Genomic DNA, 55,894 nt, shown 5'->3' with positions numbered 1-55,894 from the left:
GCAGAGATCTTGTCGTCGTCGACTGCAATGGCAAAGCCCTTGCTCTCGCGCACCGCGCGCAAAATGAGAAAGTCGCCGATCGCCTGCGGCACGCGAATGCCTGACGCGATGGTGTGGGCGTCCTCCCAGCGTGTGGCATGCTCGGTGCCCGCTTCGTACGCGCGCACCATCGGCGCGCAGCCGGAGGCCTGCACCGCGACCATGCGCGGGCGCTTGCTTCCGATGAAGCCGATCTTTTCGAGCTCGTCGAAGGCCTTCCACATGCCGATCAGGCCGGTGCCGCCGCCGGTCGGATAGAAGATCACGTCGGGCACGTCCCAGCCGAGCTGCTCGGCGAGTTCCAGCCCCATCGTCTTCTTGCCTTCGATCCGGTACGGCTCCTTCAAGGTCGAGGTGTCGAACCAGCCGACTTTCGTCTTGCCCTCGCCGACGATCTTGCCGCAATCGTCGATATAGCCGTTGACGCGATAGACGGTCGCGCCCTGAAGCTCGATCTCGCTGACGTTCACCTCGGGCGTATCGGCCGGACAGAAAATCGTGGTCTTGATGCCACAGCTTGTGGCGTAAGCGGCGAGCGCCGCCCCGGCATTCCCGTTGGTCGGCATCGCCATGTGTTTGATGCCGAGCGCCTTGCCCATCGACACCGCCATCACGAGGCCGCGCGCCTTGAACGAGCCGGTCGGCAGCCGCCCCTCGTCCTTGACGATGATCTCGCCGCCGCCGAGCTTTGCGCCGAGCTTGGGCAGGCGGATCAGCGGGGTCGTGACTTCGCCGAGCGAGACGATGTCCTGGCATTTGCGCACGGGCAGCAGCTCGCGGTAGCGCCACATGTCGGCGGGGCGCTGCGCCAACGCGTCCTTGGTCAGCGCCTTCTTCACACCGGCGAGGTCGTAGCGCACCAAAAGGGGCTTGCCGGCCTTGGAGAGGTTGTGGACCTGATCGGCGGCGTAGTGATCGCCCTCCATCGCGCATTCGAGATGGGTGACGAAGGTCGGGCGTTCGATGGTGAGATTGTCGTTGTCTTGCATGGGGTGATTTCCTTCTTGTTTTGCAGGCCCTACTGCTCGTCATTGCGAGCGTAGCGAAGCAATCCAGACTGCCGCTGCGGAAAGATTCTGGATTGCTTCGCTGCGCTCGCAATGACGGCGGCAGTGGTCGTCAAAGATTCAGCACCCGTCCATACGCATCCAGCACGGCTTCCTTCATCATCTCCGACAGCGTCGGATGCGGGAACACGGTGTGCATCAGCTCTTCTTCCGTGGTCTCCAGGTTCATGGCGACGACGTAGCCCTGGATCAGCTCGGTGACCTCCGCGCCGACCATATGGGCGCCGAGCAGCTGACCGGTCTTCTTGTCGAAGATGACCTTGACCATGCCCTGGTCCTCGCCGAGCGCGATCGCCTTGCCGTTGCCGACAAAGGGAAAGCGGCCGACGCGGATCTCGCGGCCATTCTCCTTGGCCTTGGCTTCGGTCAGGCCGACCGAGGCGACCTGCGGGTTGCAATAGGTGCAGCCGGGGATCATCAGCTTGTCCATGGGGTGCGGATGCAGGCCCTTGATGGCCTCGACGCAGATCACGCCCTCATGCTCGGCCTTGTGGGCCAGCATCGGGGGACCCGCGACGTCACCGATGGCATAGATGCCGGGAACGTTGGTCTTGCCGTAGCCGTCGATCACGATGCAGCCGCGCTCGGTTTTGACGCCGAGCTTTTCGAGGCCGAGATACTCGATATTGCCGACCACGCCGACGGCAGAGATCACGCGCTCGAACTCGGCGGTCTGCTTCGCCTTGCCGTCGTCGAGCGTCGCGACCACGCTGTCGCTCTTCTTTTCGAGCTTCGTCACACCCGTGTTGGTGAGGATCTTGATGCCCTGCTTCTCGAGGCGCTTGCGGGCAAGTCCGGCAATCTCCGCGTCCTCGACCGGCAGGATCTGCGGCAGCACCTCGACCACCGTGACATCCGACCCCATCGTCTTGAAGAACGATGCGAACTCGATCCCGATCGCACCCGAGCCCATCACCAGCAGCGATTTCGGCATCCGCTCCGGCACCATCGCTTCAAAGTAGGTCCAGATCAGCTTCTTGTCGGGCTCGAGTCCCGGCAGCACCCGCGGCCGCGCTCCGGTCGCGACGATGATGTGCTTGGCCTGATAAGCCCCCTCGCCGAGCGCGCCCTTGGGCCCCTCGACGTCGGACTTCTTTACCGTCACCTTGCCGGGCGCGTCGATCGAAGCCGCGCCCCAGATCACGCTCACCTTGTTCTTCTTCATGAGGAAGCCGACGCCGTCGTTCAGCCGCTTCGAGACGCCGCGCGAGCGCTGCACCACGGCCTTCGGATCGAACGAGACGTTATCGGCCGACAGGCCGTAATCCTTGGCGTGCTGCATGTAGTGGTAGATCTCGGCGGAGCGCAGCAGCGCTTTGGTCGGGATGCAGCCCCAGTTCAGGCAGATGCCGCCGAGATAGGATTTCTCGACAATCGCGACCTTGAAGCCGAGCTGGGCGGCCCGGATAGCGGTGACATAGCCGCCGGGACCGGAGCCGATGATGATGATGTCGAAGGATGTATCGGCCATGGCGGCTCCCGTTCAACTCAAGAGGTGCCGCGGGCGCGGCGCCTGGAAATCAAAACCCTGACCAGCCATTCGAGCAGGATCGCGCCGGCCATGATAGCCAACGCGATCATAATGACCGCCTGGCCGATGCTCCGTGCCAGCTGCTCGCCGGCAAAGAACGCGGAATGCAGAATATCGAGCCCGACCGGATTGAGTGCAACCACAGCCGAGAGCAACAAGGAGATCCAGGGCCAACGCGTCCGCATTCACCCCGCGCCTCCCCGGGCTACACCATCATCATGACGGGATTTTCGATCAGCTGCTTGAAGGCCCCGATCAGCTCGGCACCGAGAGCGCCGTCGATGGCGCGGTGATCGCACGACAATGTCACGCTCATCATGTTGGCGATCTCGATCTTGCCGCCGCGGACCACAGGCCGCTCCTCGCTGGTGCCGACTGCGAGGATGGTGGCATGCGGCGGATTGATCACGGCGGTGAAGTGGCTGATGCCGAACATGCCGAGGTTCGAGACGGCCGTCGTGCCGCCCTGGTATTCTTCGGGCTTCAGCTTGCGCGAGCGGGCGCGGGTCGCAAAATCTTTCATCTCGTTGGAGATGGTCGACAGCGTCTTGGTCTCGGCCTTGCGGATGATCGGCGTGATCAGGCCGCCGGGCATCGCCACCGCAACGCCGACGTCGGAATGATGGTGCTTGACCATGCCGGATTCGGTCCAGCTCACATTGCAATTCGGGATCTTCTGCAGCGCCACCGCCATCGCCTTGATGACGAAGTCGTTGACCGAGATCTTGTAGAGCGGCTTCTTCTCCTTGTCCTTGGGAGCAGCCGCATTGATCTCCTCGCGCGCGGCGAGCAGCTTGCCGATGTCGCAGTCGATGGTGAGGTAGAAGTGCGGGACGTTCTGGATCGACGCGGTCAGGCGCTGCGCAATCGTACGGCGCATACCGTCATGCGGGACGACCTCGTAGGAGCCGGGTTCGAACAGCGACAGGATCTGCTTGTCCGACATGGTCGGCGCGGTCGAGGGCGCGCCCGACGGCGCCGCCGCGGGTGCCTTCAGGCCCTTGCCGGACTTGGCCTGCTCCACGTCGCGCGCGACGACGCGGCCGTGCGGGCCGGTGCCGGTCACCATCGCAACATCGACGCCGGCTTCCTTGGCGAGCCGGCGCGCCAGCGGCGAGGAGAACACGCGGCCGGCGTGGCCGTTGCTCTGCGCAGCCGGTGCTGCGGCCTGCGGTGCAGGTGCGGCGGCGGGCGCCGGCGCGGCCTTGGGCGCGGCAGGCGCAGCAGCCGGCGCAGCAGCGGGAGCTTCAGCAGCTTTCGGAGGCACGGCCGAAGCGCTGGGCTTGGCGGCGCCTGCCGCCTTCACGTCCTCGCCCTCGCCGGCCAGCACAGCGATCACGTCATTGACCGGCACGTCCTGCGTGCCCTCTGGCACGAGGATCCTGGCGATCGTGCCCTCGTCGATGGCCTCGACCTCCATGGTCGCCTTGTCGGTCTCGATCTCGGCGATGACGTCGCCGGATTTGACCTTGTCGCCTTCCTTCTTCAGCCACTTGGCGAGGTTGCCCTTCTCCATCGTCGGCGAAAGAGCGGGCATCAGGATGTTGATGGGCATGCTGACCTCAAGAAGAACTTTGCAAAAATCCGTCTCCGGACCGGAGACGAACAGACCAGGTTTAGTTGCCGATGTCGCCCTGCCACAGGCGCTCATTGGCCGGGATGGAACGCCAATTCTTCATCATGGTGATGGAGCGGTCGTCGGCAAGGTCGATCCACGGGATGCCGAACTTGTCGAGAATGTCCTTGGAGCCTTCGAAGGTGACGGACTCTCCGATCACCACGAGCTTGACCTTGAACAGCGCGAGCGCACCGGCGCACATCGCGCATGGCGACAGCGTCGTGTACATGACGGTATCGTGGAACGAGATCGCACCCGCCTCGCGCAGGCAACTCATCTCGCCGTGCAGGATCGGATTGTTCTCCTGCACGCGGTTGTTGTGGCCGCGGGCGATGACCTTGTTGTCGCGGGTCAGCACGGCGCCGATCGGCAGGCCGCCTTGCGCGATCGAGGCTTCCGCCTCGCGGATCGCCTCCAGCATGAAATCGAAATGATAGGATTCGATCGCCACGGTCAGTGCCCCTTCCCGCGCGGCGTCGTGGTGCCGGTGTCGGTGGGACGCTCGATCTCGGCCTGGAACATCTCGATGATCCGGTTCAGCGCGTCCTCCTCGGTGTATTCGCTCTCGCGCGCATAGGCGCGCGCGGCGTGACGGGCGAGATCGACGAGCAGCAGGCCCCACATGTCGGGTTCGTCGAAGGCCCGCTGAAACGCCATCGACAGCCCGCCGTCCAGCACGAACACGCGCAGGATCTCGACCGCATCATCGCGGACGAGAACGTCGGGTGGTAGTGGCTGCTCCTTCGGACCCGCCATGGTCTACCTGTAGCAGACGGCTTTGGCGGCCTCGACCACTTCGGCAGCCGAAGGCAGCGCGAGCTTTTCCAGGTTCGCGGCATAGGGCATCGGCACGTCCTTGCCGGAGACGCGGGCTACAGGCGCATCCAGATAGTCGAAGGCATACTCCATGATCCGCGCGGCGATCTCGGCGCCGACACCGCTCTGGGCCCAGCCCTCTTCCACCGTGACGGCACGTCCCGTCTTCTTGACCGAGTTGACGATCGTCTCGGTGTCCATCGGGCGCAGCGTGCGCAGATCGATCACTTCGGCCTCGATGCCGTCCTTGGCGAGTTCGTCGGCGGCCTTCAGCGCGTAGCTCATGCCGTTCGACCACGAGATGATCGTGACATGGCTGCCGGAGCGCACGATGCGCGCCTTGCCGATCGGAATCACGAAATCGTCGAGCTTCGGCACCTCGCCAGTGTGACCGTAGAGCATCTCGTTCTCGAGGAAGATCACCGGGTTGGGATCGCGGATCGCAGCCTTGAGCAGGCCCTTGTAATCAGCGGCCGAGAACGGCGCGACGACCTTGAGGCCCGGGACATTGGAATACCAGGACGAATAATCCTGGCTGTGCTGGGCGGCCACGCGGGAAGCGGCGCCGTTAGGCCCGCGGAACACGATCGAGCAGCCCATCTGGCCGCCGGACATGTAGAGCGTCTTTGCCGCGGAGTTGATGATCTGGTCGATTGCCTGCATGGCAAAGTTGAAGGTCATGAACTCGACGATCGGCTTCAACCCGCTCATCGCGGCGCCGACCCCAATGCCGGCAAAGCCGTGCTCGGTGATCGGCGTGTCGATCACGCGCTTGGCGCCGAATTCCTGAAGCAGCCCTTGCGTCACCTTGTAGGCGCCTTGGTATTCGGCGACCTCTTCGCCCATCACGAAGACGTCGGCGTCGCGGCGCATCTCTTCGGCCATGGCATCGCGCAGGGCTTCACGGATGGTCTGCGTCACCATCTCGGTGCCGGCAGGCACTTCCGGGTCGGGCTCTGCGACGGCCTGCGGTGCCGGCGCAGCCTTGGGAGCTGGCGCTTCGGCTTTTGCAGCGGCGGGCGCTGCGGATTCGGCAGCCTTCTGCTGCGGAGCGGGCGCCTTGGCGAGATCGGCGGCACTCTCGCCATCGGCGAGAATCGTCGCAATCGGCGTGTTCACGGCAACGTCGGCTGTGCCCTCGGGGATCAGGATCTTGCCGAGCGTACCTTCATCGGTCGCCTCGACCTCCATGGTCGCCTTGTCTGTCTCGATCTCGGCGATGACGTCGCCGGACTTGATCGTCTCACCCTCTTTTTTCAGCCATTTGGAGAGGTTGCCCTTCTCCATCGTGGGCGACAACGCGGGCATCAGCACTTGAATTGGCATATCGACTCCAAAAGAAAGCTTGCGCGCGTTCAGCGGTAAATATCGGTCCAGAGCTCGGCGGCATCCGGCTCGGGATCATGCTGGGCGAAATCGGCGGACGCATTGACGATGTCGCGCACCTCGGCGTCGATCGCCTTCAGATCCTGCTCGCTGACCTTGGCGGCCAACAGGCGGTTGCGCACCTGCTCGATCGGATCCTGGTCGTGGCGGACTTTCTCGACCTCCTCGCGCGTTCTGTACTTTGCGGGATCGGACATCGAGTGGCCGCGATAACGGTAGGTCTGCATCTCCAGGATGAAGGGTCCCTTGCCGGCGCGGCACCAGGCCGCAGCTTCGTCGCCGGCGGCCTTGACGGCACGGACGTCCATGCCGTCGACCTGCTGGCCGGGAATGTTGAAGGAGGCGCCGCGCTTAGAGAAATCCTGCTGCGCCGAGGCGCGCGAGACCGAAGTGCCCATGGCGTAGCGGTTGTTCTCGATGACGTAGATCACCGGCAGCTTCCAGAGCTCCGCCATGTTGAAGCTCTCATAGACCTGGCCCTGGTTGGCCGCACCGTCGCCGAAATAGGTGACGCTGACATTGTCGTTGTCGCGATAGTGATTGGCGAAAGCGAGCCCGGTGCCGAGCGAGACCTGGGCGCCGACGATGCCGTGGCCGCCGTAAAAGTGCTTCTCCTTGCTGAACATGTGCATGGAGCCGCCCTTGCCCTTGGAATAGCCGCCGCGACGGCCCGTGAGCTCGGCCATGACGCCGTTGGCCTCCATGCCGGTGGCGAGCATATGGCCGTGATCGCGATAGCCGGTGATGACCTGATCGCCCGGCTTCAGGGCCATCTGCATCCCGACCACCACGGCCTCCTGGCCGATATAAAGGTGGCAGAAGCCGCCGATCGCGCCCATGCCGTAGAGCTGGCCGGCCTTTTCCTCGAACCGCCGGATCAGGAGCATGTCGCGGAGCGCCTTGAGCTCCTGCTCTCTGGTGAATTCCGGGGGCGAACCGCCGTCGGTCTTGTCCTGTGCAGTGCTTGCGGCGGCTTTCTTGGGTGCGGCCATGGGAATTCCGGGTCAGAGAAAACTTCAGCCCTCTCTAACCCAAGTCAAACGCCCTTGGAAAGCACCGCGGCGGCATGGCACGACTTTCATTATGCCGCACTGCAACGTGATCGTAATATTGCAAAATCTTTGACGCGGATCGGGCAACAAATCGACACGGTCGCCGCACGCGCAGATTCGTGGCCGCGTCAAGCAACGTTGAGCCAACGCGGTCCCGACATTTGGAACGGGCGGCGCAGAACGGCGCCGCCCTCTCCGCCCGCCCGATCAGAAGAAGCCGAGCTTCTTGGGGCTGTAGCTGACCAGCAGGTTCTTGGTCTGCTGGTAGTGATCGAGCATCATCTTGTGGGTCTCGCGCCCGACGCCCGACTGCTTGTAGCCGCCGAAGGCCGCATGCGCGGGATAGGCATGGTAGCAGTTGGTCCAGACCCGGCCGGCCTGGATCGCCCGGCCGAAGCGATAGCAGCGGTTGGCGTCGCGGCTCCAGACGCCGGCCCCCAGGCCATAGGGCGTGTCGTTGGCGATCTCGAGCGCCTCTTCGTCGCTCTTGAAGGTCGTGACCGAAACGACGGGGCCGAAGATCTCCTCCTGGAAGACGCGCATCTTGTTGTGGCCCTCGAACACGGTCGGCTGGACGTAGAAGCCGCCGGCGAGATCGCCGCCGAGCTCGGCGCGTCCGCCGCCGGCCAGCACCTTTGCCCCCTCTTGCTTGCCGATGTCGATGTAGGAGAGGATTTTTGCGAGCTGCTCGCCCGACGCCTGCGCACCGATCATGGTGTCGGCCGCGCGCGGGTCGCCCTGCTTGATCGCGGCGACGCGCTTCAGCGCCCGATCCATGAAGCGGTCATAGATATCGGCATGGACCAGCGCCCGGCTCGGACAGGTGCAGACCTCGCCCTGGTTCAGCGCGAACATGACGAAACCTTCGATCGCCTTGTCGAAGAAATCGTCGTCTTCGGCGGTGACGTCGCTGAAGAAGATGTTGGGCGACTTGCCGCCGAGCTCGAGCGTGACGGGAATGAGGTTCTGGCTGGCATATTGCATGATCAGCCGGCCCGTCGTGGTCTCGCCGGTGAAGGCGATCTTGGCGATGCGCGGGCTCGAGGCCAGGGGCTTGCCGGCTTCCAGCCCAAAGCCGTTGACGATGTTGAGGACGCCGGGCGGCAGAATGTCGCCGATGATCTCGGCCCAGACCATGATCGAGGCCGGGGTCTGCTCGGCCGGCTTGAGCACAACGCAATTGCCGGCGGCGAGCGCGGGCGCGAGCTTCCAGCAGGCCATCAGCAGCGGGAAGTTCCAGGGAATGATCTGGCCGACCACGCCGAGCGGTTCGTGGAAATGATAGGCGACGGTGTCGTGATCGATCTCGGAGAGACTGCCTTCCTGGGCGCGGATGGCGCCGGCGAAATAGCGGAAGTGGTCGATCGCCAGCGGCAGGTCGGCGGCGCGGGTCTCGCGGATCGGCTTGCCGTTGTCCCAGGTCTCGGCGATGGCGAGACGCTCGAGATTGTCTTCCATGCGGTCGGCGATCCGGTTCAGCATCGCGGCGCGCTCGGCGACGCTGGTGCGGCCCCAGGCGGCCTTCGCGGCATGCGCTGCATCGAGGGCTGCTTCGACGTCCTGCGCGTCGGAGCGCGCGATCTTGCAGACGATCTGGCCCGTCACCGGCGAGGCATTGTCGAAATACTTGCCGGCGATCGGCGCGACGAACTTGCCGCCGATGAAATTGTCGTAGCGTTCGGCGAAGGGAATTTTGGTGACGCTGAGGAATTCTACCTTGTTCATTGATCACTCCCGATGTTTGCTGTTTGCGCAATTCGTCGCGTGGTCGCGACTTGCATCGACGATGTCCCGGGAGGCGTCTTCTGTCAGCCCTGATGGGAGCGATGACGGAGCCGACCTGTCGCAGTTCTGCGACAGGTGTCGAGGCTGCACGTCATGCCGCCGCACATACTGACCTCATCCTGAGGAGCGCGCTCGTGCGCGCGTCTCGAAGGATGGCTGGTGGTGACAGCAGGGCCTCTTGTGGTTCGTGACGACCGCTTCGCGGTCTCCTCACCATGAATATCTACCAGCAGCTCAATGCGCGTTCAGCTCGAACCGCTTGAGCTTTCTGTGCAGCGTGGCGCGGCTGACGCCGAGGGCCTTGGCGGCCGCCGAGACATTGCCGCCGGCGCGGAGCAGAGCCCGCTGCAACACCGCGCGTTGACCGCCGGCAAGATGGTCGCGCGCGGTGTCGCCGCCAAGGAGATCGGCCGCAGGCACTGGTCGCAACGCCCGACCCGGCGCGAGCCCCAGTCCCGCCCGGGCAGTCCTGGTCGCGCCGATCACGAGATCGTCCGCATCGACCGCAACGAGGCCGCCGCACTGGCCGTCCGCAGCTTGCGTCAGCACGATGCGGGCGTGGGCGAAGGCCCTGCGAAACAGATCGGCCTCGATACGCTTGGCCGCCTCGCCGGCCGCGAGCGCGATCAGATTGGAAAACAAGTCAGTGCGGTCGGCGCGGCAGGAGGAGACGTCGAGCACGCCCGCGAACGCAGCCTCATGGTCGTAGATCGGAACGGCAGTGCAGCTCAGAAGCGTGTTTCGGGTGAAGAAATGCTGGTCGCGGTCGATCGTCAGCGGGCGCTGCTCGACGAGGCAGGTACCAATGCCGTTGGTGCCCTCATGCTCCTCGCTCCAAAGCGCGCCGGTCCAGAGGCCCCAGGACTGAAATGTCGCATCGTCCGCCGGGGTGCCGCGGCGATCGACCGGCACGCCCTCGCCGTCGGCGAGAAGCACGCAGCAGCCGCTGGCGCCGACCGCCTGGTAGAGCCGGTCCATTGCACCTCGCGCAGCGGCGAGCAGCGGCGCGATGCGCTCGCGCGCGTGGTGCAACTCGGCTTCGCTCAGCCGGTTCGGTGAGCTGCGGCCTGCGGGATCGAGACGATGCAATCTGGACGAACGGCGCCACGAGGCCACAAGCGACGAGCGTGCCGCCTGGCCTGACGTAATGGCGGCCTCGACACGGGCCGCGTGATGCCGGGGGGATTGCCCATTCATCACTGTTTCCTCCAGGTGGCAATCTAAACGGTGCCGGCACGGCCCGGTTGATCTGCGTCAACCCTGGCCATGGCGCTGGCAGCCATGAGCCCTTTGCGGCGCTGCCGTCAAGGCGGCAGTCCGGTTCCAGGCTTCAACTTGGAAGTCTTCAACTTTAGGAAGAGTGGTTAGTTCGCCGGGATCGTCCGGACGAGATCGCGCGGATTGACGTAGTCGAGCTGGAAGCGCGCCCGCTCGTCCAGCATGTCGGGGTCGATCTTCGCGGAGCGCAGCAGCGAAACGCGCTGCTCGCTCCTGGCACGCTCGCGCTTGAGCTGAGCCAGCTCGCTGGTCAGCGCCACGATCTCCTGGTCGAGCTCCTGGCGGGCGTTGAGGCCGTATTTGCCGGTATAGGCGTTGACACCGAAATAACCGACGATGGCAGCCGCCATCGCATAGAGGGCAAGACCGGTCAGGATCGATTTCAGGCGCGCGCGGGAGACCATCTTGGGAAGATGGGACAGGTTGGTTAAGGGCGTGCTAATTTCCGGCCGCTGGCCCCGCGCGCGACGCTAGCGGACCCTCATGGCGAGGAGGCGCAAAGCGCCGTCTCGCGGACGATGCTTCGCATCGCCGCGAGAACCATGAAGGCACGGCAGTTTCCCGGAGCCATCCTTCGAGACGAACGCTTCGCGTTCTCCTCAGGATGAGGGCCTATGCTGTGGCTGCGGGCGATTTGGCCTCAGCCGTGATGCTTCGCGACGTGCACCGCAAACGCGTCGATATAGGCCTGGAGCACGGGCTTCAGGGACTCCTTGGTCAGGTTGCCCTCAGCGTCGAACGCGTCGCCCACTCCGTTCAAATAGGCCTCCGGCTGCTGCATGATCGGGCCGGAAATGCCCGGCAGGATGTTCTGCAGCGTCTTGGCGGCGCTGACGCCGCCGAGCGGGCCCGGCGAGTTCGCGATGATGCCGACCGGCTTGCCGTTGAACGAGCTCTTGCCATAGGGCCGCGAGGCGACGTCGATGGCGTTCTTCAGCACGCCCGGGATCGCCCGATTGTATTCCGGCGTGACGAAGATGACGCCGTCCGACTTCTGGATCTTTTCGCGAAAAGACAGCCAGTCGGCCGGCGGCGCGCCCTCGAGGTCCTGATTGAAGAACGAGATGCCGGCCGGCGTGATGACCTCGAGCTTGAGCGAGGCCGGCGCGAGCTTGGCGAGCGCATGGGCGATCTTCAGCGAAAAGCTGTCCTTGCGCAGGCTGCCGGCGATCGTGACAATATTGTAGGCCATGGAGTGTCCTTGAAATCTTCAGCGGGAGTGCCGGGGCGGCACTTAAGCGATCCCGAGTGATGGATGCAAGTGCATGGACCGATCGGATTTGGAAACGCTGCGTTTCTGAACGGTTGCCCAAACCATCAGGCCGCAAGTGGCGGCCTGAGTCGTTGGTACAATCCGCAAATCGGTTCAGATCGTCGGATTCCACGCCGACGGGATCAGGCGATATTTGGCACCGTCCTTCTCGACATGGCCGACCGAGGGGAAGGTGAAGTGGAAGCCGATCACGGTCGCCTTTTCGGCTGCCGCCATGTCATAGAATTTGTGGCGGGTCTCCTGCGCCAGCGCAGCATCGGTGTCGAACACCACATGCCAGTCCGGATTGCGCAGGAAGAATTCGGGAATGTTGGTGACGTCGGACTGGATCAGCACCTTGGCATCGCCCGAGGCCACCGCAAACGAGGTGTGCCCGGGGGTGTGGCCGGGCGTCGCGATCGACGTGATGCCCGGCGCGACCTCCTTGCCCCACTCGTACTTCGTGACCTTGGATTCGAGGCCGGCAAAGGTCTTCTTCACGTTGGCGAAGTAGTTCTTCATCATCGCGTTGGACTCGGCCTTGGCGGCGTTGTCATCGCTGGTCCAGAACTCCCAGTCCTTGCCCGGCACCATGATCTCCGCATTCGGAAAGGCGAGCGCGCCGTCGGCGAGACGAATGCCGTTGGTGTGGTCGGGATGTAGATGCGAGAGCAGCACGACATCGATGCTCTTTGGGTCGACTCCGGCGGCCTGGAGGTTCTGCAGCGTGCGGCCGACCGCGCCCTTGCTGGGCTCGAGATTGGCGACACCGTTGCCGGTGTCGATCAGCACGAGCTTGGAGCCGGTGTTGATGAGCTGCGGGTTGAACGGCACCGTGACCATGCCCTTCGGCATGTAGGCCGCCTCGCCCGCGGCCAGCGCTTCCTCCTTCGACGCGTTGACGACGAACTTGTCCGGCATCGGGAAAGTGCGCGCACCGTCATTGATCGAGGTGCACTCGTAGCTGCCGACCTTGTAGCGGTAGAAGCCCGGCGCCTGCGTGCCGGCTTGCGGCACCGCGGCATTGGCGGTGGTCAATCCAAGCTTGGTCATCGCAGCCGCACCGAGGACGGCGGCGCCTGCGAGCAGATGGCGGCGATTGAGATCGGTCATGGAGAAGTCCCCTTCTGAGCGCGCCTTGCGGTTTTGTCCGCTTTCGATGGCGGCGGAATAATCTCCCGCTTCGCTCAGAAGGCAAGACCTTCTTTGGGTGACGTGCCGTCGCACGTGCCGATTATTTATTTGGGTTGATGAGGAATTTTTCGCCGGTGGCGCGTTTGGCGTAGACCGCGATGTTGACGGGATCGAGCGCCTCAGAAAGCGACACCACCTTGGTGTAGTGGCTGGCAAACGTGGTCTTCAGTTCGTCGACGACGCGCTGGCGCAGCCTGGCCCCGTCCGCCTGCCCGATCTTCATCAGGAACGGAAACAGCAGCCAGCCGCCGACGCCCCAGGCCATGCCGAAGCCGCGCGGCAGCTCGATCGGGCGGACATCGAGCGCGCCATAGACGTAGACCTGCTTGTGCACGTTGGAGCCGTAGCGGCTGTATTCCTTCGCGGTCTTGTTGATCGCGACTTCCATGCAGTTGAGGATGTCGCCGGCGAGCTTGCCGCCGCCGATGGCGTCGAAGGCGATGGTGGCGCCGGTCTCGACCAGCGCATTGGTGAGATCGCCGAGGAAGCTCGGCGCGGTGGAATCGACGACGTATTTGGCGCCGATCTTGTGCAGGATGTCGGCCTGCTCCTTGCTGCGCACGATGTTGACCAGCGGGATGCCGTCCTTGATGCAGATCTTGTTCAGCATCTGGCCGAGATTGGATGCGGCCGCAGTGTGCACCAGCGCCTTGTGACCCTCGCGCCGCATGGTCTCGGTCATGCCGAGCGCGGTCAGCGGATTGACGAAGCAGGAGGCACCTTCGGCCGGCGTGGTGCCTTCCGGCAGCGGCAGGCACTCGCGCACTTTTAACGTGCGATACTGGGTGTACATCGCGCCGCCGATCATGGCGACGGTCTTGCCCATCAGCGCCTTCGCGGCATCCGAGGAGCCAGTCCTGATCACGACTCCCGCGCCTTCGTTACCGACCGGCATGGATTCGTCGAGCCGGCCTGCCATCGCCCGCATCGCGCCTTCCGGCACCTTCGCGGTGATGACGGGAGCACCCTTGTCGCCGGAAGCCTTTGCCGTGCTCATATCGGCTGCGCCGATCAGGAGCCCGAGGTCGGACGGATTGATCGGCGCCGCCTCGACGCGGACGACGACCTCGTCCGCGGCGGGCTCGGGGGTCGGCACGTCGAGCAGCGAGATTTCGAGCTCACCGCTCTTCTTGATCAGCGAACGCAGTTGCAGGCCGTTCTTGCCGTCGCTCATGTCGATCCTCCCCTGTCCTTGTCCGAGCGCTGGCTTATGCCAGCGCCTTCAGTGCCGCCTTGCCGCCGTAGAGCGCCTGCTTGCCGAGCTGCTGCTCGATGCGCAGGAGTTGGTTGTATTTGGCGGTGCGATCGGAGCGCGCAAGGGAGCCGGTCTTGATCTGTCCGCAATTGGTGGCGACCGCGAGGTCGGCGATGGTGGAATCCTCGGTCTCGCCGGAGCGGTGCGACATCACCGAGGTGTAGCCGGCCTTGTGCGCCATCTCGACGGCGGCGAGAGTCTCGGTCAGCGTGCCGATCTGGTTGACCTTGATCAGGATCGAGTTGGCCCGTCCGGCCTTGATGCCTTCAGCGAGCCGCTTGACGTTGGTGACGAAGAGATCGTCGCCGACGAGCTGGCACTTCTTGCCGACGAGGTCGGTCAACTCCTTCCAGCCGTCCATGTCGTCTTCCGACATGCCGTCCTCGATGGTCACGATCGGATAGCGCGAGACGAGGTCGGCAAGGTACTTGGCCTGCTCGGAGATCGAGCGGGTCTTGCCCTCGCCTTCGTAGACGTACTTGCCGTCCTTGAAGAACTCGGTCGAGGCGCAGTCGAGGCCGATGACGATGTCGGAGCCCGCCTTGTAACCGGCCTTGCCGATCGCGTTCATGACGAATTCGAGCGCGGCGTCCGCGGACGGCAGGTTCGGGGCGAAGCCGCCCTCGTCGCCGACATTGGTGTTGTGGCCGGCCTTCTTCAATTCGGACTTCAGAGTGTGGAAGACCTCCGCGCCGTAGCGCAGGCCCTCGGCGAAGGAGGACGCGCCCACGGGGAGGATCATGAACTCCTGGAAGTCGATCGGGTTGTCGGCGTGCATGCCGCCATTGATGATGTTCATCATCGGCACCGGCAAGAGACGCGCGGAGGTGCCGCCGACGTAACGGTACAGCGGCATGTCGAGCGAGTTCGCGGCCGCCTTGGCGCAGGCGAGCGACACGCCGAGGATGGCGTTGGCGCCCAGCCGGCTCTTGTTCGGCGTGCCGTCGAGGTCGATCATGATCTGGTCGAGCTGGGCCTGCTGCTCGACATCGAGGCCGCTCAGCGCCTCGAAGATCTCGCCGTTGACGGCGCCGACCGCCTTGGTGACGCCCTTGCCGAGATAGCGGGCCTTGTCGCCGTCGCGCAGTTCCACCGCCTCATGGGCACCGGTCGAGGCGCCTGACGGCACGGCGGCACGGCCGAGCGCACCATCTTCCAGCACGACGTCGACCTCGACGGTGGGATTGCCACGGCTATCCAGGATTTCGCGTCCGATGATGTCGATGATGGCGGTCATGAGGGCCTCTTTTCGGGGACTAAGCAGTCAGTTGGGGTGCTTCTACCGCAATGCATCGAAACGGAAAAGGCCGGGTGACGGCCGCACGATGATTGGCTAAGAGGGCGCCACGGAGGCGGCCTGATGTCGAAAAAACCCAGCAAATCGAACAACTCCCCTGCTTTGCAGCTTGGCCGCGCCGTGGAATGGCCGGATGCGCCCGAGAAGGCAAAACTCGACCGCGTGCCCAATCCGCAAGGAGGCACCGATTATCTGGTCCGTTTCACCGTGCCCGAGTTCACCTCGCTCTGTCCGGTCACGGGACAGCCGGATTTCGCACATCTGATGATCGACTACGCCCCCGGCCAATGGCTACTGGAGTCGAAGTCGCTCAAACTCTACATCGCGAGCTTCCGCAATCACGGCGCCTTCCACGAGGATTGCACGGTGATGATCGGCAAGCGCATCGCAAGCGAGATCAAGCCGAAGTTCTTGCGCATCGGCGGCTATTGGTATCCGCGCGGCGGCATCCCGATCGACGTGTTCTGGCAGACCGGCCGCGCGCCCAAGGGATTGTGGGTGCCGGAACAGGGCGTCGCGCCCTATCGCGGAAGGGGTTAGTGGGAGAGGAACAACAATGAAATCGACCTCAGCAACATTCCGAAACCTTGGATTGGGCCTTCTGGGCATCCTGTGGCTGACCGGCGCGGCCGAGGCTGCCGAAGTCCGGGTGATGATCTCGGGCGGCCTGACGGCTGCCTACAAGGCGCTTGTGCCCGAGTTCGAGAAGGCCACCGGCAACAAGGTCTTGACGGAATATGGGCCGTCGATGGGGACCACGACCAATGCGATACCCGTCCGGTTGGAGCGCGGCGAGGCGGCCGATGTCCTGATCATGGTGGGCTACGCCCTCACCGATCTCGCCAGTAAGGGCAAGGTCGTCGCCGGCAGCCAGGTCGACCTGACGAGATCGCCGATCGGCGTCGCCGTGAAATCGGGCGCGCCGAAGCCGGACATCAGCTCGGTGGAGGCGGTCAAGCGCGCGTTGCTCGCGGCGAAGACGATCGCCTATTCCGACAGCGCCAGCGGCGTCTACGTCTCGACCGAAATGTTTGGAAAGCTCGGCATTGCCGATGTCATGAAGGACAAGGCGCGCAAGATTCCGGCCACGCCGGTCGGCGAGATCGTCGCCCACGGCGATGCCGAGCTCGGCTTTCAGCAGATCAGCGAGCTGAAGCCCGTGAAGGGGATCGATATCGTCGGACCGCTGCCGAACGAATTGCAGCAGATCACGATCTTCTCAGCCGGCATCGCAAGCGTTTCCAAAGAGCCCGAGGCTGGCCGGGCCTTGATCAAGTTCCTGGCTTCCCCGGCCGCCCGCGACGCGATCATAGCAAGCGGCATGGAGCCGATCGGAAACTAGCGCCTACGCCGGCCGGCGGCATTGATGCTGCTAAAGCTCAAAGAGCGTTAGCTCGATACTTCCGTCAGGTCCGCGCATCCGCCGGCGCCCGCTGCTTCAACAGCCGCGCGCACACGAAACCGAGCGCCACCATGATGGCGGCGCTCGCGAACAGGGTCGGCATCTTGCCGCCATGCTGCAGGCCAAGGCCATAGGCGAGCGGCCCGACCGTCTGCCCCATGAAGAAGAAGAACGAATGCAGCGACAGCGCGGTCGCGCGTGCCTCGACCGAGAGTTCGCTGGCAAACATCTGAAGGCAGCCATGGGCGATGTAGAAGCCCCATCCCATCACGACGAGATTGAGCGCCTGCACTTCCCAGCGCGGGCCGAAGGCGACGACAACGAGCTGCGAAGCGACCAGCGTCATGCCCGCGATCATCATGCCCTTCATGCCCAGCCATGGCAGCAGGCGCGACACAGTCAGTGTGTAGAACAAGCCGCCGACCGCAAAGCCCGCGATGACCATGCCCGCGATCGAGAACGAGGTCTGACCGAGCTCGAACAGGAACGAAGCGATGTAGGGAAACAGGCCGAGCACGCAACAGCCTTCGACGAACACGGCCGAATAGCACACGTAAGCATTTGGATTGGTGAAGATGGTGCGATAGCCCGCTTTCAGCGCCGACAGGCTCGTCTTCGGCGGATGCTTGACCTTGGCGCCACGAAAGCCGGCGGCAACCGCGATCGACGCAACGATCACGAGCGCGCCGAGCACCGCCAGCACGCCGCGCCAACCGAGGAAGTCGCCGATCAGCCCGGAGGCCGAGGCGCCGAGGAGATTGCCGGTCATCGCGCCGGCGAGCGTGCGGCTGATCGCGACCTGGCGTTTCTCCGGACCGACGAGATCGCTGGTCAGGCTGAGCGCCACCGGAAACACGCCGCCCGAGCCGATGCCGGCGAGGATACGGGTTGCGAACAGAACAGAGAACGAGCTCGAGAGCGCCCCCAGGATATTGGCAAGGCCGAGCAGCGCGAGGCAGCCGATCATCAGCCGCGTCTTGCCGAACAGATCGGCGGCGGCACCGACGATCGGCTGGATGATCGAGAAGGTGAAGGCGAACACCGCGGCAAAGCCCGCAGCCGTCGCGATACTGACGCCAAAATCCTCGGCGACGTGCGGCAGCACCGGATCGAGCGCGCGCGCGGAGAGCGCCGCGGCAAAGCTTGCACCGGAGATGACGTAGAGCGCGGCCGGCAGGCCGTGATCGTGCGCCCGCGCCTCGCCTTGCTGCATCAGCGCGGGTCGGCTTTGGTCGAATCCTTGGCGAGCGTGTCGAACGCCATCAGCCTTCGGATCAGCCCTTCGAACTCGCGCAGCGGCACCATGTTGGGTCCGTCGGACGGCGCGCTGTCGGGGTCGGGATGAGTCTCGATGAAGACACCGGCAACACCGACAGCGACGGCTGCGCGCGCGAGCACCGGCACGAATTCGCGCTCGCCTCCGGAAGACGTCCCCTTCCCGCCCGGCTGTTGCACCGAATGAGTGGCATCGAAGATCACGGGTGCGCCGGTGGTGCGCGCCAGGATCGGCAAGGCGCGCATGTCGGAGACCAGCGTGTTGTAGCCGAAGGACGCACCACGTTCGGTCACGAGCACGTTGGGATTGTTCGCGCTCGTGATCTTGGACACGACATTGGCCATGTCCCAGGGCGCGAGAAACTGGCCCTTCTTGACGTTGACGACCTTGCCGGTTGCGGCGGTCGCCAGCAGCAGATCGGTCTGGCGACACAGGAAGGCCGGGATCTGCAGGATGTCCACCGCTTGCGCCACCTCGGCGCACTGCGCGGCGTCGTGCACGTCAGTCAGGACCGGCAGGCCGAGCGACGATCGGATTTCGGCGAAGATCGGCAGCGACTGGGCAAGCCCGAGGCCACGCGCAGCCGACGCGCTGGTGCGATTGGCCTTGTCGAATGAGGTCTTGTAGACGAGGCCGATCTGCAGTCGCGCGGCGATCTCCTTCAGTGCGGAGGCCACCTCCAGCGCATGCTGGCGGCTTTCGAGCTGACACGGCCCGGCAATGATCGAGATCGGCAGATCATTGCCGAATTTGACCTTGCCAATGGTGACGACCGGCGCCGCTGACGTCGAAGAGCTCAAGGCAAATCCCTCGTTTCGGCGCGACCATAGCCGCGATGAAGGGCGGATCAACCCCATTCGGCCTAGGCTCCCAGAATATCAGGGTTGCGCCCAGGCTCCCGGCGACGCCCGAGCGCCGGCCGCCTCTACTTCACCGCCGAGAAGGCGGTCGGCGCCAGGATCTGGCTGACAATATTGCCGACAATCTGCCCGTCCGCCTCGCTCTCGGCGCGCCCTTTCATCCAGTCCGGATCGGTCATGAAGGCGGCCCACTTCTTCTCGCGCTCGGCGAGCGACTCCCAGGCCAGGAAATAGGTCAGCTCCTGGTTGGATTCACCGATCAGGGTCGTGAAAAACCCGGCCTGCCTGATGCCGTGCTTTTCCCACACCTTCAGCGTGACGGTCTCGAACCGCTTGAGCAGCGCCGGCAGGCGCCCGGGCACGCAGCGATAGATGCGCATTTCATAAATCATTCTTGTTCCTCCCTGATCAGGTCCGGGGGTTATAACGGCTGGCCCTGACGGTGTCTTGAGGCCCGCTCGGCCGCCCCCGGTGGCGTTCCGCGCATGGCTAGGGTCCGCTCAAAGTCCCCGTCCCGCAGCCGGTTCCCGCAATGCTGCCGCAATGATACGGCCGCTAGATTGGCGCGATTGAGGTTGAGGTGCGGATCATGCGGATTTTGCTCGTCGAGGACGAGGCCGAAATGGCGGACGCGCTGGCGTCGGCGCTGAAGCGCTACGACATGGTGGTGGACCACGCCCCCACGCTCGCGGAGGCGGAAGAGGCCATTTCTGCCGACGTCCACGCCGCCGTCCTGCTCGATCGCCAGCTTCCCGATGGCGACGGTCTCACCCTGATCCCGAAACTGCGGGCGCGCGCCGACGGCGTGCCGATCATCGTGTTGACGGCGCGCGGCGAACTCGCCGATCGTGTCGCCGGACTGGACTGCGGGGCGGATGATTATCTGTCAAAGCCGTTCGCGGTGGAGGAATTACTGGCGCGGCTGCGCGCCGTGCTGCGCCGGCCCGCCGGGATGCAGCCCGACATCATGCACGCCGGCCGCCTCGCTTTCGATTTCGGCCACCGCGAGGCAAGCATCGACGGGGCTCCCCTCGAGCTGCCGCGACGCGAGCTCCTCGTGCTGGAAGCCCTGGTCCGCCGCATGGGCCGAACCGTGCTGCGCTCGGCGCTGGAAGAAGCCGTCTACAGTTTCGACGACGAGATCCAGTCGAATGCGCTCGATACACACGTGTCGCGACTGCGCCGCAAACTCTCGGAAGCCGATGCGCGCGTGGAGATCCACGGCATCCGCGGCGTCGGCTATCTGCTGAAGAAGCTGCCATGAGCAAGCACCACGATCCCTATTGCCTGCGCTCGCGGCTGAGCTGGCGCCTGCTGTCGCTCCAGGCGGTGCTGCTCACGGCGCTCGTTGCCGTCATCGTCGGGGCGTTGAGCGCGTCGGGGTTCGCGATCGCCGGGCGCGACGAAGATCGCGTGATCGAAATCGTCCAGCGCGCGCTCGCGCGCGACGCGCAAGGCGACCTGGTCCTGCGGTCGACGACCGAGCTGAAACAGTTGCGCAGCGAGACTCCCGATCTCTGGTTCCTGGTCCGCGACAGGCAGGGACGTTCGCTCAGCGAAGGCGCCGTGCCGTCCGAGTTCGCCGCCATCGGCAGCAGTCTCGACCAGATCAGCCAGGCGCGGCTCGGCTGGCAGCTGTTCGAGGACGATCCGCGCAAGCCCCCGGCGCGGCTGAAGCGGGTCGACACCGACGCCGGCAATGTGCAAATCATCACGGCGACGCAAGGCAAGCTCACCGGCGCCAAGGCGTTGTTCATGACGTCGCTTGCATTGCTCGGCGTCGCCCTGCCCGGCCTGCTCCTCATGGGAACGGCGACGTTCATCGCGACGCCGATGATCGTGCGGCGCGCCTTTAGGGGGATCGATGCGACGGCCGACCAGGCGCGGCGCATCGACATCCATCAACGCGGCGCGCGGCTGTCGCTGGACCGGATTCCGCTGGAGGTCATGTCGCTCGTGACCGCGGTCAACGACGCGCTGGCGCGGCTAGACCAGGGCTATGCCCGCCACAAGCGCTTCGTCGCCGATGCCGCACACGAGTTGCGCACGCCAATTGCAATCCTGAACACGCGGCTGGAGTCGCTTCCGGCGGGGCCGGAGAAGACCCGGTTGCTGGAGGATTCCGCGCGGCTGGCTACGCTTGCCGAGCAACTGCTCGACATTCAGCGCCTCGACCGCTGCGGTCATCCCTTCACGCGCGTCGACCTCGTCGCAATCGCGCAAAGTGCGGCCGCAGATCTCGCGCCGCTGGCCATTGCCGCCGGCTACGAGCTGGCGCTCGATGCCCCCTCCACGCCGGTCGAAACGATCGGCGATGCGGCGGCGCTGGAGCGCGCGCTGACCAACCTCGTGCAGAATGCGATCCAGCACGGCCCTCGCCGCGGCACCATCGGCATTCGTGTCACTAGGCCCGCGAGCATCGAGGTCACGGACGAAGGCGTCGGCATTCCGGCCGATCAGCGCGAACAGATATTCGAGCCGTTCTACCGGCTGACACCGCTCGATCGCGGTGCCGGCCTCGGCCTCAACATGGTGCGCGAGATCGTGCTCCTGCATGGCGGCCACATCTCGGTCGCGGACGGAGCGATCGGCGGCGCGTGCTTCAGGATTTCACTGCCGCCAGTCCGGGAGAATTGACGCAATCGGCACGCGGCACGCAATGCTGTCGCAATGCACGCAAGCGATTGTTCGGCCGCCTCACCTCTGACCTGCGAGGCGCAACCAAGATGCCGGAGTGCGCATGCCCAACGATTTCCTCTCGTTCTTCCTGTCATGGATGTCAGCCCCGCGTCGCGTCGGCGCGATCGCGCCGTCAGGCGCGGCGCTGGCCGATCTCATCACCCGCGAGATCACCGCATCGACCGGCCCTGTTCTCGAGCTCGGCCCCGGCACCGGCGCGTTCACCTACAAGCTGCTCAAACGCGGCGTGCGCCAGCAGGACCTCACGCTGGTCGAATACGGCTCCGACTTCATGAAGCTGCTACAGATGCGTTTCCCCAACGCGCGCGTCTTGTGGATGGATGCGGGGCGGCTGGCAGCGGAACGCCTCTATGACGGCGCACCCGTCGGCGCGGTCGTGAGCGGCCTGCCGCTGCTCAACATGTCGACACGCAAGGTCGTCTCGATCGTCGGTGGCGCGTTCAGTCATGTCCGCCCCGGCGGCGCGTTCTACCAGTTCACCTACGGCATGAGTTGCCCGATCCCGCGGCCCGTGCTCGACCGGCTAGGCTTGCGCGCAAAGCTGGTGGATCGTGCCCTGCTGAACGTGCCCCGGCCGCCGTCTACAAGCTGACGCGACGACCGCAGATGAAGCTCGTCACGGGATCGCTTGCGCCTGATACGTCAATGCCGGCTGCGCCGGAGCCGATGCTTCTCGCACGTGACTGCACCGCCACGCCCTGAGCCGCTTACACCAGGCGGCTCTGCACCATCGCCGCACGAATGAACGACGCGAACAGCGGATGCGGCTCGAAGGGGCGCGACTTCAGTTCGGGATGGAACTGGACGCCGATGAACCAGGGGTGATCCTCGTACTCGACGATCTCCGGCAGCACGCCGTCGGGCGACAGGCCCGAGAATTTCAGCCCGTGCTGCTCGAGGCGATCCTTGTAGGCGGTGTTGACCTCGTAGCGATGGCGGTGGCGCTCGGAAATCTCGGTCGCGCCGCCGTAGACCTCCGAGACGCGGCTGCCGCGATTGAGCGCCGCCGGATAGGCGCCCAAGCGCATCGTGCCGCCGAGATCGCCGGCGTTGGTGCGCTTCTCGAGCTCGTTGCCGCGCAGCCATTCCGTCATCAGGCCGACCAGGGGCTCCTTGGTCGGGCCGAACTCGGTGGAGTTGGCCTCCTCGATCCCGACGAGATTCCGAGCTGCCTCGATCACCGCCATCTGCATGCCGAAGCAGATGCCGAAATACGGCACGTCGCGCTCGCGCGCGAACTGGGCCGCTCGGATCTTGCCTTCGGCGCCCCGCTGGCCGAAGCCGCCGGGCACCAGAATGCCGTTGACGTGCTCGAGGAACGGCGCGGGATCTTCCTTCTCGAAGATCTCGCTTTCGATCCAGTCGAGATTTACCTTCACCTTGTTGGCGATGCCGCCATGCGAGAGCGCCTCGATCAGCGACTTGTACGCATCCTTCATGCCGGTATATTTGCCGACGATGGCGATGGTGACGTTGCCCTCGGGATTGCGGATGCGCTCGTTGATCTGCTGCCAGCTCCGCAGCTCCGGCGGAATCCGCGAGCCGATGCCGAAGGCGGCAAGCACTTCGTCGTCGAGGCCTGCGGCGTGGTAAGCCTGAGGGACAGCGTAGATGCTGTCGGCGTCGCGCGCCTCGATGACGGCGCTCTCGCGCACGTTACAGAACAGCCCGAGCTTGCGCCGTTCCTCCTTCGGGATCTCGCGATCGGTACGGCAGAGCAGGATGTCCGGCTGGATGCCGATCGAGCGCAGCTCCTTGACGGAGTGCTGCGTCGGCTTTGTCTTCAGCTCACCGGCGCTCGGGATGTAAGGCAGCAGCGTCAGATGAATGTAGATGGCGTGATCGCGCGGCAGCTCGTTCTTGAGCTGGCGGATCGCCTCGAAGAACGGCAGGCCCTCGATATCGCCGACGGTGCCACCGATCTCGACCAGCACGAAGTCGTAATCGTCGTTGCCGTCGAGGACGAAATCCTTGATGGCGTTGGTGACGTGCGGAACCACCTGGATGGTCGCGCCGAGATAATCGCCGCGCCGCTCCTTGGAGATGATGTCCTGGTAGATGCGCCCGGTCGTGATGTTGTCGGCCTTGGTCGCCGGGCGCCCGGTGAAGCGCTCATAGTGACCGAGATCGAGGTCGGTCTCCGCGCCGTCATCGGTCACGAACACTTCGCCGTGCTGATACGGCGACATCGTTCCGGGATCGAGGTTGAGATAGGGGTCGAGCTTGCGGAGGCGGACCTTGTAGCCCCGGGCTTGCAACAGGGCACCGAGTGCCGCTGAAGCCAGACCCTTGCCGAGCGAAGAAACCACGCCGCCGGTGATGAATATGTACCGCGCCATGGGGCTTAACCTCTAATCCCTCGAATTCGATTCGCCAAAGCGATTCGTATTCCGCCCCAAACATTTTGCGGGGCTGTGGGTGAGCCAGAACTAAGAGTGGTGACAGAGCCTTGATGGGGATTGTTGATGCAGGACGGTAGAAGCCGCCCTGCATGGCCCCCCTGCTTTATTGCGAACGCGGTACCTGCGGGCCGCTCGGTGCCGGAGCCTGCTGCTGCTCGTCGGCCTTCTTCAGCGAATCCAGGATGCCGCCCGAGGTCGGCGGAGCGATCGGTCCGCCACCGGCCGGCTGGGTCTGCGACGCCGGCGCGCCGATGATCGACGACGGCTTGCGGTCGTAGCCGGCATACCAGGACAGGAACAGACTGGTGAGGAAGAAGCCAACGGCCAAAATTGCGGTGGTCCGCGTCAAAAGGTTCGCGGTGCCGCGGCTCGACATGAAGCCTGCGCCACCTCCCATGCCGAGGCCCCCGCCTTCCGACTTCTGGAGCAGGACGGCGCCGATCATGACGGTGACGATCATGAGGTGAATGACGATGACAACAGTCTGCATAGTGTCCTTCCGTCACAAGCCGACAGCGCCGAGACGGCGGCCAATCGTGCTTCGCGGGTTTTCCTGAAGTTGCGCGGTGTTACACGATCGGAGGGGGCATTGCCACCCCCGATCCGCCGGGTCCTAAGGTTTGGAGTTAGCTAGGGACAGCCCTGCGCAATCGCAAGGAAATCGGCCGCCTTCAGGCTGGCTCCGCCGACCAGTGCGCCATTGACGTTCTTCACGGCCATCAGCTCCGCCGCGTTCGACGGCTTGACCGAGCCGCCATAGAGGATGCGCATCCCGGCGCCGTCGGCCTTGAACCGGGAGGTCAGGAATTCCCGGATAAAGCCATGAATCTGCTCGACATCCCCCGAGGTCGGGGTCAGGCCAGTGCCGATCGCCCAGACCGGCTCATAGGCCACGACCAGATTGGCGGCAGTCGAGCCATCCGGCAGCGAGCCGTTGAGCTGACCGCGCAGGATATCGAGGGTCTGGCCCGCATCGCGCTGGCCCTGCGTCTCGCCGATGCAGACGATGGCAGTCACCCCGGCGCGCCAGGCGGCCTCAGCCTTCTGCCGGATCAAGGCATCGCCCTCGCCATGGTCGGCGCGGCGCTCGGAATGGCCGACGATGATCGCGGTCGCACCCGAATCCGCCAGCATTTCGGCGGCGATATCGCCGGTATGGGCGCCGGAGGCCTTGGGGTGGCAATCCTGGGCCCCCACCGCGACCTTCTTGCCGCGTGCCTTCTCGGCAAAGGCAGCGATCAGGGTCGCCGGCGGGCAAACCAGCAGGTCGGCTTTGCCGGCCACCTCTGCCGCGCCATTGAGCATGGCGTCGAATTCGGCAGTCGAGGCCTTCAGGCCGTTCATTTTCCAGTTGCCGGCGATCAGGGGGCGGATGGCATCGGTCATGTCAAATTCCAGCAAATTTCGGTTTGTTCATGCGCTAGCAGAGGTCCCGTGGCAGTTCCAGAGACCAGGGGCTTTTGACCGCAGGGATCGAAAGCCTGCTAGACCCGAGGTTGCGGGGGGAAAGCCACCACTTTATGATGATTGATCAATTTGGTGACGCGCTTTTGCGGAATCTGCATTAAGACGCGCTCCCGTTCCCCTCCTGCCAAACAAGTTGGACCAAATGCTTCGAGGAATGCGCAAGGCCTCATCAAACTGGCTCGGCAAGACCATTATGGCCGTTGTGATGGGCGTGCTGATCATCAGTTTCGGCGTTTGGGGCATTGCCGACATCTTCAAGGGTTTTGGGCAATCCACCGTGGCCAAGGTCGGCGGCACCGAGATTTCCCTGAACGAGTTCCGCCAGATTTACACCGATCGCCTCCAGCAGATCAGCCGCCAGTTCGGCCGGCCGCTGTCGCCTGAACAGGCGCGCGCCTTCGGCCTCGACCGTCAGGTGCTCCAGCAGACGATCGCGGAGGCCGCCCTCGACGAAGAGGCGCGCCGGCTCGGGCTCGGCCAGTCGGACGACCAGATCCGCCAGCTCATCATGAACGACCCGAACTTCAAGGGCGTCGGCGGCAACTTCGATCCGAACCGCTTCCAGTCCGTGATCCGCAATTTCGGCTACACCGAGCAGCGCTACGTCTCCGAGCAGCGCAAGGTCTCGCTGCGTCGGCAGATCACCGGCACAATCGGTGCCGGTATCGAGCCGCCGAAGGCGATGCTCGACGTGCTGACGCGCTTCCAGAACGAGCAGCGCGCCATTGAATTCGTCAGGCTCGACGCAGCCCAGGCAGGCACCATCGACGCGCCATCGCCCGAGGCGCTCGCCGCCTATTTCGAGGATCACAAGGTCCAGTTCCGCGCGCCCGAATATCGCAAGATCGCGTTCGTCGTGGTCTCGCCGGAGGAGATCGGCAAGTGGAGCGAGGTGTCGGACGAGGACGCCAAGAAAGCGTTCGAGCAGCGCAAGGATCGGCTCGGCACGCCGGAGAAGCGCCAGATCCAGCAGATCGTATTTCCCAACGCCGCCGAGGCGCAGGCCGCACGCGAGCGGCTCACCAGCGGGACGTCGTTCGAGGACCTCGGCAAGGAGCGCGGACTGAGCGCGTCCGACGTCGATCTCGGGCTCGTGACCAAATCCTCGCTCGATCCCGCAGTTGGAGACGCTGTCTTCGCGCTTCCCGCCGGTGAAATCAGCCAGCCCATCCAGGGCCGTCTCGGCACGTCGATCGTCAAGGTCGAAAAGATCGAGCCGGGCGTGGAGGCGAATTACGCGAGCGTTGCCGCCGACATCAAGCGCGAGATCGCCACCGAGCGCGCGCGCGTCAAGGTCGCCGATCTTCGCGACAAGATGGAAGACGAGCGCGGCGGCGGTGCCAGCGTGATCGACGCGGCGCAGAAGCTAGGCCTCACTGCCGTGACGATCGACGCCGTCGACCGTTCCGGCCGCGCCCCGAGCGGCCAGCCGGTCTCCGGCATTCCGCAGGGCCTCGACGTGGTGTCGCAGGCCTTCAACACCGATGTCGGCGTCGACAACGACTCGATCTCGTTCAAGGGCGGCTATGTCTGGTACGACGTGCTTGCCATCACGCCGTCGCGCGACCGCAATCTCGACGAGGTTCGCGACCAGGTCGAGGCGCGCTGGCGCCAGGACCAGATCGCGACCAAGCTGAAGGCCAAGGCGACCGAGATCGTGCAGAAGCTCGAATCAGGCGGCAAGCTCGCCGACGAAGCAGCCGCGATCGGCGCCAAGGTCGAGACCGCCAGCGGCTTCAAGCGCGACGACTCGCCCGCCAGCGTGCCCGCAACCGTCGTGTCGGCCGCCTTCCGCGTCGGCAAGGACGGCGTCGGGCAGACGGCAGTGACCGGCGGCACCGAGGTGATCGTGTTCCGCGTCACTGAGATCATCGATCCCACGGTCGATGCCGGGTCCGAGGCGATCAAGAAGCTGAAGGACACTCTCGACCGCGCGCAGACCGAGGAGCAGGTCGCTTCCTACGTCAACAAGCTTGAAACCGACACCGGGACCACCATTAATCAGGCCGCCTTCGCGCAGGTGACCGGCGCGAACCAGTGAGTTGAAAGCACGCGATGGACGACCTGAAATCGATCATTGGAAAAGTGGCGACCGGCGCCAGCCTGTCGCGTGACGAAGCGGCGTCCGCCTTCGACGCCCTGATGTCCGGCGAAGCCACGCCTTCGCAGATGGGCGGCCTCTTGATGGCGCTGCGGGTGCGCGGCGAGACCGTCGACGAGATCACCGGCGCGGTCATGGCAATGCGCTCCAAGATGCTGACCGTGGCGGCACCGCCCGAGGCCGTCGACATCGTCGGCACCGGCGGCGACGGCTCCGGCTCGGTCAACGTCTCGACCTGTGCCTCCTTCATCGTCTCGGGCACAGGCCTGCCGGTCGCCAAGCACGGCAACCGCGCGCTGTCGTCGCGCTCGGGCACCGCCGACGTGCTGGCCTCGCTCGGGGTGAAGATCGATCTGAGGCCCGAGCAGGTCGGTCGCTGCGTGCGCGAATGCGGCATCGGCTTCATGTTCGCCCCCGCCCATCATCCCGCCATGAAGAACGTCGGCCCGACCCGGGTGGAGCTTGCCACGCGCACGATTTTCAATCTGCTCGGGCCGCTGACCAACCCAGCCGGCGTGAAGCGGCAGATGGTCGGCGTGTTCTCCCGGCAATGGGTGCAGCCGCTGGCGCAAGTGCTCAAGAACCTCGGCTCCGAATCCGCCTGGGTCGTGCACGGTTCCGATGGCCTCGACGAGATCACCCTCACCGGTCCGACCTTCGTCTCCGCGCTCCACAATGGCGAGATCCGGAATTTCGAGGTGACACCGGAGGACGCGGGCCTGCCGCGCTGCGAGGCCGGTGCACTCAAAGGCGGCGACGCCGACGCCAACGCTATCGCCTTGCAGGGCGTGCTCGACGGCAAGCCGAGCCCCTACCGTGACGTCGCGCTGATCAACGCCGCTGCCGCATTGGTCGTGGCCGGGCGTGCCAGGGATCTCAAGGAAGGTGTCGTGATCGGCGCAAAATCACTCGACAGCGGAGCGGCGCGCGCGCGGCTGAAACATCTGATCGCGGTCTCTAACGACTGAGCCTGACATGTCGGACATCTTGACCAAGATCGAAGCCTACAAGCGCGAGGAAATCGCTGCGGCCAAGCGCGCGCAGCCGCTGTCGGCGGTGGAGGCGAAGGCCAGGGCGCAACCAGCACCGCGCGGCTTCCTGCGCGCGATCAGGGCCAAGCACGCCAATGGCGACTTCGCGCTGATCGCGGAGGTGAAGAAGGCCTCGCCGTCAAAGGGCCTGATCCGCGCCGATTTCGATCCGCCGTTGCTTGCCAGGGCCTATGAGGCCGGGGGCGCTGCCTGCCTGTCGGTGCTGACGGACACGCCCTCGTTCCAGGGCCATCTCGACTTCATGGTGGCGGGCCGCGCGGCAACGTCACTGCCGGTGCTGCGCAAGGATTTCATGTTCGACACTTATCAGGTGGCGGAGGCCCGCGCGCACGGCGCCGACTGCATCCTGATCATCATGGCGGCGCTCGGTGATGCCACGGCCAAAGAGCTCGAGGACGCCGCCATCGCCTATGGCATGGACGTACTGATCGAGATCCACGACCGCGCCGAGCTTGACCGCGCGCTGAAGCTGCGTTCGCCGATGATCGGCGTCAACAATCGCAATTTGCGCACCTTCGAAACCACGCTTGCGACCAGCGAAACATTGGCTCCGCTCATACCCGGGGATCGGCTGATGGTCGGCGAGAGCGGTATCTTCACGCCCGCCGATCTCGCCCGGCTCGAGCGCGTCGGCATGTCGACCTTCCTGGTCGGCGAGAGCCTGATGCGGCAAGCCGACGTTACCGCTGCGACGCGCACACTGCTGGCGCGCGAGACCGCGCGCGCCACAGGCACGAACTGATGGCGCGTCAGCCCGCAAAGGCCAAACCGACCAAGACCGGCCCTGCCCTCACCCATATCGGCGCTTCCGGCGAGGCGCGGATGGTTGACGTGTCGGACAAGCCCGCGAGCGAGCGGCTCGCGGTCGCGGAAGGACGCGTCGTCATGACCAGGGCGACGCTTGACCTGATCGTGTCCGGCAACGCCAAGAAGGGCGACGTGCTCGGCACCGCCCGCATCGCCGGCATCATGGCCGCCAAGCGCACCGCGGAGCTGATCCCGCTCTGCCATCCGCTCGCGCTGTCGAAGGTGACGGTCGAAATCGAGCCCGACGCAAAGCTGCCGGGCTGCCTCGTCCGCGCCAGCGTGAAGGTCACGGGACCGACCGGCGTCGAGATGGAAGCGCTCACCGCCGTCTCGGTCGCCTGCCTCACCATCTACGACATGATCAAGGCGGTGGAACGCGGCGTGCGCATCGAAGGCATCCATCTGGTCGAGAAGCTCGGCGGCAAGTCCGGCCATTACCGCGTCTGATTGCGGCTAATCTATTTCGCCTCGCGCTGCCGCTCGCGATAGGCACGCGTCTTCATCCGATTGCCGCACAGAGTCGACATGCACCACCGCCGCGTCGATGGCTTCGACCGATCGAAGAACACCCGCCGGCATTCCTCAGAGGCGCACATCTTCAGCCGGTCCAACGTTCCCACAAGCGTTGCGTTGTGCAACTCGATGGCGATAGCCGACAGGCCGGCGAGCGCATCGTCGCGTATCGCCGATAATACTGCGCCGCAGCCAACCCGCGCCTCCACCCGCAACGGAAACGCCGCGAGCGCGTCACCGAGCGCGCCGAGAACCTCCTTGTTCCGGCGCCGCTCGGCCGGCTCGCATTGCAGATAGGCGCGTAGCGCTTCGCGCAGCCGCAGCGCGGTCGCGAACATTGCGGGCGTGATGCGCCCGCCGCCGAGGCCGCGCTCCTGCATCCAGTCCGCGAGCTGCTTCATCCCGGCAAGTTCGTCGCTCTGCGGGTGCTCCACCCCGAAATGCGAGAAGTGGCGAACATCGAGCGTGTTGGCGAAATCGTAGATGTTCGCCAACGCGTCGGGAACCTGGAACTTGCGTGACTCTTTCGACATCGGAATACCCGGAGAATTGGAACACCAGTAAAACATATTTACCGGTTGACAGCAACAGACACCAGTATATTTATTATACAGGTGTCTGCATCTCATCGAAATCGAGCGAGGTTGCGATGACAAAATGGAGAACGCCATGGCCGAAGCCCCGCACTATCTCGAACTCATCGAGCTTGCTGCACGCCTCGAGGCGCGCGAAATCTCCGCGTTGGAGGTGACGCGCGCGCAACTCGACCGTATCGACGCCCTGGACCATGAACTCGGCAGCTACGTTCACGTGATGCCGGAAACGGCTATCGCCGAGGCGAAGGCCGCGGACGCTGAGATCGCAAATGGCCAGTATCGGGGCCCCCTGCATGGCGTGCCGATTGCGCTGAAGGATCTGTTTTGGACCAAGGGCATTCCGACGGCGGCCGGCACCACGCTTCATCGCGATTTCCGTCCTGGTGAAGATGCGACCGTCACGCGCAGGATCAGGGATGCAGGCGGTGTGGTGCTCGGCAAGTTGCAGCTCACCGAGGGCGCCTATTCCGATCACCACCCGCTGGTGACGCCACCGAGAAATCCATGGAATCCGGATTACTGGCCGGGTATCTCGTCCAGCGGCTCGGCGGTCGCGACGGCCGCCGGACTTTGCTTCGGCTCACTTGGCTCCGACACCGGTGGCTCGATCCGCTGGCCCTGCGCCGCCAACGGCCTGACCGGGCTGAAGCCGAGCTGGGGCCGCGTCAGCCGCCACGGCACGTTCGAGCTGGCCGCGACGCTCGACCATATCGGACCGATCGGCCGCAGCGCGGTCGATGCCGGCGTACTGCTTGGGGTCATCGCCGGACACGACCCGAACGACCCGACGTCGCTGCTCAATCCGGTGCCTGACTATCTTGCCGCGGCCGCACGGGACGTGCGGGGCCTGCGGATCGGTGTCGACGCTGCCTGGAACGGCGAGGACGTGGACGTTGCGACACAGCACGTGTTGGCGGATGCCATCGATGCTTTTCGTGCGCTTGGCGCCCACACCGTCAACGTCAGATTTCCCGACGTAGAACAGGCGATCGCCGACTGGACCCCTAATTGTGCGGTGGAAGCTGCGGTCGCGCACGAGGCGACCTATCCTGTCCGCAAGAATGAGTATGGCCCAATCCTCGGCTCGCTGCTCGAGGCTGGTCGCGCGCTCTCCGGTCTCGATTATCAGAAGATCCTGCTGCGGCGGCTGGCACTGCGCGGCCAGGTGACAGCACTGTTCGAGACCATCGACCTGCTGCTGATCCCGGTCCACCCTTTCGCGCCGTTGACGCTGGCCATGATCCGGACGCTCGGCGAGCAGCCGGATCTGATCGCGAAGCTGCAGCGCTACACCTGCCCGTTCGACATGACCGGTCATCCCACGATCACGCTACCAGGTGGTGCATCGGCGGACGGACTGCCGATCGCGTTCCAGCTTGTCGCCGCCCATCTCGACGAGGCCACGCTGGTTCGCGCTGGCGCTGCATTCCAGCGTGTCACGTCGTGGCATCGTCGCCATCCTTCCCTCACCTCGCGGAGGCAGCATTGACCATTCCATTCAATCCCGTAGGTCGAAGCATTTTCCACGGCTGGTTCGTGGTCGCGGCGGCATTTGCCGTGATGTTCGTCGGCTTTGGTTCTGTCTACACCTTCAGCGCATTTCTGGAGCCGCTCCAGCGCGATTTCGGCGCCTCCCGTGGTTCAATCTCGCTGGTGTTCTCGATTGCCGGCTTTCTGTACTTCGCTCTCGGACTCGTCAGCGGTCCCCTCGCCGACCGGCTCGGTTCGCGTCCACTGGCCGTAGCGGGCATGGTCCTAATGGCGGTTGGACTTGCGGCCGCGAGCGCTGCACGTTCCCTCGTGGAGGTCTATCTCGCCTACGGGCTCGGTGTCGGCCTCGGCGTCGGCTGCGCCTATGTTCCGGCAATCGGCGCGGTGCAACGCTGGTTCGTCAAGCGCCGCGGCTTTGCCTCTGGGCTCGCGGTGAGCGGCATCGGGCTCGGCACGCTGGCAATGCCGCCGCTCGCCTCCTTGCTGATCGCATCGATGGGCTGGCGCGGCGCCTATCTGGCGCTGGGCGCGATTGCGCTGGTGCTGGGCGGCGGGATGTCGATGCTCATCGAGAACGATCCGAAGGACCGCGGCCTCCGGCCCGACGGCGATCCGCCTTGCGACGCGGCGGACACGGTCAACGCCGGCGGCGCCTCGGTGCGCGAGGCGGTCCGGTCGACGCGTTTTGTCGCCCTTTACGCATCGTGTCTGGTCTGCTCGTTCGGCGCCTTCGTTCCATTCGTTCATCTCGTGCCTTACGCGCGCGACCACGGTGTCGCGGCGTCCTCTGCCGTGCTGCTGCTGGGCGTGATCGGGGCCGGCAGCACCGCTGGTCGCTTCTTTCTCGGCGCGATCGCCGACCGGATGGGCCGCGATCGCTCTCTGATCATGGTCATGATCGGAATGGCGTTCGCGATGGCGATCTGGGCCATTGCCGCTGATGTCCGGACCCTCGCCGCTTTTGCCTTCATTTACGGCGTGTTCTACGGCGGCTGGGTCGCGGTGCTGCCCGCCGTGGTCATGGACTATTTTGGCGGACGCAACGTCAGCGGAATCATCGGCATTCTCTACACCAGCGTGGCGTTCGGGACATTGGTTGGTCCGAGTGCGGCCGGCTTCGCCTACGACCTCAATCACAGCTATACTTTGCCGATCCTGATCAGCGCCGCCGCGAACATCGTCGCGGCACTGATCGTGTTGGCGATACTGGCGCGCAGCGAAACCCGGCCGATCAGCGCAACGACGCGCTGATCGCCCCGAATTTTGAATTGAGCTTGCTGCCCAGGCCGTTCACCACGGCAATGATCGCAAGCGCGATGCCGGCGGCGATCAGCGCGATGGTCGGCAGAAATTGTCCGGCCGCGCGGAAGCTTCCGACAATGCTGCACGTCTCGCGTCCCGCATATTGATTGCTTTTGCGAGCGTCCGTTCACGGCGCATTAACCCAGCTTGCTAACTTCGCCTCCACTCCGTTCCCGTAAACCGACGGATGTTCCCGGGGCCAAGAATTGACCCTGACGTGTGCACCACAACGATCGATCATGATGACGGGATTCGGCAGTCGCCTTTTTGACCAGGCCTTCGTGCGCAGCGGACCGATCCGCTGGCTGGTGGTGGGCGGCACGCTGCTGATCGCTGCGATCGCGGTCGGCGCGACCCTGATGGCGCAGAATTTCCGCGAACGTGCGCTGCGCAGCTCCGGCCGCGAGCTGGAAAACACCGTGCTGATGCTGGCCCATCATTTCGACCAGCAATTGCAGGATTTCGCAGTCATCCAGAAGGATTTCGTCGACTACGTCCGCGCGAGCGGCATCACCAGTGCGGCGGACTATCGCAAGCGCCTCGCCGGCCAGGACCTCCACCGGATGCTGCGCTCGAAGATCGATGCACTACCCCACATAGGCGGCCTCAATATCATCGATGCCGAAGGCAATTTGATCAATTCGTCGACGGCATGGCCGGCCCCGAACGTGAACGTTGCCGATCGCGCCTATTTTCGCACCTTCCGGTACGATCCCGATGCTCCCGACGTCCTGATCGAGCCACTCTACAGTCGCATCTCCGGCGCCTGGACCATGCTGATCGTGCGCAAGGTCGTCGGACCGAACGGCGAATTCTTGGGTGCGGTCGGACGCGGCATCGAGCCGGCAAATTTCGAAAAGTTCTTCGAGTCCGCCGTGCTCGGCGAAAGCACGACGATCTCGATGCTGCACCGGGACGGCACGATGCTCGCCCGTTATCCCCATTCCAGCGAATTGATGGGGCGGAATTTCAAGAACGGTCCGTTCGCGCATCAAAGGGTTTTCGGGCTCGACCATTTTGCCGGCCGCTTCATGAGCCCCGTCGACGGCGAGGACCGGCTGATTTCCTCACACGCCCTGCCTCACTTCCCGATCCTGATGATGGCCACCACGACGCGCGCGACGGCCCTGACGGACTGGCGCGAGCAGATCGGCATCCTGATCTCGGTCGCCGCCTCTTCCGCGCTCGCCATCGCGGGCGTGCTGATCGCGATCATACGCAAGCTCCTGGAGCAGCATCGTCTTTCGCGGGAACGGCTGACGCTGGAAAAGCAGCGTCTCGACCGCGCCGTCAACAACATGACCCAGGGCCTGCTGCTGTTCGACGCATCGCAGCAGCTCGTGACCTGCAATCAGCGCTACATCGAGATGTACGGGCTGTCGTCCGAAATCGTGAGACCCGGCTGCAGCTTCCACGATATCATTGCGCACCGCAGAGCCACCGGCTCGTTCACCGGCGATGTGGACCAGTATGTCGCACGGGTCCTGCGCGACGTCCACGTGCGCAATTCCATGGTAGTCGAGACCTCCGACGGTCGCTCGATCCAGATCGTCAACGAACCGCTCACGGACGGCGGCTGGGTCGCGACGCATGAGGACATCACGGAGCGCCGGCGTATCGAGGAGCGCATCACCCATCTCGCTCACTACGACGCGCTGACCGACCTGCCCAACCGCACCATGTTCCACGAGCATCTACGTCAGGAACTCGATCTCGTCGCCGGGGGCGAACAACTCGCGGTGCACTACATCGATATCGACGAGTTCAAGGGCGTCAACGACGCGCTCGGGCATCTCATCGGCGACGAGCTCCTGAAGTCAGTCGCGCAGAGCCTCCACCGGTGTGCGGGTCCGACAGACTTCGTGGCGCGCCTCGGCGGCGACGAATTTGCCATCATCCAGAGCGCGGTGACATCGCTGGATCAGGTCAACGAGCTCGTCGCGCGGGTGTTTGAGGCCATCCGCGCGCCGTTCGACTGCATGGGACATCATCTTGCCACCGACGCCAGCATCGGCATCGCGCTGGCGCCGCAACATGGAACGGCGCTGGACCAGATCCTGAAGAACGCGGATATGGCGATGTACGCCGCTAAAGCCGCCGGGCGCCGCACTTATCGCTTTTTCGAGCCTGAGATGGACGCCAAGATCCACGAGCGGCGGCAGCTCGAGATCGACCTGCGCCGCGCCATCGCTCAAGGCGGGCTCGAAGGCGGCCTCGAGGTGTATTACCAGCCTTGCCTCAGCCTGAAGGACGACCGCATCACCGGCTGCGAGGCGCTGGTGCGCTGGCGCCATCCCGAACGCGGCATGGTCTCGCCGGCCGAGTTCATCCCGATCGCCGAGGACACCGGCCTGATCAACGAGATCGGCGAATGGGTGCTGGCGACCGCCTGCCGGGACGCAGCGAACTGGCCCGACGACGTCCGCCTCGCCGTCAACGTCTCGCCGGTGCAGTTCAAGAGCGGCACGCTGGCGCTGAAGATCATGGCAGCGCTTGCCGCCTCCAATTTGCCGGCAAGCCGGCTCGAGCTTGAGATCACCGAGGCGGTGCTGATCCGCGACGACGACACCGCGCTTGCGATCCTGCATCAACTCCGCGCCATCGGCGTCCGCATCGCGCTCGACGATTTCGGCACCGGCTACTCCTCGCTGAGCTATCTGCACCGCTTCCCGTTCGACAAGATCAAGATCGACCGCTGCTTCGTCAACGACATCGCCGGCCCCGACGGCTCCTCCAGCATCGTGCAGGCGGTCGTCAATCTCGCGGCTGCCCGCCGCATGACCACCACGGCCGAGGGTGTCGAGACCGAGGAGCAGCAGCGGTTGCTGCGCGCGCTCGGCTGCTCCGAGATGCAGGGCTATCTGTTCAGCGCCGCCAAACCCGCCGACAAAGTGCTGGAGCTGTTCGCAGCTCATCGCGGCCGTCTCGCCCAGCGCGGCGGCAACGAAGGCCGCCGCCGGGAGGCAAGCTAGGGCCTGGACTCACACAGGCGCAATTGTCGGCTCGGGAGGCCAAGCAGAAACATCGGCGGACGGCCAAACGGCGGTGGCGCCCCTAGAAATTAAAGACCATTCGGTCTATATATCGGCAATGCCCCGCCAAACCCCTGTGCAGTTGCCCCGTGGCCGTCCCCGAAGTTTCGACATGGAATCCGCCGTCGAACGCGCGATGGATGTGTTCTGGTCCCGCGGCTATCACGCCACGGCGCTACCGGACCTTCTTCGTGCGACGAAGCTCTCGCGGGGCAGCCTCTACGCCGCTTTCGGCGACAAGCACTCGCTGTTCCTGCTTGCGCTTGATCGCTACATTGCCATTGCCTTGACACGGATGGATATCGAACTCGACCCCCGCAGGGAGCCGATCGACGGCCTAAGGGCCTACCTTGCCGGCTATGTTGACCGCAACAGCGGTGCCAATGGTCGGCGCGGATGCCTGTTGGTAGCCACAGCCATGGAACTGGCTGGCCGTGATGCCGAAATTGATCGTCGCATCGGGAGCTTTTTCAAAGCTATGGAGGCTCGGGTGGCTGGTGCACTTTCCCGTGCGAAGGCAGCGGGCAAGCTGGCCGATGGTGTCGAGCCTTCGAGTGCCGCCCGAATTCTCGTCTGTTTCGTCGAGGGCCTGCGGGTGGTCGGTAAAACGGCACCGACACGGATCATTTCGCAAGCCACCGTTGACGCTTTTCTCGACCGCTTCATCAGGTAGACAACCATGGACGTTTCCGCTGCTCGCACGCCTATATCTAGACCGAACGGTCTTGAAAAGAACGATACCATGTCCGGCTTTCAGATCGTCTGCGCGGTGGTCGTCCCCTTGCTCTGGGGTTATCAATTCGTGGCCATCAAAGTGGGCGTTATGGAGTTTCCACCCCTCTTCTTCCTCGCGCTGCGCTTCCTGGCCATCGCGCTGCTGCTTGTTCCCTTCGTCAAAAGGCCCGCACGTCAACAGTTTGGCCCGATCGCAGCGATTTCGTTTTTCCTTGGCGGACTGAACTTCGGGCTCTTCTATGTTGGCCTCGGCCTCGGCTCGGGAAGCATGTCGGCCGTCGCAATTCAACTCGCCACGCCCTTCACCGTCCTGCTGGCCTGGCCGCTGCTCGCGGAGCGGCCGTCTCTCACCACGTCCGCTGGAGTGGTGCTTGCATTTGTCGGCGTGGTCGTGCTGGCAGCGGGGCCCGGCCCGTCCGCAAACGCGCTTCCACTGCTGCTCGTGGTCGGGGCAGCCTTCGCATTCGCGGTGTCCAATGTCCTGACGAAACGCTACGGCCCTTTTGATCCCCTGATGTTGATGGGATGGTCCTCGCTGTTCACGGTGCCGCAGGTCATGTTGATGTCGCTGCTCCTTGAACATGGACAACTCGCGAGCCTCGTCACTGCAGATGGACGTGGTTGGCTGGCACTCGCCTATACGATTTTCATCGGGGGAATTGTCGGATTTGGCCTGTGGTTCTGGCTGATCGGGCGTTGCTCCATGGGTCGCGTCGCGCCCTTCGGTTTGCTGCTTCCGGTGTTCGCCTTGATGTCGAGCGTGTTGTTTCTTGGCGAACGCATGACCCCAATGTTGATGATCGGCGGGCTGCTCGCGATCTCCGGCGTCGCTGTCACTCAGCTAAGACCGAGCGCTCGACCAATTTGAACTTGGAAGTCGCGTCGTTGGCAGATTCTCAGCACGCGGCTGACCTTGTTAACGCAGCCGCTGGAGCTGCGGGTCCATCCCCGCGACGAAGTGCTGGTCGAGCGCGACCGCGCCCTGCGCTGGGCCGAGCGCGATGGCTGCTACGAGGCCACCCTTGCGGCCATGAATCCCAGCTGAGACGGCGTCCAAAACGAAATCGCCCGGGAGCGGTCAACCACGCCCGGGCGATTGATCTCTGGAACTGGCGAGGGCCTAGTTCGGCACCGCAGCCCTCGACGCCGGCTTGGCGGCCACCGCATTCGCAGTTTGGCCGTGCAGGAAGTCGTAGGCCGTATGCAGGGCCTTGTCGTCTTTCGCTTCCGGCGGGACATAGGACTGCGACCCGGTCTGCTCGGTGCCGTCGGCTGCCTGGAGATGACCGCGCATCTGGGACTCCGCCATGGTGTCCATCCGGCCCTTCAGCTCGGCCGGCACGTCCTGGAGGATCTCGATGTCGGGCGCGATGCCCTGGGCCTGGATCGAGCGGCCCGAGGGCGTGTAGTAGCGCGCCGTGGTCAGCGCCAGCGCGCCGTTGCCGGTGCCGAGCGGAATGATGGTCTGCACCGAGCCCTTGCCGAACGAGCGCGTGCCGATCAGCGTGGCGCGCTTGTGGTCATGCAGCGCGCCGGCCACGATCTCCGAGGCCGAGGCCGAGCCGCCATTGACGAGAACCACCAGCGGCTTGCCCTTGGTGAGGTCGCCTCCATGCGCCGTGAAGCGCTGGGTCTCTTCCGGATTGCGGCCGCGGGTCGAGACGACCTCGCCACGCTGCAGGAACGCACTCGACACCGACACAGCCTGATCGAGCAATCCGCCCGGATTGTTGCGCAGGTCCATCACGTAACCCACCAGCTTCTCCGGCGGAACGTCCTTGGAGATCGATGCGATCGCCTTCTTCAGGCCATCGGTGGTCTGCTCGTTGAACGAGGTGACGCGGATATAACCGATGTCGCCGTTCTCGACGTGGAAGCGCACCGGGCGCACATGGATGATCTCGCGCTTGATCGCGACGTCGAGCGGGGCGTCGGCCCCCTTGCGCACGATCGTGAGCTTGGTCTGGGTCTCGACCGGCCCCTTCATCTTGTTGACGGCCTGCTCGAGCGTCATGCCCTGCACCGCATCGCCGTCGATCTTGCTGATGAGGTCGCCCGACATGATGCCGGCTTTAGACGCCGGCGTGTCGTCGATCGGCGAGACGACCTTGACGAGACCGTCCTCCATCGTGACCTCGATGCCGAGCCCGCCGAACTCGCCGGAGGTGGTCTCCTGCATCTCGGTCCAGGCCTTGTCGTTCATGTAGCGCGAGTGCGGATCGAGCGAGGTCACCATGCCGGTGATCGCGCCTTCGATCAGCTTGGCATTGTCAGGCTTCTCGACGTAGCTCGCCTTCACCCGCTCGAACACTTCGCCGAACAAATTGAGCTTGGAATAGGCGTCATCCGCGCTCGCTGCCGCCCGTGCCGCCCATACGCCGCCGTGCGGACTGGCTACCAGAAGGGTCAGACACGCTCCGGTGAGCGCGCCCAGTGGAAACAGCAGGGTTTTCCGCATGGATAGGCTGGCCTTTTTGCTTCGCGGTTCGGTGGGGCTGGGGAGCCGCCATGCAAATGGCGATCCAGCCTGCTTCTCACAATACCATTCTGGTTTCTTCAAGGCCGGGATGCCACGCCGGCGGGTACACCGTAAAAATCCCTTCGTCCGGACCTAAACTTTCGGCAACGTTGCAGGACCCGGTTGGTGCGCAGCGGGGGTCGGCCGGCCGGCCCACGCCTCGCTGCCGTGCCATTTTAGGATGGTTTTGGCGCCCCGGACGGGTTAGGCGATGAGGGAAGGCTTCAAATTCTCGGGAGGATAACAATGAACGAAGCACCCCGCATCCAACCGGAAAGGAACGTCGAGCTCGGCGCCAGCACCGAGCCGTTCCAGAATCTGCATGAATTCATCCGGAAAGCCCGCGCCAACCTCAACCAGAATGCCTGGGATTATATCGTCGGCGCGGCCGAGACCGAGACCACCATGCGTCGCAACCGCATGGCACTGGACGAGATCGCCTTCCGCCCACGCGTGCTGCGCGATGTCCGCAAGGTCACCGGCTCGGTCGAGCAGTTCGGCCGCAAGATGCGCCTGCCGGTGGTACTCGCCCCCGTCGGCGCGCTTGAGATCTTCGATCCGGATGGTGCGGCGAGCGTGGCACGCGCCTGCGGTACTTTCGGTGCGGCGCACATGCTCAGTTCCGTGTCCGAGCCCGGCCTCGAGAAGACCGCCGAAGCTGCGCCCGACGCGCTGCGCCTCTACCAGCTCTATGTGCGCGGCGACGACGCCTTCGTTGCCGACGTCGTCAGCCGGGCCGAGAAGAACGCCTACGCCGCCTTCTGCCTGACCGTCGACACCGCTCACTACAGCCGTCGCGAACGTGACATCGCCAAGCGCTACGTTCGCGAGAGCCGCCTGCGCGCCACCGGCGGCGATTACCAGAAGGGTCTGGAGTGGCGGACGGTGAAGATGATCAAGGACAAGTTCAAGATCCCGCTGATCCTCAAGGGCATCGCGACGCCAGAGGATGCGCTGATCGCGATCGATCACGGCGTCGAATGGATTTACGTCTCCAACCATGGCGGCCGTCAGCTCGATCACGGTCGCGGCGCCATGCATGTGCTGCCCGAGATCGTCGATGCCGTGAACGGCCGCGCCAAGATCATGGTCGATGGCGGCGTCTGTCGCGGCACCGACATCGTCAAGGCGATCGCGGCGGGTGCCGACCTGGTCGGCATCGGCCGGCTACAATGCTGGGCGCTGGCGGCGGCCGGCGAATCCGGCGTGGCGCGCATGCTGGAGCTGCTCGAGGACGAAGTGCTGCGCTGCCTCGGCCTCTTGGGTGCGACGTCGTTCGCCGAGCTCGACAAATCCTGCCTGCACCAAGCGACCGCAACCAACGCGCCGAGTGTGTTCAGCGCGTTTCCGCTGTTCGACCACGAGCCATATCGATACTGAGTGAAAGGATGCAGGTGACATCGCTCTCTCCCGGCAGCGCGGATGCGCTCCTGTTCGATCTCGGCCGCGTGGTGCTCGATATCGATTTCTCCAGGGCAATCGCCTGCTGGGCGGGACATGCCGGCTGCAAGCCCGAAGCCATCGTCGCGCGCTATGTGCGGGACAGCGAAGCCTATCGGTTGCACGAGATGGGGAAGATCAGCGATGAGGATTATTTCGCCTCATTGCGAGCCTCGCTCGGAATCGGCATTTCGGACGCGCAGTTCCTGGAAGGCTGGAACGCGATCTTCGCCGGCGAAATGCCTGACATCGCCGAGCTGCTGCCGCGGGCAGCGAAGCAGATGCCGCTCTACGCTTTCTCCAACACCAACCGGCCGCACGTGGACCATTTCTCGAGGGAATATGCCGACCTCCTCGGCCACTTCCGAGAGCTGTATTTGTCGTCCAGCATCGGCTTGCGCAAACCGGATGCGGAGGCCTTCGACCACGTCGTTGCGGCGATCGGCGTGCCCGCCGGGCGCATCGTGTTCTTCGATGATCTTGCCGAAAACATCGAGGGAGCGCGGGCGCGCGGCTTGACGGCGGTGCATGTGACCTCGCCGCGTGACGTCGGGAACGCATTGAAGGCATTGGGCATTTGACGAGGAGTCGGTGTCGCGAAACCCACGGCGGCACCGCCCGCCGGGACCAATTTTGAGAAATTGAGGAACCCGATCACTTTGTGCATTTTTGTGCAGAGTTCCGGGAACGGAATACCGCCTTCCGGACTCTTAGAGTCCGTTGGGACTTCTACGGACGGATGCATCATCGTGCTGGGCAAAACCTACCTCACCAAGCAGGCCTCTCTTCTTCTTGAATTCGCCAGGACAACTTCAGATTCGGACCTTTCCGCCAAGCTTGTGAGCAAGGCCGCCGACCTGAAATCCCAGGCCGATCCGCTGCCCGACAAAGACCAGGGAGCCAAGGCGCCCGACGTAACTCCCGGGCAGGCAGGGAGCTGATCGATGCAGCCCGGGGCGCTCGTCGTTCTCGCCTTGCCGTGATTTTCCTTGCCGTGATTTTCCTTGCCGTGATTTTCGTCGCTTCCATGGCCGCTCTCCTGCCGATTTGTCAGGTTCTTCGCATCATGCCGCGACGCGCTTGATCCTGCCTTCCGGAACAATGTGAAGCGGCGGGATGACTGTGCCCGCTCAGCCGTTTTTGCCTCTGCGCCCGCGCTCGGCTAGAAGACGTGCGGAACATTCGCCCGAACGTGCCGAGCAGGAGTTTTCGCCGTGGCCTTGATGCCGGTTTCCGACGCGCTTGCCGCGGTGCTGGCGGGTGCAGAGCCGCTGCCGGAAGAAATGATTTCCCTCGACGAGGCCCATCATCGCGTGCTCGCGCGTGACCTCGCGGCGCGGCGCACGCAGCCGCCGCAGGCGATGTCGGCGATGGACGGCTACGCGGTGCGCGCGGCCGATGCCGCGACGATCGATTCGGAGCTCACCGTGGTCGGCGAAGTCGCGGCGGGCCGACCGTTCGCCGGGACGATCGGCGCCGGCGAGGCCGTACGGATCTTCACCGGCGGCGTCGTTCCCGGTGGCGCGGACGCCGTCGTGATCCAGGAGGACACGGTCGCCGCCGGCAAGCGGATCATGATCAAGGAAGCCGCGATCGCCGGTCGGCACATCCGCCCCGCCGGCGTCGATTTCCGCGAGGGTGACGTGCTCCTGCGCAAGGGAAGCCGTGTCACCGAGCGCGACCTCGCGCTCGCTGCCGGGATGAATTATCCGCACCTTGTCGTTTTCAGGCGTCCAAAGGTCGCGATTCTCGCCACCGGCGACGAGCTGGTGATGCCAGGCACCACGCCAGGCCACGGCCAGATCATCTATTCCAACGGCTACGCCCTGCACGCGCTCGCCCGCAGCGAAGGCGCCGAGACGATCGACCTCGGTATTGCCGCCGACACGCTGGAGGCGACCACCGCCGGCATCCGCCGCGCCCGCGAGAGCGGCGCCGACATCCTGATCACGACCGGCGGCGCATCGGTCGGCGACCACGATCTGGTCCAGCAGGCACTGCGGGACGAAGGCATCGCGATGGCGTTCTGGAAGATCGCGATGCGGCCAGGCAAGCCGATGATGCACGGGCGACTCGGCGCAATGGGTGTGATCGGCCTGCCGGGCAATCCCGTGTCGTCCTACGTGTGCGCTTTCCTGTTCATGGTGCCGCTGATTCGCGCCCTGTCGGGCCGTTCAGTGATTCACCATCGCCGCGAACGCGCCGTGCTCGGCCGCGGCGTCGGCGCCAACGACCAGCGCGAGGACTATCTGCGCGCGCATCTGGAGGAGCGTGACGATGGCACACGCGTCGTTCTTCCCGTCAATCATCAGGACTCTTCGCTGCTTGCGAATCTCGCTGCAGCACAGGTACTTCTCGTGCGCGCACCATTCGCGCCGAAGGCCGAAGCCGGCACGGCTTGCGAAGTGTTGCGGCTCCCCGTCTGAGCACCCCCGCAACGCGCGTTCCGCGAAGTTTGCTCTGTTCACGGTAAATTAAGCAGTTGCGGAACATGTATCGAACATATAGTGTCCGTTCATGATTTGTTTCGAGCATGTAGCGGCTTATTGCCGAATTCTGCGTCTCGGAATCGGACGACATCAACCGGGGGACTTTGGTCGAGATGTTAACGCGCAAACAATACGAGCTTCTGCGGTTCATCAGTGAACGTCTGAAGGAAAGCGGCGTGCCGCCCTCCTTCGACGAGATGAAGGATGCGCTCGATCTGCGCTCGAAGTCGGGCATCCATCGCCTGATCACGGCGCTCGAGGAGCGTGGCTTCATCCGACGCCTGCCCAACCGCGCCCGTGCGATTGAAGTCATCAAGCTGCCGGAGCTCCAGGCAGCCGCCGGCAGCCGCCGCGGCTTCACCCCCAGCGTCATCGAGGGCAATCTCGGCAAGGTGCGTGCGGGCTCCAGCCTGCCCGCGGACGAGGGCGAACGCCCCGTGGCGGTACCGGTGATGGGCCGCATCGCGGCCGGCACGCCGATCGAGGCGTTGCAGACACGCAGCCACACCATCAGCGTACCGCCCGACATGCTCGGCTCGGGCGAACATTACGCGCTGGAAGTGCGCGGTGATTCCATGGTTGATGCCGGCATCCTTGACGGCGACATGGCGCTGATTCAGCGCAACGAGAGCGCCGATACCGGCGACATCGTGGTGGCGCTGATCGACGACGAGGAAGCGACGCTGAAGCGCTTCCGCCGTCGCGGCGCCTCGATCGCGCTCGAGCCCGCCAACGCTGCCTATGAGGTCCGCATCCTGCCGCCCAATCGGGTGAAGATTCAGGGCAAGCTGATCGGGCTTTACCGGAAGTACTGATACCGGACGTACTTGATACCTGGAGAAGTTGGCGCCTCGCGCGCTTCCGATCGGCATCGCCGGTCAGAGATTGGAGCGGATCATCGTCCGCTCCGGCTGGATAGTCTTTCTGGTTCTGCACAGACTATCGGCCCCTCCTCCGGCGCTGGCTACTCGCGACGCCCAAGAAGCAGCACCGAAACAGCACCGCTTCGCGGCTCGAGTGTGCGAGGAAACAGCGACCAGCGATCGAGGTCGTTGCACCAGCCGGCAATATTCGCGCATGCGCCTCCCGAATGCATCGCAACTCTCTTTGTTCCTATTGAATTCGGGAAAGATAATGTGATCGCGGCTTGCGGAAACCAGCCGCAGATTTGCCCACAACCGAGCAGAGCTTTCGTGCTTCAACTCTGATAGAGGCCTGCGCCTCGATAAGAGACGCGGGTTGCTATCCCAGCATGAGGAGCACCCGATGTGTGACTACAGCCTGCATGCCGTCGCGTCGCGCCCCGCCGAAGTCGGCGAGACGATCGTCACGACAAATTTCCGCGGCACCTCGACGCGCGGCTTCGCCTCCGCAGCCGATCCGTCTGTTGCCGTCTGCCTGCTGCCGGGAACGGAGCTCGCCTTCGCAGACGACGTCCGCTACGACAATCGCTGGATCTGGACGCGGACCATCAATTCCCGCGTGGGCAAGTTCGGCAAGATCGATCCGCACGTTCCCGACCGCCATCATGACGCGATCGAATTCCCCGACGGCAAATTTGTGCTGGTGACGCAGCTCGTCGAAGGCCAGCGCGCGACCGTGCTGCAACTGCCTGTGACCCAGTCGGTCATCGAGCGCGAGCACAAGGCGCAGATCATCGCCGACAGGCAGCCGACCGTCACGCACCTGCCGATCGGCTGAAACAGCCGCCCCTCCGGCTACGAGGTCGGAGGTCAGGATTGAATTGCCATCGCCGACCGTGGCCGGCGAGATGGTGTGGTTTGCGCCAGCGAATCCGAGCGGACGCACCGACCCGCTGCGTTGCTCCGCACCATCAGATCAATCGTCGGCCTGCAAGTCGGTCTCCGCCGGCGTTGCGTCCTTGATGCGGGGCGCGGTCGCCTTCGGCGCAAGGCTGCCGTCGAAATCACCCTCGCCGGCGCCGGCCGGCAACCAGGGGCGGCTCGTGCCTCTCGCCCTCACCGCCTGAACCACAAATCCGTCACCACGCTGCGTCAGCGCCAGTGCGCTCTGGCTGGCGAGCCGCTGCCGATCGACCACCATCGCCGCGCAATCGGGCGGCGCGGGACGTGTCGTCACCACCAGGGCGGCCCGATTGCAATCGTCCGCGAGAGCATCGACGCGCAATGCCAGCGCGACCAGCCTCCCGTCGGCCAGTGGCGTCACGCAGCCGGATTCGTCACAGGACACGCCATCAGCCAGCGAGGCTCCGCCGGCATCGCGCGGATCGGCGTCGGCAGCGAGCCATTCTTTGAGCAGAAAGCTGTCCTTGTTGGTCCTGATCAGGTGCAGATATCCGTCCCTGCCCCGCACGGCGACGCTCGCGCCATCCCCGGCGATCAGGATGTCAGGCTGCCGCGCCGACAGTCCCCAGAGGATCGCTGCCAGCAGCACCAGGGCGCCGGACCAGCGCAGCGGCGTCCGCAACAAGCCCAGCACGATGATTCCGAGGCTCGCCGCGATCAGCGGCCCGATCCCGAACGCCGCGATGCGGCCGACGGCGCCCGGCAATGCCGCGACCCAGCGCGAGACCGTGACCATCCAGTCGATGCCGATCCCCATCAGCCACCAGAACACACTGTCCAGCCCGAACGGCGCAGCAAGCAGCCCCAACAGTCCCGCCGGCATCAACTGCCGAGACCACCGGCATCGCGCCGAGATTGGCCAGCACGCCGAACGGCGTGACACGGTGGAAGTGGAAAGCGGCATAGGGCGTGGTCGCAAATCCCGCAATCAGCGAAGCCATGAACAGCATCGCGATCTCGCGGCCGCCCCACATCGCAATGCGCGCAGTCGCAGAATGGTCCGGCGAGGCAAACAAATTCGGCATGCCGATCTGCACCAGCGCCACCAGCCCGAGGGTTGCCGCAAACGACATCTGAAATGTGGAATGCTGATTCCCGGTTCGCTTGTTAACTCAAGCGCTTAACCTGCTTCCCGGAGCTTACTCCGGGACTTTTTCCGGGACTCTGCGAGCCGCTCGACCGCTAGGGCAACGTCCTCATCCAGCACGTGCGCGTATCTCAGGGTGCTTTTAATGTCCCGGTGATTGAGCGCCTTTTGCACCAGCTTCAGGTTACCGCTGTCGCGAAGAAGCTTCGTTCCGAAGTCGTGCCTGAAGTCGTGGAAACGGAAGTCCTTCAGGCCAGAGCCGGCCCGCAGCCGCTGCCAGGCCGTCTTGGCCCCGGTATAGGTTAGCGGGTAGCGCTGGCCCCTCACACGGCCAAGTCGCCTGTTGCCGTAGACAGCCACATAGGTGAAGCAAAAGTCCAGGTGCTGCCCCCGCAGCGGGAACAGGATATCACGAACCGCTGCCGTGACCGGAAACACCACGCGACGCCCGCCCTTGCCGAGACGGACAATCTGCTTGGTGCCGAAATCCACCTCGGACCACCGCAGTGTCACGCATTCCCTCAGCCGCATGCCGCTGGCGCGGACGAAGTCAAAGAACGGCCCATAGTCGGCGCGCATCGCGTCATCGAGGGCGTCGGCTTCCTCGATCTTCAGTTCGCGGACACGCTCCACCGGCTCTGCTAGCAAAAGCTTGTCCCACTCGGGCTCATTCTCGAACACCACCTTCTCGGCCTTGGCGAAGGTGAATAGCCGCTGCAGCACCTTGGTCGCCGATCGGTTGACCGTAGCGTTTGAGACCAGCGGCAGGGCCTGCTCCGCTTCCTTGGTACGCTTGCCGCGGCGAGAGACCCGGTGGCCACGCCGCCACGCCACCAGTTCCTTGGCTGCCTTGTGGTCGATCTCTGTTAGCGGCTTCTCCTTGCCAAAGTACTTGATCAGCCGCGCCAGATTGGTCTCCGTAGCCTTCGGCTCCGAGTCGTACTGCGCGCTATCGTTCCAGAGGCGGTCGGCAACGTCATCAATAGTGAGCGACGCCTTAGCGCGCCGCGTCGCCTTCACCAGCGCCTTAGCTTTCTCTAGCTCTGCAGCCTCGAACTTTTCTGCATCTCGTCTAGCCGTGCATTTCGTGCTGCCATGAAACCGATGACCTTCGTGCTGGAAGTCGAATTGGTAATACGGCGAACGCTTGTCACGGTAGACGGACACGGCACTTCCCTCCTGCGGCGGCCTTCAATGAATTGGTTCAGATCCGTCTCAGTGAATCGGCGGCGTGGCCGCTTTTTCCCGAGCCCGACGTTGATGTATCCAATTGCCCCATCGCTAACGAGGGCGCGGAGATGATCTTCGGTGATGTTAAGCCGAGAGGCCGCCTGCTCGGGTGTGAGCAGGCGGTGGTTGTCATTTGCTGGATCGGGCAAGAGCGTGCCCCTGAGAAATATTGCTCTGCAAACCTCGCCGGGCGAATCCGACGCACTCATTGAACTATACAGGGTCGCTCCGGAATAAATGCGGCGCAAACCTACGTTGGAGCTGATTTGTAATACTTCGTTACTTGCCTTACCGAAAAAGGCGCCAGCTCCCACCACTGGGCGTTTAGGCAGTGGCGGCGACTTATCTCCTGCTCCTCAAAGGGAAAGCAACAGCCATAACGAAAAAGCCCCGGACAATGCCGGGGCTTTGACGTCTAAACTTGCGTTCGGATCAGTACTTCGCGACCACCGGACCGGTCCAGTTGAAGCGGTAGACCAGCGAGGTCGAGATCGTCTGGTTCCAGCTGTTGGCGCGGACATCGTGCCCGCCCACGAACGGGAGGTTTGTGACGTTGTCGAGCTCGGCCTGGCTCTTGGCGTTGTAGAAGGCCGAACGATATTCGGTCTTCATGAACCAGCCGGGCGAGTTGATGCCGAAGAAGTTCAGGCTGTTCTCGACGCCGCCGCCGATGAACCAGCCGTTGCGGTTGTAGCCGTTGAGATGCACACCAGCGTCAACGCCAGCGAGGTCCATAAAGTTTGTGCGGCCGAAGTGAGCGCCGGAGTAACCACCATTGACGTAGGTGAGAACGTTCGGAGCAGCGAGCCAACCGAGGCGTACGCCAGCGGCCCACGAAGTTTCGAGCTTCTGGGTGCCAGTGATGTCGAAGATAGGGTCCTGGATGGTGGCGCGGATGCTGCCGAACTGGCCATCGGCGAACACACCAGCGACCCAGGTACCGCTGAACTGCCAGTCGTAGCCGAGACCGACGGTGCCGAACCAACCGGACCCGCCCTGACGCTGGTCGATCGTCAGCGGGATGCCCGTGGCCGTGTCGTTGATATGCTGGTCGGCATTCGAGAGACCGCCGCCGCCGCCGCCGAAGATGTAGAAGCCAGTCCAGTTAGCGACCGGAGCCGGCATCGGCGCCTTCACGTAGGGACGGGCGCCAAGGTCAGCGGCTGAGGCCGAACCGGTCATCGCCGCAATGGCGGCCAGCGCGAGCAAAGTCTTTTTCATCTTCATGTCCCCAAGTGGAAGCGGTCAATATCTGATGGTGGTAACCTAGATGCATCCGCTAGAAATGCTGTAGCTCGGCGGCCACAGTGACGGACAAACTCTTAGTGATGCTGACAGGCGATGAGGCAAATATAGCCGATTTGGTCCGCGATAATCCGGCGGCAATATCAGCCTATCTGACTGAACAATTTGCAGAAAATGACCTACTGAAGGCAAAGAACGCGCTTAGCCGGGTCATGAAAGCCCAGAACGTCCAGATATTGGCGCGAGACGCTGGTTTGCGGCGAGACGCACTCTACAGGACGTTTGGAGGGCGAATCGACCCGCAGCTAAGCCGAATACTCAGGCTGTTTAGCGCAATAAACGTAAGGGCCTGCGTTGTGCCTGTGTCCGGCACTGACAGCCCAGACGGGGCCGCGGCTCGCCTGAGTGAGGCTTTCGCTTGCGAGAATCCGGCGGATGCCATTCGAGGACTCAGCAGCGTCGTGAAAGCGCAAAACGTGACCGCGCTTGCGCACAAACTCGGGATGTTGCGAACGAATGTCTACAAGACATTTGGCGGGAAAGTTGACCCGCAGCTAAGCCGGGTTTTTAACCTCTTCACCGCCTTACAGGTGAGATTCGTGATCGAGGGCATGCAGCCCAAGGCCAGGGCTCCTCGTCCGAAACTTGGTCGTCCGCGAAAGATATCCCATGCCTCCCGCGACTAGATGCGCGCCTTGGAGAATGGGGAAGTTCAATGCGGCTGCTTCTGACAGCCATAGGAACCTAGCATCACTGCCCGGCTTGCTGTCTCGCTAGCTGTCTCCCCGAGCTGGCGGAGCGGCCCCGGCATCAACCCTCAGGCCCCCCAAGCCGGGGGCGCCTCTAAGCCGCCCACTGAGGCGGCCCTACTTCTGGGTGTTCCGCTTATAAATACACGCTCTTGGAACAAACGAAGATTTATTAAAATCACAATCTGTTCTCGCCCGGAGAACTGCGGGCCCGCCTCTTTGACTGGCCAAATAGGCGAGTGTCCATCTAAGCAGATCACCTATGCCTATTTTCTAAGCAGGAAAAAATGGCAATGGTCAGCAAGTCTGACTACGGTGGCGAAGGCATGAGGAAGCAATAATCCCCAGCCTTTGGGAGAAGTGCGCCCAAGGCCCCAGTCCTAGCCAGCCCCGGGCTGGGGCCGCTTCTGTGCCGCTCAAGATTCGACGTGGGCGCCAGCACGAACCCGCGGCCGAGCAAGGCGCCGTCATCAACCTGTGGCACAGTCATTGCACATTCAAAACAGAGTGGGATTTCAGTGCCCAGTCTGAGACAAGAGCGCCGCCGGGGGGACTGGCATTTCGAGCCCGGCAGCGCTCTCCTTTACTGTTCTGGCTCGCCTGCGGAGGGCCCGCCCCAGCTTTGGGGCTGGCAAGCCGCTCCGCTAGTTCTCCACACCCACGACGCACAGTAGCTCGCAACCGCCGAGACCTACTAGGAATCGACAATTTGCGCACTGCTTATGATGCCGCTTTGATGGCGGCATGCGCACTCGCCGATACACGAAATGGGCCGGCCATTATCCGCCCCGCAGCCCTACGGAATGGCTGGCTGAGGGCCACGTGACCTGCAACATCCAATGCCTGAACGGTCTCTGCCGTCGCAGGGTCGACGTGCGGCTCAATACACTCCCGCAGGATCAGCCGTAGTCGCCCGTCGGCTTGCGCCTGGTCTGCTCAGCATGTGGCGCCGCAGGATCTGTGCATATCGTCCCGAACTGGCATGACAGTCGCGGGCAACTCAGGCCAAGCACGCGCGACAGTCTAAGGCCGCCCGTCGTTACGACCTTCCACGCTCAGCGATACTTATTAGGCATACACGACCCCGGCCGTCGGAGCTGGCAATGGCGTTGCTGCACAGTGAGGTCGAAAGCAACGCTGTGATGGTCGGAGGTGTTACGGCGGCGAACCTGCCGCAGGATCTTAAAAATTCGCGTCGATCGTCTGCTTCTTGAGAGGACATTCGCGCCTCCTATGATTGCTGAAATAAGTAAGTGTTAGTCGATTAGAAAATTAAGTAGCTCAATCACGAAATGTAGCCAAAAATCCCGTCTCAGTCGGCGGACTCTTTTACGCGCGGCTAGAATGAATGAAAAGAAGACTCCTGTTCAGTCCGCCGCCTGATTTGGTATGCAGTCGAGCGCGGCTGGCTCGATCTGCACGAGAGCGGTACCTACGTGCGGCTGCTAACACTCGGGCGGGATCTGCTGACAGCCGTAGGAACCTAGCAATCACTGCCCGGCTTGCTGTCTCGCTAGCTCTCTCCGTCGAGCTGGCGGAGCGGCCCCGGCCTTGACCCCCCAGGCAATCCAGCCGGGGTCGTCTCTTTTGGGCAGTTAGTGAGGAGAAACGAGAGCCGCCACGCTAAACGCGACTACGCAGGCGGCAGCCAGTGACCAGAGCGCTATCGCGATCTCTTTGGGCATGAGGCGCCAACGTTGGAGCGCTGGTCGAGTTCCTACCGGCGGTTGGTCAACCGGTGCCGGTGTTGTGGTGCGCAACTCGGCCACTAGCTCGGCCCTCAGGTCGTCCTCCAACTCGCGGATATGCTTCGCCGTTGGTCCGTCAGGAAAGTCTTTCGCGAGCTGGCGACAGTGTACCAGCTTCCGCTGAATTGCCAAAATATCCCGGTCGCTTTCCATGAGGTGAAACCGCCTTCGGACTGCCACCTTTCATATGCCAAATGGGATAGGCGACGGCTAAATCAAGCTCTCGCCACAGCATCCCACAAAAAGCCGGCCCCAGAGGATGTTTCCTGAGGCCGGAAGTTCTACGCGTCGCTCCGAGATATCGCCCGGAGCTGGAGACGAATGCGCCCAGATTGCCGAATGTTCCCGACCCTCATGGGATAGCAGAGCCGGCGCCCTGATGCAGGTTAGGCCTTCTGCCGATTGTGAAATAGATCACATTGCGAGCCGGGGATGCTGCGTTACGATCAACGCACCGGGGCTGGCTAAATATTTCACCTAGTCGTCTTTCACCCGGCGTTTGAGCGCGCGGGCCGCAGCAGCAGTCCCCTGCTGCGGCCTTCGTGTTCACGGCTCTTAGTACCAATGACTTCGGCGTCCTGTGCCATTGGAGAAGGTAATATGTCCAAAGAGAAAAATTGCCTGATCGTTCGTGCTGCCGGGAGACAACTGGATCTTTTACGAGGCGAAGCCTCCCGCATTGCTAAAAGCAGTAACGTCGATTGGTGGATCGATCGCGCGGAAATCGGCACTCGCTTCTGCTTCGAGGATCCGAAAGCAAAAGATTCATTCGCTGTCGCTTGTGACAACTTCGGTATTCCCTGCCAAGACGGCTAGCTTTCGCAACAGCGCTGGCGCGCCGTGGTGCTAATGCACGCTAGCAACTCGTGGAGGTGAGCATGTCTATCGATCGCACCACACAGACAGTCGAATGGGATGGGAAGGCCTTGATTGGATGGGTGGTCATCAATGGAACGCCAAAGAAAGTCTCTGCAGATCGTGAAACAATCCACGCTCAAGCGCCGGGCTTCAGTGATGCGCTAACCAGGGAAATCGACCGGCACCGAGCAGAGATTTTTGAGAAGTTGCTGCCTTACTTCCAGCGGCTCGGCTAGTCCTCGAAGATTCAGCCTGCTGGCGGCGACCGCGGAAAAGAAACCCGCCGACCTTGCGAGCCGACGGGAGTTGAAAAGAACATTAGACCGGCGGGCACCGGTCCCTTGCGAGCTGCTTTAGCACGCTGGCTTGGCAGCGTGAACTGGCGGGCCCCTGAATTGCAACCCGCTCTTAATCTGGGAGTTCGCGAGATCGCTGAGGCCGCTGGAGTGTCCACCAACACGATCACCAGACTGGAGCGCGGTGAGGAGTTGTTGCCCAGGACGGTTGCCGATATCCGCGCCGCCTTCGAGGCGGCGGGAGTTATCTTCCTCAACGACGGCCAAGCGATTGACGGCGGGCCGGGCGTGAGGCTGGCGAAGCGTTGACCACCCTCGGCGCCGGTCCTCCATTAGCGGCGCTTCGGCGCGTCCGTCCACAAGCCCTGCATATTTTTCCCTAGTTGCCGCATTTTACGCGCGCAACCTATTGATCTCGCGCACTGGTTGAGGTTCAGTGCGCCCTATTGTTTTTAGGCCGGGGGGCTTTTTACATGCGTAATTTAGGCATCGTGGCGCTTTGCGTCTCGCTGGGCGGCTGCGGACTTGCCGCGCGTCATGAGCGTGAGCAGCAACAAGCAGCGGCCATGCAGCAGGGTTTTGAAAACTGCAAGGTGCAATTCCCCGAAGGCACCAAAAACATGGTCGAGAAGAACAAGTGCAATACCACCGCCGCGCTGGCGATCAGGCCTTTCACGACCTATAGCGACCTATTCGATAAATACTGGGCGACGCGAGCTGTCATAGCCGAACGCGTGCAGGCGGGGAAAATGACGGTGGCCGAAGCTAATCAAGAGGCGACCCAAGCTCAGTCAGACATCGCAGCCGAGGAGCAGCGCCGCAATCTCGCAAATCGATCGGTAGGTGCTCAAGAGTCGGCAGCCGCAGCTGCGTGGATGGCATCGCCCTCGGTGGTTGTTGTTCGGCGATAAGCTATGACACTCGTAAGCATTGCCTTCGGTCTGATGTCAGGATTTGTAGCTTGGATCCTAACCGAGTTTTTTGCAAAGCCTTTCCGCCGCGGCTTAGACCTCGTGATGGAGGTGCGAACCAAGGCGATCATCTTTGCCAACGTGTCGGCGCGTTTCCGATCGCAATCCGCGGATGGGACAGGCCCCTTTCTCAGCACTGATGCCACAAAGGAAGAACTTGATCGTCTGCGCTCGGCTGAGGAAGGCTATCGCGAGCTCGGCGCGAAGCTTCAGGCCTTCGCTAAAACTGAGCCGCTGGCAACCTGGGTAATGCTGCGGATATTCCGTCTCAAGGTGTCGGAGGCCGGCGTAGCGCTGTTGGCCTTATCAAACACGCTCGGCGTTTACGGTCAGGAGCGCAGGAATTCAACGGCCCGACTCGAGGCCGCCCTGCGCATGCACTCTTCCTCGTGACGACGCTGAAGATTAACGTACAAGGAAGGGCACTGTGAGCGATCAAGGCCAAGATCAATACAAAGAGACTGCGAAGCTCACCTACGATACCCTCTTAGAGATGAGAAGGCTGTCCTACGCCGCGCAGGCGGACTATGGAAAGTGGCTGATTTCGTCGATTTTCCTTATGCACGGGTCAGCCATTGCAGGGCTCGCATTCAGGGCTTCTGCCACGGGAGTGCCGCCCTATCTGGCAGCCATCCTCTGGTTCGTCATCGGGATGATCTTAGCGCTCGGGGCAGGCTTTTGCGCGTGGCTAAACTTCAGCGCGGCTGCCAGTCAGTACAGCCTCTGGGCCAAGCCAGCGATGCTTTTCGATCAGTCAAGCTGGCCAACGGAAACCACCAAGGCCGGCGAGATTGAAGCGACGAAATGGCTTTCGATGGCCTGCGGAGTTTTGTCGGTTCTAGCGCTTCTGGGAGGCGCCTTCCATGTCCTTTGGGCTTGGAAGTAGATCGCCTAGCCATAAACGAAACGAAAGTACGGGATGTTTGGGCTCTTCAACTCACGGCGCAAAGTGGCTACCATAGCGGCGGTTGAGGCCATTCGTCCTCTGATAGCAAGCATTCAGCACAGTCAGGGCCTATCGCCCGGCTTCTGGACTACCCCCTATATTCTCGGGTTTCTCACTTTCACCGCCGGCCACCATGCCAAGTTGGCCACGCGAGGATCGATCAAGACCGAGGAACTCGGGGCCGCCATGGGCGATATTCTAACGTCGGTCTCCAATCTCAACGGCCGGGCACTAGTCGCCCGAACTGTCGAGATGTCCTCGAACGACGACGTGGACTTCAATCGAGGCGCGGACGACGCGGCTGCCATTTGCTTTTACACAATGAGAATTTTGAAGAACGAAGCTGAGCACCCGCTGGTGACAATGGCCTCTAAGGTCGCACAGCGGTCAACCGACGCCGGCAATACCGAGCCAGAGAGGCGCGCATACATTGCATCTATGATGATGATGCTGTCCCTTATGAGCGAAGTGCATGGCATCACGTAGGGGGACGATGGCCGGCCGGCGGAATCGGAACGTCGTGCTTGCGGCCCTCACCTCGGTGGGTTCGGGCGCGGCCGTACAGCTAAAGTGCGGGCAGTCTGCTTTGAACCCGCCCGGAATTCCCGTTGACGAGTTTTAGGAACTGAACATGCCCATGATACCTCTCCGGCCTCAATGCAGCGATGCAGCGGATATCGGAAACCATCCACAAGCGGCACAACCCGGCCGGCTATATGCTTGATCGCTTAAGATTTCTGATCGACAATTTCCCGGCCAACATGTCAGACGAAGCTGAGATCGGAATTACCCTGGTTGGAGGAGGCAGCGACGCCTCCCTTCATCTCCGCCAAATCGCAGCTTCTGATCCGGATATGTTAACTTTCGATGGCCTTGAACGAGCGCGGAACGTTCAGCTGTTGCAGCATCACAGCCAGACATGTCCGTAATGATCATCGAAATGCCGAAGCTTGAGGAAAAGCCTCACCGGATCGGCTTCTGATAGCCTTCAACCGAACATCGCTCTATGGTCGCGGGGGAGTGAGACCAGGATCAGCCGTCACCACTTCCGTCTGATCTTCAACGCGACGCCACGCCCGCTCATCGTAAGCGCTTAGCCGCAACCCTATTGAGGCTGGCTTGACGTTTTGCGGAATCGCCACGGCATGAGGTCTTTGATGCGGCTATGGGGATGGCCGTCGATGA

The 55,894-nt window shown here is 63.6% G+C and carries 54 protein-coding genes and 3 pseudogenes (1 of these 57 cut by a window edge); 29 read left to right on the top strand and 28 right to left on the bottom strand.

The genetic code is table 11. From position 1 onward, the window contains the following. The 15 genes from BRA1253DRAFT_RS02190 to eno all read right to left on the bottom strand — a co-directional run. Window positions 1–1,028: the 5' portion of a threonine synthase gene (locus BRA1253DRAFT_RS02190; RefSeq protein WP_007590628.1), read on the bottom strand. Its footprint begins 214 nt before the window's first position; 1,028 of the gene's 1,242 nt are visible here — the first part of the coding sequence; the start codon lies at window positions 1,026–1,028; its stop codon lies beyond the left edge, outside the window. A 130-nt stretch (window positions 1,029–1,158) separates the two neighbouring features. Then, entirely contained in the window at window positions 1,159–2,577 is a 1,419-nt protein-coding gene (gene lpdA, locus BRA1253DRAFT_RS02185) for a dihydrolipoyl dehydrogenase (RefSeq protein ID WP_007590627.1), read from the bottom strand. Window positions 2,578–2,594: 17 nt separating this feature from the next. Beyond that, window positions 2,595–2,822 carry a hypothetical protein gene (locus BRA1253DRAFT_RS02180; RefSeq protein ID WP_007590626.1) on the bottom strand — a complete coding sequence of 76 codons (228 nt, stop codon included), beginning with the start codon at window positions 2,820–2,822 and terminating at the stop codon, window positions 2,595–2,597. A 20-nt stretch (window positions 2,823–2,842) separates the two neighbouring features. Beyond that, on the bottom strand, window positions 2,843–4,192 hold the full coding sequence (locus BRA1253DRAFT_RS02175; RefSeq protein ID WP_007590625.1) for a pyruvate dehydrogenase complex dihydrolipoamide acetyltransferase: 1,350 nt from the start codon (window positions 4,190–4,192) through the stop codon (window positions 2,843–2,845). 61 nt (window positions 4,193–4,253) lie between these two features. Beyond that, window positions 4,254–4,706 carry a nucleoside deaminase gene (locus BRA1253DRAFT_RS02170; RefSeq protein WP_007590624.1) on the bottom strand — a complete coding sequence of 151 codons (453 nt, stop codon included), beginning with the start codon at window positions 4,704–4,706 and terminating at the stop codon, window positions 4,254–4,256. Between the two features lie 2 nt (window positions 4,707–4,708). Continuing rightward, window positions 4,709–5,011 (bottom strand): DUF5076 domain-containing protein, encoded by a 303-nt coding sequence (locus tag BRA1253DRAFT_RS02165; protein WP_007590623.1) that lies wholly within the window; start codon window positions 5,009–5,011, stop codon window positions 4,709–4,711. Window positions 5,012–5,014: 3 nt separating this feature from the next. Beyond that, window positions 5,015–6,397 (bottom strand): pyruvate dehydrogenase complex E1 component subunit beta, encoded by a 1,383-nt coding sequence (locus BRA1253DRAFT_RS02160; RefSeq protein WP_007590621.1) that lies wholly within the window; start codon window positions 6,395–6,397, stop codon window positions 5,015–5,017. 29 nt (window positions 6,398–6,426) lie between these two features. After that, on the bottom strand, window positions 6,427–7,449 hold the full coding sequence (gene pdhA / locus BRA1253DRAFT_RS02155) for a pyruvate dehydrogenase (acetyl-transferring) E1 component subunit alpha (RefSeq protein ID WP_007590620.1): 1,023 nt from the start codon (window positions 7,447–7,449) through the stop codon (window positions 6,427–6,429). A 267-nt stretch (window positions 7,450–7,716) separates the two neighbouring features. Then, window positions 7,717–9,234, bottom strand: a complete 1,518-nt coding sequence (gene adh / locus BRA1253DRAFT_RS02150; RefSeq protein WP_007590619.1) for an aldehyde dehydrogenase — start codon at window positions 9,232–9,234, stop codon at window positions 7,717–7,719. Window positions 9,235–9,528: 294 nt separating this feature from the next. After that, on the bottom strand, window positions 9,529–10,491 hold the full coding sequence (locus tag BRA1253DRAFT_RS02145) for a GAF domain-containing protein (protein WP_007590618.1): 963 nt from the start codon (window positions 10,489–10,491) through the stop codon (window positions 9,529–9,531). Between the two features lie 167 nt (window positions 10,492–10,658). Beyond that, a complete protein-coding gene (locus BRA1253DRAFT_RS02140) occupies window positions 10,659–10,976 on the bottom strand; it encodes a septum formation initiator family protein (protein WP_007590617.1) in 318 nt (105 codons plus the stop codon). A gap of 236 nt (window positions 10,977–11,212) precedes the next feature. Next, a complete protein-coding gene (locus BRA1253DRAFT_RS02135) occupies window positions 11,213–11,764 on the bottom strand; it encodes an NADPH-dependent FMN reductase (protein WP_007590616.1) in 552 nt (183 codons plus the stop codon). Between the two features lie 174 nt (window positions 11,765–11,938). After that, a complete protein-coding gene (locus BRA1253DRAFT_RS02130; protein ID WP_007590615.1) occupies window positions 11,939–12,937 on the bottom strand; it encodes an MBL fold metallo-hydrolase in 999 nt (332 codons plus the stop codon). Between the two features lie 121 nt (window positions 12,938–13,058). Beyond that, entirely contained in the window at window positions 13,059–14,192 is a 1,134-nt protein-coding gene (locus BRA1253DRAFT_RS02125) for a zinc-binding dehydrogenase (protein ID WP_007590613.1), read from the bottom strand. 34 nt (window positions 14,193–14,226) lie between these two features. Further along, complete coding sequence (eno, locus tag BRA1253DRAFT_RS02120; RefSeq protein WP_007590612.1) at window positions 14,227–15,510, bottom strand: phosphopyruvate hydratase; 1,284 nt, start codon at window positions 15,508–15,510, stop codon at window positions 14,227–14,229. A 123-nt stretch (window positions 15,511–15,633) separates the two neighbouring features. On the opposite strand from eno, the gene queF reads away from it, so the two are divergent. Together queF and BRA1253DRAFT_RS02110 are read left to right on the top strand one after the other, a co-directional pair. Next, window positions 15,634–16,110: a preQ(1) synthase gene (gene queF / locus BRA1253DRAFT_RS02115; RefSeq protein WP_007590611.1), complete on the top strand. Its 477-nt coding sequence runs from the start codon at window positions 15,634–15,636 to the stop codon at window positions 16,108–16,110. A 16-nt stretch (window positions 16,111–16,126) separates the two neighbouring features. Beyond that, a complete protein-coding gene (locus BRA1253DRAFT_RS02110) occupies window positions 16,127–16,912 on the top strand; it encodes a substrate-binding domain-containing protein (RefSeq protein ID WP_007590610.1) in 786 nt (261 codons plus the stop codon). Window positions 16,913–16,976: 64 nt separating this feature from the next. Here BRA1253DRAFT_RS02110 and BRA1253DRAFT_RS02105 read toward each other — a convergent pair whose 3' ends face one another. From BRA1253DRAFT_RS02105 to BRA1253DRAFT_RS02095, 3 genes are all read right to left on the bottom strand, one after another. Then, window positions 16,977–18,185, bottom strand: a complete 1,209-nt coding sequence (locus BRA1253DRAFT_RS02105) for an MFS transporter (RefSeq protein WP_007590609.1) — start codon at window positions 18,183–18,185, stop codon at window positions 16,977–16,979. Further along, entirely contained in the window at window positions 18,185–19,048 is an 864-nt protein-coding gene (gene kdsA / locus BRA1253DRAFT_RS02100; protein ID WP_035992609.1) for a 3-deoxy-8-phosphooctulonate synthase, read from the bottom strand. Before kdsA ends, BRA1253DRAFT_RS02105 begins: the two co-directional genes overlap by 1 nt. A gap of 125 nt (window positions 19,049–19,173) precedes the next feature. Then, window positions 19,174–19,500 carry an NIPSNAP family protein gene (locus tag BRA1253DRAFT_RS02095; protein ID WP_007590607.1) on the bottom strand — a complete coding sequence of 109 codons (327 nt, stop codon included), beginning with the start codon at window positions 19,498–19,500 and terminating at the stop codon, window positions 19,174–19,176. 197 nt (window positions 19,501–19,697) lie between these two features. Here BRA1253DRAFT_RS02095 and BRA1253DRAFT_RS02090 point away from each other — a divergent pair, with 197 nt between their 5' ends. The 3 genes and pseudogenes from BRA1253DRAFT_RS02090 (at window position 19,698) to BRA1253DRAFT_RS02080 (ending at window position 22,510) form a co-directional block, all read left to right on the top strand. Continuing rightward, window positions 19,698–20,372, top strand: coding sequence for a response regulator transcription factor (locus BRA1253DRAFT_RS02090; RefSeq protein WP_007590606.1), 675 nt, complete (start codon window positions 19,698–19,700; stop codon window positions 20,370–20,372). Beyond that, window positions 20,369–21,745 carry a HAMP domain-containing sensor histidine kinase gene (locus BRA1253DRAFT_RS02085; protein ID WP_007590605.1) on the top strand — a complete coding sequence of 459 codons (1,377 nt, stop codon included), beginning with the start codon at window positions 20,369–20,371 and terminating at the stop codon, window positions 21,743–21,745. Before BRA1253DRAFT_RS02090 ends, BRA1253DRAFT_RS02085 begins: the two co-directional genes overlap by 4 nt. A gap of 103 nt (window positions 21,746–21,848) precedes the next feature. Then, window positions 21,849–22,510: pseudogene (locus tag BRA1253DRAFT_RS02080) on the top strand (class I SAM-dependent methyltransferase). Between the two features lie 5 nt (window positions 22,511–22,515). On the opposite strand, the gene BRA1253DRAFT_RS02075 reads toward BRA1253DRAFT_RS02080, so the two are convergent. From BRA1253DRAFT_RS02075 to tpiA, 3 genes are all read right to left on the bottom strand, one after another. Further along, on the bottom strand, window positions 22,516–24,147 hold the full coding sequence (locus BRA1253DRAFT_RS02075) for a CTP synthase (protein ID WP_007590604.1): 1,632 nt from the start codon (window positions 24,145–24,147) through the stop codon (window positions 22,516–22,518). Window positions 24,148–24,313: 166 nt separating this feature from the next. Further along, a complete protein-coding gene (secG, locus tag BRA1253DRAFT_RS02070; RefSeq protein WP_007590603.1) occupies window positions 24,314–24,700 on the bottom strand; it encodes a preprotein translocase subunit SecG in 387 nt (128 codons plus the stop codon). Window positions 24,701–24,840: 140 nt separating this feature from the next. Continuing rightward, on the bottom strand, window positions 24,841–25,596 hold the full coding sequence (gene tpiA / locus BRA1253DRAFT_RS02065; protein ID WP_007590602.1) for a triose-phosphate isomerase: 756 nt from the start codon (window positions 25,594–25,596) through the stop codon (window positions 24,841–24,843). A gap of 223 nt (window positions 25,597–25,819) precedes the next feature. Here tpiA and BRA1253DRAFT_RS02060 point away from each other — a divergent pair, with 223 nt between their 5' ends. From BRA1253DRAFT_RS02060 to moaC, 4 genes are read left to right on the top strand one after another with little or no spacing between them, the layout of a single operon-like run. Continuing rightward, window positions 25,820–27,718 carry a peptidylprolyl isomerase gene (locus BRA1253DRAFT_RS02060; RefSeq protein WP_007590601.1) on the top strand — a complete coding sequence of 633 codons (1,899 nt, stop codon included), beginning with the start codon at window positions 25,820–25,822 and terminating at the stop codon, window positions 27,716–27,718. A 14-nt stretch (window positions 27,719–27,732) separates the two neighbouring features. Then, the gene (gene trpD / locus BRA1253DRAFT_RS02055) at window positions 27,733–28,746 is read left to right on the top strand and encodes an anthranilate phosphoribosyltransferase (RefSeq protein ID WP_007590600.1); all 1,014 of its coding nucleotides are present in this window, start codon (window positions 27,733–27,735) and stop codon (window positions 28,744–28,746) included. A 7-nt stretch (window positions 28,747–28,753) separates the two neighbouring features. Continuing rightward, the gene (gene trpC / locus BRA1253DRAFT_RS02050; RefSeq protein ID WP_007590599.1) at window positions 28,754–29,572 is read left to right on the top strand and encodes an indole-3-glycerol phosphate synthase TrpC; all 819 of its coding nucleotides are present in this window, start codon (window positions 28,754–28,756) and stop codon (window positions 29,570–29,572) included. Beyond that, entirely contained in the window at window positions 29,572–30,084 is a 513-nt protein-coding gene (gene moaC / locus BRA1253DRAFT_RS02045; RefSeq protein WP_007590598.1) for a cyclic pyranopterin monophosphate synthase MoaC, read from the top strand. Before trpC ends, moaC begins: the two co-directional genes overlap by 1 nt. Window positions 30,085–30,095: 11 nt before the next feature. Here moaC and BRA1253DRAFT_RS02040 read toward each other — a convergent pair whose 3' ends face one another. Further along, window positions 30,096–30,683, bottom strand: coding sequence for a CGNR zinc finger domain-containing protein (locus BRA1253DRAFT_RS02040; protein WP_007590597.1), 588 nt, complete (start codon window positions 30,681–30,683; stop codon window positions 30,096–30,098). Between the two features lie 136 nt (window positions 30,684–30,819). Between BRA1253DRAFT_RS02040 and BRA1253DRAFT_RS02035 the strand changes: the two genes are divergently transcribed. After that, complete coding sequence (locus BRA1253DRAFT_RS02035) at window positions 30,820–32,235, top strand: amidase (protein WP_007590595.1); 1,416 nt, start codon at window positions 30,820–30,822, stop codon at window positions 32,233–32,235. After that, window positions 32,232–33,488 (top strand): MFS transporter, encoded by a 1,257-nt coding sequence (locus BRA1253DRAFT_RS02030; RefSeq protein WP_007590594.1) that lies wholly within the window; start codon window positions 32,232–32,234, stop codon window positions 33,486–33,488. The genes BRA1253DRAFT_RS02035 and BRA1253DRAFT_RS02030 overlap by 4 nt, the downstream gene beginning before the upstream one ends. On the opposite strand, the gene BRA1253DRAFT_RS45025 is transcribed toward BRA1253DRAFT_RS02030, so the two are convergent. Next, complete coding sequence (locus BRA1253DRAFT_RS45025; RefSeq protein WP_245286067.1) at window positions 33,469–33,585, bottom strand: Flp family type IVb pilin; 117 nt, start codon at window positions 33,583–33,585, stop codon at window positions 33,469–33,471. The genes BRA1253DRAFT_RS02030 and BRA1253DRAFT_RS45025 overlap by 20 nt on opposite strands. Window positions 33,586–33,778: 193 nt before the next feature. Here BRA1253DRAFT_RS45025 and BRA1253DRAFT_RS02025 point away from each other — a divergent pair, with 193 nt between their 5' ends. From BRA1253DRAFT_RS02025 to BRA1253DRAFT_RS45810, 4 genes are all read left to right on the top strand, one after another. Continuing rightward, the gene (locus tag BRA1253DRAFT_RS02025; protein WP_007590593.1) at window positions 33,779–36,511 is read left to right on the top strand and encodes an EAL domain-containing protein; all 2,733 of its coding nucleotides are present in this window, start codon (window positions 33,779–33,781) and stop codon (window positions 36,509–36,511) included. A gap of 172 nt (window positions 36,512–36,683) precedes the next feature. After that, window positions 36,684–37,244 carry a TetR/AcrR family transcriptional regulator gene (locus tag BRA1253DRAFT_RS02020; protein ID WP_245285849.1) on the top strand — a complete coding sequence of 187 codons (561 nt, stop codon included), beginning with the start codon at window positions 36,684–36,686 and terminating at the stop codon, window positions 37,242–37,244. A 69-nt stretch (window positions 37,245–37,313) separates the two neighbouring features. Further along, window positions 37,314–38,174 carry a DMT family transporter gene (locus BRA1253DRAFT_RS02015; protein WP_035992605.1) on the top strand — a complete coding sequence of 287 codons (861 nt, stop codon included), beginning with the start codon at window positions 37,314–37,316 and terminating at the stop codon, window positions 38,172–38,174. 45 nt (window positions 38,175–38,219) lie between these two features. Beyond that, window positions 38,220–38,351, top strand: a complete 132-nt coding sequence (locus BRA1253DRAFT_RS45810) for a hypothetical protein (RefSeq protein ID WP_256375787.1) — start codon at window positions 38,220–38,222, stop codon at window positions 38,349–38,351. 75 nt (window positions 38,352–38,426) lie between these two features. Here BRA1253DRAFT_RS45810 and BRA1253DRAFT_RS02010 read toward each other — a convergent pair whose 3' ends face one another. Further along, the gene (locus BRA1253DRAFT_RS02010) at window positions 38,427–39,764 is read right to left on the bottom strand and encodes a S41 family peptidase (protein WP_007590590.1); all 1,338 of its coding nucleotides are present in this window, start codon (window positions 39,762–39,764) and stop codon (window positions 38,427–38,429) included. A 306-nt stretch (window positions 39,765–40,070) separates the two neighbouring features. Here BRA1253DRAFT_RS02010 and BRA1253DRAFT_RS02005 point away from each other — a divergent pair, with 306 nt between their 5' ends. The 6 genes from BRA1253DRAFT_RS02005 (at window position 40,071) to BRA1253DRAFT_RS01980 (ending at window position 45,454) form a co-directional block, all read left to right on the top strand. Then, window positions 40,071–41,204, top strand: a complete 1,134-nt coding sequence (locus BRA1253DRAFT_RS02005; protein WP_007590588.1) for an alpha-hydroxy acid oxidase — start codon at window positions 40,071–40,073, stop codon at window positions 41,202–41,204. Window positions 41,205–41,212: 8 nt separating this feature from the next. Then, the gene (locus BRA1253DRAFT_RS02000) at window positions 41,213–41,845 is read left to right on the top strand and encodes an HAD family phosphatase (RefSeq protein WP_007590587.1); all 633 of its coding nucleotides are present in this window, start codon (window positions 41,213–41,215) and stop codon (window positions 41,843–41,845) included. 168 nt (window positions 41,846–42,013) lie between these two features. Next, the gene (locus tag BRA1253DRAFT_RS01995) at window positions 42,014–42,205 is read left to right on the top strand and encodes a hypothetical protein (RefSeq protein WP_007590586.1); all 192 of its coding nucleotides are present in this window, start codon (window positions 42,014–42,016) and stop codon (window positions 42,203–42,205) included. A 273-nt stretch (window positions 42,206–42,478) separates the two neighbouring features. Beyond that, complete coding sequence (gene glp, locus BRA1253DRAFT_RS01990; protein WP_007590584.1) at window positions 42,479–43,690, top strand: gephyrin-like molybdotransferase Glp; 1,212 nt, start codon at window positions 42,479–42,481, stop codon at window positions 43,688–43,690. A gap of 176 nt (window positions 43,691–43,866) precedes the next feature. Further along, window positions 43,867–44,568, top strand: a complete 702-nt coding sequence (gene lexA / locus BRA1253DRAFT_RS01985; protein ID WP_007590583.1) for a transcriptional repressor LexA — start codon at window positions 43,867–43,869, stop codon at window positions 44,566–44,568. 451 nt (window positions 44,569–45,019) lie between these two features. Beyond that, window positions 45,020–45,454 carry a hypothetical protein gene (locus tag BRA1253DRAFT_RS01980; RefSeq protein ID WP_007590582.1) on the top strand — a complete coding sequence of 145 codons (435 nt, stop codon included), beginning with the start codon at window positions 45,020–45,022 and terminating at the stop codon, window positions 45,452–45,454. Window positions 45,455–45,592: 138 nt separating this feature from the next. Here the strand turns inward: BRA1253DRAFT_RS01980 and BRA1253DRAFT_RS01975 are convergent. The 4 genes and pseudogenes from BRA1253DRAFT_RS01975 to BRA1253DRAFT_RS01965 form a co-directional block, all read right to left on the bottom strand. Then, window positions 45,593–46,667: pseudogene (locus BRA1253DRAFT_RS01975) on the bottom strand (ComEC/Rec2 family competence protein); the annotation flags it as partial. Between the two features lie 32 nt (window positions 46,668–46,699). After that, complete coding sequence (locus tag BRA1253DRAFT_RS01970; RefSeq protein WP_007590581.1) at window positions 46,700–47,833, bottom strand: site-specific integrase; 1,134 nt, start codon at window positions 47,831–47,833, stop codon at window positions 46,700–46,702. A 26-nt stretch (window positions 47,834–47,859) separates the two neighbouring features. Continuing rightward, window positions 47,860–48,105 (bottom strand): annotated as a pseudogene (locus BRA1253DRAFT_RS46105) (helix-turn-helix domain-containing protein); the annotation flags it as partial. Between the two features lie 223 nt (window positions 48,106–48,328). Beyond that, complete coding sequence (locus BRA1253DRAFT_RS01965; RefSeq protein ID WP_007590580.1) at window positions 48,329–49,117, bottom strand: outer membrane protein; 789 nt, start codon at window positions 49,115–49,117, stop codon at window positions 48,329–48,331. A gap of 86 nt (window positions 49,118–49,203) precedes the next feature. Here BRA1253DRAFT_RS01965 and BRA1253DRAFT_RS01960 point away from each other — a divergent pair, with 86 nt between their 5' ends. The 8 genes from BRA1253DRAFT_RS01960 (at window position 49,204) to BRA1253DRAFT_RS01925 (ending at window position 55,195) form a co-directional block, all read left to right on the top strand. After that, entirely contained in the window at window positions 49,204–49,827 is a 624-nt protein-coding gene (locus BRA1253DRAFT_RS01960; protein WP_007590579.1) for a hypothetical protein, read from the top strand. Between the two features lie 2,411 nt (window positions 49,828–52,238). Next, window positions 52,239–52,454, top strand: a complete 216-nt coding sequence (locus BRA1253DRAFT_RS41000; RefSeq protein ID WP_007590577.1) for a hypothetical protein — start codon at window positions 52,239–52,241, stop codon at window positions 52,452–52,454. Window positions 52,455–52,516: 62 nt separating this feature from the next. Then, a complete protein-coding gene (locus BRA1253DRAFT_RS01950) occupies window positions 52,517–52,732 on the top strand; it encodes a hypothetical protein (RefSeq protein ID WP_007590575.1) in 216 nt (71 codons plus the stop codon). Between the two features lie 210 nt (window positions 52,733–52,942). Continuing rightward, window positions 52,943–53,101, top strand: coding sequence for a hypothetical protein (locus BRA1253DRAFT_RS01945; RefSeq protein ID WP_354170726.1), 159 nt, complete (start codon window positions 52,943–52,945; stop codon window positions 53,099–53,101). A 164-nt stretch (window positions 53,102–53,265) separates the two neighbouring features. After that, window positions 53,266–53,703, top strand: a complete 438-nt coding sequence (locus tag BRA1253DRAFT_RS01940) for a hypothetical protein (protein WP_007590573.1) — start codon at window positions 53,266–53,268, stop codon at window positions 53,701–53,703. Between the two features lie 3 nt (window positions 53,704–53,706). Next, entirely contained in the window at window positions 53,707–54,156 is a 450-nt protein-coding gene (locus BRA1253DRAFT_RS01935) for a hypothetical protein (RefSeq protein ID WP_007590572.1), read from the top strand. Window positions 54,157–54,190: 34 nt separating this feature from the next. Then, complete coding sequence (locus BRA1253DRAFT_RS01930) at window positions 54,191–54,649, top strand: hypothetical protein (protein WP_007590571.1); 459 nt, start codon at window positions 54,191–54,193, stop codon at window positions 54,647–54,649. Window positions 54,650–54,682: 33 nt separating this feature from the next. Beyond that, window positions 54,683–55,195: a hypothetical protein gene (locus BRA1253DRAFT_RS01925; RefSeq protein WP_007590570.1), complete on the top strand. Its 513-nt coding sequence runs from the start codon at window positions 54,683–54,685 to the stop codon at window positions 55,193–55,195. The last annotated feature ends 699 nt before the right edge of the window (window positions 55,196–55,894 follow it).

Source organism: Bradyrhizobium sp. WSM1253, from assembly GCF_000244935.1.
Lineage (GTDB): Bacteria > Pseudomonadota > Alphaproteobacteria > Rhizobiales > Xanthobacteraceae > Bradyrhizobium > Bradyrhizobium canariense.
Note: the sequence above shows the minus strand (reverse complement) of the source record. Positions and strands in the feature narration are given on the sequence as shown.

Coding starts and splice junctions, on each gene's coding strand:
- lpdA (WP_007590627.1), bottom strand. CDS start 2,577: ATGGCCGATACATCCTTCGACATCATCATCATCGGCTCCGGTCCCGGC.
- BRA1253DRAFT_RS02180 (WP_007590626.1), bottom strand. CDS start 2,822: ATGCGGACGCGTTGGCCCTGGATCTCCTTGTTGCTCTCGGCTGTGGTT.
- BRA1253DRAFT_RS02175 (WP_007590625.1), bottom strand. CDS start 4,192: ATGCCCATCAACATCCTGATGCCCGCTCTTTCGCCGACGATGGAGAAG.
- BRA1253DRAFT_RS02165 (WP_007590623.1), bottom strand. CDS start 5,011: ATGGCGGGTCCGAAGGAGCAGCCACTACCACCCGACGTTCTCGTCCGC.
- BRA1253DRAFT_RS02160 (WP_007590621.1), bottom strand. CDS start 6,397: ATGCCAATTCAAGTGCTGATGCCCGCGTTGTCGCCCACGATGGAGAAG.
- pdhA (WP_007590620.1), bottom strand. CDS start 7,449: ATGGCCGCACCCAAGAAAGCCGCCGCAAGCACTGCACAGGACAAGACC.
- adh (WP_007590619.1), bottom strand. CDS start 9,234: ATGAACAAGGTAGAATTCCTCAGCGTCACCAAAATTCCCTTCGCCGAA.
- BRA1253DRAFT_RS02145 (WP_007590618.1), bottom strand. CDS start 10,491: ATGAATGGGCAATCCCCCCGGCATCACGCGGCCCGTGTCGAGGCCGCC.
- BRA1253DRAFT_RS02140 (WP_007590617.1), bottom strand. CDS start 10,976: ATGGTCTCCCGCGCGCGCCTGAAATCGATCCTGACCGGTCTTGCCCTC.
- BRA1253DRAFT_RS02135 (WP_007590616.1), bottom strand. CDS start 11,764: ATGGCCTACAATATTGTCACGATCGCCGGCAGCCTGCGCAAGGACAGC.
- BRA1253DRAFT_RS02130 (WP_007590615.1), bottom strand. CDS start 12,937: ATGACCGATCTCAATCGCCGCCATCTGCTCGCAGGCGCCGCCGTCCTC.
- BRA1253DRAFT_RS02125 (WP_007590613.1), bottom strand. CDS start 14,192: ATGAGCGACGGCAAGAACGGCCTGCAACTGCGTTCGCTGATCAAGAAG.
- eno (WP_007590612.1), bottom strand. CDS start 15,510: ATGACCGCCATCATCGACATCATCGGACGCGAAATCCTGGATAGCCGT.
- queF (WP_007590611.1), top strand. CDS start 15,634: ATGTCGAAAAAACCCAGCAAATCGAACAACTCCCCTGCTTTGCAGCTT.
- BRA1253DRAFT_RS02110 (WP_007590610.1), top strand. CDS start 16,127: ATGAAATCGACCTCAGCAACATTCCGAAACCTTGGATTGGGCCTTCTG.
- BRA1253DRAFT_RS02105 (WP_007590609.1), bottom strand. CDS start 18,185: ATGCAGCAAGGCGAGGCGCGGGCGCACGATCACGGCCTGCCGGCCGCG.
- BRA1253DRAFT_RS02095 (WP_007590607.1), bottom strand. CDS start 19,500: ATGATTTATGAAATGCGCATCTATCGCTGCGTGCCCGGGCGCCTGCCG.
- BRA1253DRAFT_RS02090 (WP_007590606.1), top strand. CDS start 19,698: ATGCGGATTTTGCTCGTCGAGGACGAGGCCGAAATGGCGGACGCGCTG.
- BRA1253DRAFT_RS02085 (WP_007590605.1), top strand. CDS start 20,369: ATGAGCAAGCACCACGATCCCTATTGCCTGCGCTCGCGGCTGAGCTGG.
- BRA1253DRAFT_RS02075 (WP_007590604.1), bottom strand. CDS start 24,147: ATGGCGCGGTACATATTCATCACCGGCGGCGTGGTTTCTTCGCTCGGC.
- secG (WP_007590603.1), bottom strand. CDS start 24,700: ATGCAGACTGTTGTCATCGTCATTCACCTCATGATCGTCACCGTCATG.
- tpiA (WP_007590602.1), bottom strand. CDS start 25,596: ATGACCGATGCCATCCGCCCCCTGATCGCCGGCAACTGGAAAATGAAC.
- BRA1253DRAFT_RS02060 (WP_007590601.1), top strand. CDS start 25,820: ATGCTTCGAGGAATGCGCAAGGCCTCATCAAACTGGCTCGGCAAGACC.
- trpD (WP_007590600.1), top strand. CDS start 27,733: ATGGACGACCTGAAATCGATCATTGGAAAAGTGGCGACCGGCGCCAGC.
- trpC (WP_007590599.1), top strand. CDS start 28,754: ATGTCGGACATCTTGACCAAGATCGAAGCCTACAAGCGCGAGGAAATC.
- moaC (WP_007590598.1), top strand. CDS start 29,572: ATGGCGCGTCAGCCCGCAAAGGCCAAACCGACCAAGACCGGCCCTGCC.
- BRA1253DRAFT_RS02040 (WP_007590597.1), bottom strand. CDS start 30,683: ATGTCGAAAGAGTCACGCAAGTTCCAGGTTCCCGACGCGTTGGCGAAC.
- BRA1253DRAFT_RS02035 (WP_007590595.1), top strand. CDS start 30,820: ATGGCCGAAGCCCCGCACTATCTCGAACTCATCGAGCTTGCTGCACGC.
- BRA1253DRAFT_RS02025 (WP_007590593.1), top strand. CDS start 33,779: ATGATGACGGGATTCGGCAGTCGCCTTTTTGACCAGGCCTTCGTGCGC.
- BRA1253DRAFT_RS02020 (WP_245285849.1), top strand. CDS start 36,684: ATGGAATCCGCCGTCGAACGCGCGATGGATGTGTTCTGGTCCCGCGGC.
- BRA1253DRAFT_RS02015 (WP_035992605.1), top strand. CDS start 37,314: ATGTCCGGCTTTCAGATCGTCTGCGCGGTGGTCGTCCCCTTGCTCTGG.
- BRA1253DRAFT_RS02010 (WP_007590590.1), bottom strand. CDS start 39,764: ATGCGGAAAACCCTGCTGTTTCCACTGGGCGCGCTCACCGGAGCGTGT.
- BRA1253DRAFT_RS02005 (WP_007590588.1), top strand. CDS start 40,071: ATGAACGAAGCACCCCGCATCCAACCGGAAAGGAACGTCGAGCTCGGC.
- BRA1253DRAFT_RS02000 (WP_007590587.1), top strand. CDS start 41,213: ATGCAGGTGACATCGCTCTCTCCCGGCAGCGCGGATGCGCTCCTGTTC.
- lexA (WP_007590583.1), top strand. CDS start 43,867: ATGTTAACGCGCAAACAATACGAGCTTCTGCGGTTCATCAGTGAACGT.
- BRA1253DRAFT_RS01980 (WP_007590582.1), top strand. CDS start 45,020: ATGTGTGACTACAGCCTGCATGCCGTCGCGTCGCGCCCCGCCGAAGTC.
- BRA1253DRAFT_RS01965 (WP_007590580.1), bottom strand. CDS start 49,117: ATGAAAAAGACTTTGCTCGCGCTGGCCGCCATTGCGGCGATGACCGGT.
- BRA1253DRAFT_RS41000 (WP_007590577.1), top strand. CDS start 52,239: ATGTCCAAAGAGAAAAATTGCCTGATCGTTCGTGCTGCCGGGAGACAA.
- BRA1253DRAFT_RS01950 (WP_007590575.1), top strand. CDS start 52,517: ATGTCTATCGATCGCACCACACAGACAGTCGAATGGGATGGGAAGGCC.
- BRA1253DRAFT_RS01940 (WP_007590573.1), top strand. CDS start 53,266: ATGCGTAATTTAGGCATCGTGGCGCTTTGCGTCTCGCTGGGCGGCTGC.
- BRA1253DRAFT_RS01935 (WP_007590572.1), top strand. CDS start 53,707: ATGACACTCGTAAGCATTGCCTTCGGTCTGATGTCAGGATTTGTAGCT.
- BRA1253DRAFT_RS01925 (WP_007590570.1), top strand. CDS start 54,683: ATGTTTGGGCTCTTCAACTCACGGCGCAAAGTGGCTACCATAGCGGCG.